The organism is Stenotrophomonas sp. ATs4 (assembly GCF_051861585.1).
Classification (GTDB): domain Bacteria; phylum Pseudomonadota; class Gammaproteobacteria; order Xanthomonadales; family Xanthomonadaceae; genus Stenotrophomonas; species Stenotrophomonas maltophilia_AS.
This window is the reverse complement of the sequence record NZ_JBLYPK010000002.1, coordinates 56,766-114,436: the sequence shown is the minus strand read 5'-3', so window position 1 is coordinate 114,436 and position 57,671 is coordinate 56,766. Positions and strand designations below refer to the sequence as shown.

45 protein-coding genes (1 of these 45 only partly in view) are annotated in these 57,671 nt (G+C 65.3%); 17 read left to right on the top strand and 28 right to left on the bottom strand.

Annotated elements, in window-relative coordinates:
• Nucleotides 1–1,291 carry the 5' portion of a hypothetical protein gene (locus ABR323_RS03655; protein WP_439448259.1) on the bottom strand. Its footprint begins 14 nt before the window's first position, so only the first 1,291 of its 1,305 coding nucleotides appear in the window; it begins with the start codon at nt 1,289–1,291; its stop codon lies off the left edge, out of view.
• Nucleotides 1,292–1,444: 153 nt separating this feature from the next.
• Here ABR323_RS03655 and ABR323_RS03650 point away from each other — a divergent pair, with 153 nt between their 5' ends.
• Both ABR323_RS03650 and ABR323_RS03645 read left to right on the top strand, forming a co-directional pair.
• A complete protein-coding gene (locus ABR323_RS03650) occupies nt 1,445–3,019 on the top strand; it encodes a S15 peptidase family protein (protein WP_439448258.1) in 1,575 nt (524 codons plus the stop codon).
• A gap of 87 nt (nt 3,020–3,106) precedes the next feature.
• Nucleotides 3,107–4,609, top strand: a complete 1,503-nt coding sequence (locus ABR323_RS03645; RefSeq protein ID WP_439448257.1) for a hypothetical protein — start codon at nt 3,107–3,109, stop codon at nt 4,607–4,609.
• A 17-nt stretch (nt 4,610–4,626) separates the two neighbouring features.
• Here ABR323_RS03645 and ABR323_RS03640 read toward each other — a convergent pair whose 3' ends face one another.
• From ABR323_RS03640 to ABR323_RS03615, 6 genes are read right to left on the bottom strand one after another with little or no spacing between them, the layout of a single operon-like run.
• Nucleotides 4,627–5,646: a sugar kinase gene (locus ABR323_RS03640; RefSeq protein WP_439448256.1), complete on the bottom strand. Its 1,020-nt coding sequence runs from the start codon at nt 5,644–5,646 to the stop codon at nt 4,627–4,629.
• 10 nt (nt 5,647–5,656) lie between these two features.
• Entirely contained in the window at nt 5,657–6,844 is a 1,188-nt protein-coding gene (locus tag ABR323_RS03635) for a GDSL-type esterase/lipase family protein (RefSeq protein WP_439448255.1), read from the bottom strand.
• A 14-nt stretch (nt 6,845–6,858) separates the two neighbouring features.
• On the bottom strand, nt 6,859–7,611 hold the full coding sequence (locus ABR323_RS03630) for an SDR family NAD(P)-dependent oxidoreductase (protein ID WP_439448254.1): 753 nt from the start codon (nt 7,609–7,611) through the stop codon (nt 6,859–6,861).
• A gap of 46 nt (nt 7,612–7,657) precedes the next feature.
• On the bottom strand, nt 7,658–8,962 hold the full coding sequence (locus ABR323_RS03625) for an MFS transporter (protein WP_439448253.1): 1,305 nt from the start codon (nt 8,960–8,962) through the stop codon (nt 7,658–7,660).
• Nucleotides 8,959–11,187: an oligoalginate lyase gene (locus ABR323_RS03620; protein ID WP_439448252.1), complete on the bottom strand. Its 2,229-nt coding sequence runs from the start codon at nt 11,185–11,187 to the stop codon at nt 8,959–8,961. Before ABR323_RS03620 ends, ABR323_RS03625 begins: the two co-directional genes overlap by 4 nt.
• Complete coding sequence (locus tag ABR323_RS03615) at nt 11,184–12,623, bottom strand: polysaccharide lyase 6 family protein (RefSeq protein ID WP_439448251.1); 1,440 nt, start codon at nt 12,621–12,623, stop codon at nt 11,184–11,186. Before ABR323_RS03615 ends, ABR323_RS03620 begins: the two co-directional genes overlap by 4 nt.
• Nucleotides 12,624–12,864: 241 nt before the next feature.
• On the opposite strand from ABR323_RS03615, the gene ABR323_RS03610 reads away from it, so the two are divergent.
• Nucleotides 12,865–15,756, top strand: a complete 2,892-nt coding sequence (locus ABR323_RS03610; RefSeq protein WP_439448250.1) for a TonB-dependent receptor — start codon at nt 12,865–12,867, stop codon at nt 15,754–15,756.
• A 102-nt stretch (nt 15,757–15,858) separates the two neighbouring features.
• On the top strand, nt 15,859–16,602 hold the full coding sequence (locus ABR323_RS03605) for a FadR/GntR family transcriptional regulator (protein ID WP_439448249.1): 744 nt from the start codon (nt 15,859–15,861) through the stop codon (nt 16,600–16,602).
• Nucleotides 16,603–16,618: 16 nt separating this feature from the next.
• Here the strand turns inward: ABR323_RS03605 and ABR323_RS03600 are convergent, their stop codons facing one another.
• The 5 genes from ABR323_RS03600 to gtdA all read right to left on the bottom strand — a co-directional run bounded on the left by ABR323_RS03600 (nt 16,619) and on the right by gtdA (nt 21,566).
• On the bottom strand, nt 16,619–17,560 hold the full coding sequence (locus tag ABR323_RS03600; RefSeq protein ID WP_439448248.1) for a SphA family protein: 942 nt from the start codon (nt 17,558–17,560) through the stop codon (nt 16,619–16,621).
• A 68-nt stretch (nt 17,561–17,628) separates the two neighbouring features.
• The gene (gene maiA, locus ABR323_RS03595) at nt 17,629–18,270 is read right to left on the bottom strand and encodes a maleylacetoacetate isomerase (RefSeq protein WP_439448247.1); all 642 of its coding nucleotides are present in this window, start codon (nt 18,268–18,270) and stop codon (nt 17,629–17,631) included.
• 21 nt (nt 18,271–18,291) lie between these two features.
• Nucleotides 18,292–19,665, bottom strand: a complete 1,374-nt coding sequence (locus ABR323_RS03590; RefSeq protein ID WP_439448246.1) for an MFS transporter — start codon at nt 19,663–19,665, stop codon at nt 18,292–18,294.
• 81 nt (nt 19,666–19,746) lie between these two features.
• Nucleotides 19,747–20,448 (bottom strand): fumarylacetoacetate hydrolase family protein, encoded by a 702-nt coding sequence (locus ABR323_RS03585; RefSeq protein WP_439448245.1) that lies wholly within the window; start codon nt 20,446–20,448, stop codon nt 19,747–19,749.
• A 65-nt stretch (nt 20,449–20,513) separates the two neighbouring features.
• Nucleotides 20,514–21,566, bottom strand: coding sequence for a gentisate 1,2-dioxygenase (gtdA, locus tag ABR323_RS03580; protein ID WP_439448244.1), 1,053 nt, complete (start codon nt 21,564–21,566; stop codon nt 20,514–20,516).
• 119 nt (nt 21,567–21,685) lie between these two features.
• Here gtdA and ABR323_RS03575 point away from each other — a divergent pair, with 119 nt between their 5' ends.
• Complete coding sequence (locus ABR323_RS03575) at nt 21,686–22,615, top strand: LysR substrate-binding domain-containing protein (RefSeq protein WP_439448243.1); 930 nt, start codon at nt 21,686–21,688, stop codon at nt 22,613–22,615.
• 36 nt (nt 22,616–22,651) lie between these two features.
• Here the strand turns inward: ABR323_RS03575 and ABR323_RS03570 are convergent, their stop codons facing one another.
• Complete coding sequence (locus ABR323_RS03570) at nt 22,652–23,425, bottom strand: SDR family NAD(P)-dependent oxidoreductase (protein WP_439448242.1); 774 nt, start codon at nt 23,423–23,425, stop codon at nt 22,652–22,654.
• A 126-nt stretch (nt 23,426–23,551) separates the two neighbouring features.
• Here ABR323_RS03570 and gcvA point away from each other — a divergent pair, with 126 nt between their 5' ends.
• Nucleotides 23,552–24,496: a transcriptional regulator GcvA gene (gene gcvA, locus ABR323_RS03565; protein ID WP_439448241.1), complete on the top strand. Its 945-nt coding sequence runs from the start codon at nt 23,552–23,554 to the stop codon at nt 24,494–24,496.
• On the opposite strand, the gene ABR323_RS03560 is transcribed toward gcvA, so the two are convergent.
• Together ABR323_RS03560 and ABR323_RS03555 are read right to left on the bottom strand one after the other, a co-directional pair.
• A complete protein-coding gene (locus tag ABR323_RS03560) occupies nt 24,471–25,994 on the bottom strand; it encodes an FAD-binding protein (RefSeq protein WP_439448240.1) in 1,524 nt (507 codons plus the stop codon). The genes gcvA and ABR323_RS03560 overlap by 26 nt on opposite strands.
• The gene (locus ABR323_RS03555) at nt 25,991–26,407 is read right to left on the bottom strand and encodes a DoxX family protein (RefSeq protein ID WP_439448239.1); all 417 of its coding nucleotides are present in this window, start codon (nt 26,405–26,407) and stop codon (nt 25,991–25,993) included. The genes ABR323_RS03560 and ABR323_RS03555 overlap by 4 nt, the downstream gene beginning before the upstream one ends.
• 143 nt (nt 26,408–26,550) lie before the next feature.
• Here ABR323_RS03555 and ABR323_RS03550 point away from each other — a divergent pair, with 143 nt between their 5' ends.
• Nucleotides 26,551–27,507, top strand: a complete 957-nt coding sequence (locus ABR323_RS03550) for a LysR family transcriptional regulator (protein ID WP_439448238.1) — start codon at nt 26,551–26,553, stop codon at nt 27,505–27,507.
• Between the two features lie 24 nt (nt 27,508–27,531).
• On the opposite strand, the gene ABR323_RS03545 is transcribed toward ABR323_RS03550, so the two are convergent.
• Nucleotides 27,532–28,458, bottom strand: coding sequence for a hypothetical protein (locus tag ABR323_RS03545; RefSeq protein ID WP_439448237.1), 927 nt, complete (start codon nt 28,456–28,458; stop codon nt 27,532–27,534).
• Nucleotides 28,459–28,649: 191 nt separating this feature from the next.
• Here ABR323_RS03545 and ABR323_RS03540 point away from each other — a divergent pair, with 191 nt between their 5' ends.
• The 3 genes from ABR323_RS03540 (at nt 28,650) to ABR323_RS03530 (ending at nt 31,442) form a co-directional block, all read left to right on the top strand.
• Nucleotides 28,650–28,802 (top strand): hypothetical protein, encoded by a 153-nt coding sequence (locus tag ABR323_RS03540; protein ID WP_162292569.1) that lies wholly within the window; start codon nt 28,650–28,652, stop codon nt 28,800–28,802.
• Nucleotides 28,803–28,886: 84 nt separating this feature from the next.
• A complete protein-coding gene (locus ABR323_RS03535) occupies nt 28,887–29,588 on the top strand; it encodes a lasso peptide biosynthesis B2 protein (protein WP_439448236.1) in 702 nt (233 codons plus the stop codon).
• A 12-nt stretch (nt 29,589–29,600) separates the two neighbouring features.
• Entirely contained in the window at nt 29,601–31,442 is a 1,842-nt protein-coding gene (locus tag ABR323_RS03530) for an asparagine synthase-related protein (protein ID WP_439448235.1), read from the top strand.
• Here the strand turns inward: ABR323_RS03530 and ABR323_RS03525 are convergent.
• The 4 genes from ABR323_RS03525 to ABR323_RS03510 are packed head-to-tail and all read right to left on the bottom strand — an operon-like array spanning nt 31,439 to nt 37,369.
• On the bottom strand, nt 31,439–32,149 hold the full coding sequence (locus ABR323_RS03525) for an ABC transporter ATP-binding protein (RefSeq protein ID WP_071305242.1): 711 nt from the start codon (nt 32,147–32,149) through the stop codon (nt 31,439–31,441). The two genes, ABR323_RS03530 and ABR323_RS03525, sit on opposite strands and share 4 nt — an antisense overlap.
• A 12-nt stretch (nt 32,150–32,161) precedes the next feature.
• Nucleotides 32,162–33,514, bottom strand: coding sequence for an ABC transporter permease subunit (locus ABR323_RS03520; protein ID WP_439448234.1), 1,353 nt, complete (start codon nt 33,512–33,514; stop codon nt 32,162–32,164).
• Nucleotides 33,511–34,974 (bottom strand): DUF3526 domain-containing protein, encoded by a 1,464-nt coding sequence (locus ABR323_RS03515; protein WP_439448233.1) that lies wholly within the window; start codon nt 34,972–34,974, stop codon nt 33,511–33,513. Before ABR323_RS03515 ends, ABR323_RS03520 begins: the two co-directional genes overlap by 4 nt.
• A gap of 10 nt (nt 34,975–34,984) precedes the next feature.
• On the bottom strand, nt 34,985–37,369 hold the full coding sequence (locus ABR323_RS03510; RefSeq protein ID WP_439448232.1) for a TonB-dependent receptor plug domain-containing protein: 2,385 nt from the start codon (nt 37,367–37,369) through the stop codon (nt 34,985–34,987).
• A 173-nt stretch (nt 37,370–37,542) separates the two neighbouring features.
• Between ABR323_RS03510 and ABR323_RS03505 the strand changes: the two genes are divergently transcribed.
• Both ABR323_RS03505 and ABR323_RS03500 read left to right on the top strand, forming a co-directional pair.
• Nucleotides 37,543–39,192 (top strand): ABC transporter ATP-binding protein, encoded by a 1,650-nt coding sequence (locus ABR323_RS03505; protein WP_439448231.1) that lies wholly within the window; start codon nt 37,543–37,545, stop codon nt 39,190–39,192.
• A 137-nt stretch (nt 39,193–39,329) separates the two neighbouring features.
• Nucleotides 39,330–39,929 (top strand): NADPH-dependent FMN reductase, encoded by a 600-nt coding sequence (locus ABR323_RS03500; protein ID WP_439448230.1) that lies wholly within the window; start codon nt 39,330–39,332, stop codon nt 39,927–39,929.
• Nucleotides 39,930–39,956: 27 nt separating this feature from the next.
• On the opposite strand, the gene ABR323_RS03495 is transcribed toward ABR323_RS03500, so the two are convergent.
• On the bottom strand, nt 39,957–41,603 hold the full coding sequence (locus tag ABR323_RS03495; protein ID WP_439448229.1) for a fatty acid--CoA ligase: 1,647 nt from the start codon (nt 41,601–41,603) through the stop codon (nt 39,957–39,959).
• A gap of 129 nt (nt 41,604–41,732) precedes the next feature.
• Between ABR323_RS03495 and ABR323_RS03490 the strand changes: the two genes are divergently transcribed.
• On the top strand, nt 41,733–42,407 hold the full coding sequence (locus ABR323_RS03490) for a response regulator transcription factor (RefSeq protein ID WP_135273681.1): 675 nt from the start codon (nt 41,733–41,735) through the stop codon (nt 42,405–42,407).
• 4 nt (nt 42,408–42,411) lie between these two features.
• Here the strand turns inward: ABR323_RS03490 and ABR323_RS03485 are convergent, their stop codons facing one another.
• The 4 genes from ABR323_RS03485 to ABR323_RS03470 are packed head-to-tail and all read right to left on the bottom strand — an operon-like array spanning nt 42,412 to nt 49,333.
• A complete protein-coding gene (locus ABR323_RS03485; RefSeq protein WP_439448228.1) occupies nt 42,412–45,738 on the bottom strand; it encodes a hybrid sensor histidine kinase/response regulator in 3,327 nt (1,108 codons plus the stop codon).
• 36 nt (nt 45,739–45,774) lie between these two features.
• Nucleotides 45,775–46,251, bottom strand: coding sequence for a MaoC family dehydratase (locus tag ABR323_RS03480; RefSeq protein WP_439448227.1), 477 nt, complete (start codon nt 46,249–46,251; stop codon nt 45,775–45,777).
• Nucleotides 46,248–47,126 carry an alpha/beta fold hydrolase gene (locus ABR323_RS03475; RefSeq protein WP_439448226.1) on the bottom strand — a complete coding sequence of 293 codons (879 nt, stop codon included), beginning with the start codon at nt 47,124–47,126 and terminating at the stop codon, nt 46,248–46,250. The genes ABR323_RS03480 and ABR323_RS03475 overlap by 4 nt, the downstream gene beginning before the upstream one ends.
• Nucleotides 47,127–47,158: 32 nt before the next feature.
• Nucleotides 47,159–49,333, bottom strand: a complete 2,175-nt coding sequence (locus tag ABR323_RS03470; RefSeq protein WP_439448581.1) for a TonB-dependent receptor — start codon at nt 49,331–49,333, stop codon at nt 47,159–47,161.
• Between the two features lie 223 nt (nt 49,334–49,556).
• Here ABR323_RS03470 and ABR323_RS03465 point away from each other — a divergent pair, with 223 nt between their 5' ends.
• The 4 genes from ABR323_RS03465 to ABR323_RS03450 all read left to right on the top strand — a co-directional run bounded on the left by ABR323_RS03465 (nt 49,557) and on the right by ABR323_RS03450 (nt 54,296).
• On the top strand, nt 49,557–50,561 hold the full coding sequence (locus tag ABR323_RS03465; protein ID WP_439448225.1) for an extracellular catalytic domain type 1 short-chain-length polyhydroxyalkanoate depolymerase: 1,005 nt from the start codon (nt 49,557–49,559) through the stop codon (nt 50,559–50,561).
• Nucleotides 50,562–50,686: 125 nt separating this feature from the next.
• Nucleotides 50,687–51,835, top strand: a complete 1,149-nt coding sequence (locus ABR323_RS03460) for a serine hydrolase domain-containing protein (RefSeq protein ID WP_439448224.1) — start codon at nt 50,687–50,689, stop codon at nt 51,833–51,835.
• Nucleotides 51,836–52,009: 174 nt separating this feature from the next.
• A complete protein-coding gene (locus tag ABR323_RS03455) occupies nt 52,010–53,209 on the top strand; it encodes a serine hydrolase domain-containing protein (protein WP_439448580.1) in 1,200 nt (399 codons plus the stop codon).
• Nucleotides 53,210–53,483: 274 nt separating this feature from the next.
• Entirely contained in the window at nt 53,484–54,296 is an 813-nt protein-coding gene (locus ABR323_RS03450; RefSeq protein ID WP_439448223.1) for a S1 family peptidase, read from the top strand.
• 610 nt (nt 54,297–54,906) lie between these two features.
• On the opposite strand, the gene ABR323_RS03445 is transcribed toward ABR323_RS03450, so the two are convergent.
• The 3 genes from ABR323_RS03445 to msuE are packed head-to-tail and all read right to left on the bottom strand — an operon-like array spanning nt 54,907 to nt 57,597.
• A complete protein-coding gene (locus tag ABR323_RS03445) occupies nt 54,907–55,941 on the bottom strand; it encodes a methionine synthase (RefSeq protein WP_439448222.1) in 1,035 nt (344 codons plus the stop codon).
• Nucleotides 55,942–55,980: 39 nt separating this feature from the next.
• The gene (locus tag ABR323_RS03440; protein WP_439448221.1) at nt 55,981–56,958 is read right to left on the bottom strand and encodes a DUF1852 domain-containing protein; all 978 of its coding nucleotides are present in this window, start codon (nt 56,956–56,958) and stop codon (nt 55,981–55,983) included.
• A gap of 57 nt (nt 56,959–57,015) precedes the next feature.
• Entirely contained in the window at nt 57,016–57,597 is a 582-nt protein-coding gene (gene msuE, locus ABR323_RS03435; protein WP_135273663.1) for an FMN reductase, read from the bottom strand.
• Between the last annotated feature and the right edge of the window lie 74 nt (nt 57,598–57,671).

The following is a 57,671-nucleotide window of genomic DNA, read 5'->3' as shown; positions in this document are numbered from 1 at the left end:
GCAACACGTAGTCGCCGCGACGCTCCCCGGGTGCCAGCGACCATCCCGGCTTCAGGCTCAGCACCCATCCGTTACCCTGCGGGGGTAGCTCCCCCGATGCGGGTGCCTGCACGAACACGGCCTTCCAGTCGTTCTGCAGCAACGCTCCGTCGGTAACCGTCAACGTTCCCCATACGTCGCTCAGCTGCATCGTGGGATACACCGTGCCGCCGCCAGGCAGCGGCTGCATGTTGCTGGGGTCGAACTGGATGCGCATGCTGCGAAGATCCAGCCGCAGTACCGGCCCGGTGACGAAGCGGGCCTGGTTTCGTTCAAGCTGCGCAAGGCGCTGCTGTTCGCGCTGCACTTCCGTTTCGCGCAGTGCGAGGCCGTCATGGCGCGCTGCTGCAACACGTAACGCGGCTCCGTCGGTGAAAGGAGTGGTGTGCATGCGCTCTGCCAGAAGTGAGCCTAGATCCCGGGCGGGGTAGCCGAGATCGCGATGCCATCCGGGAGAAACCTGGTCCAGCAGCAGGCCATAGGCCGGACCGGTCGCGTAAGCGAACGAACGGACGAAGCTGCGATCCTCCACATGCGCGCGAAGGCCACGAAGTGCCGCTTCGATGCGCGCAGAGGGCGTTGGATTGCCGACGAGAACGCCGGTGTACTCGGCCAGGCCCTCGTTCAACTCCAGTGCGGCTTCCTCCTGGGCGGCGGCTGGGAAGCGACGGTAACGCTCAGCACGGAATGCGAGCGCATCGTTCATCGCGTTGCGCTGCGCGCCGGGGTCCGCCGCTGACAGCGCGGTGGCAAGTGCACGCCATTCCAGCTGCAGCCAATAGCGTCCTTCGAGGGTGTCGAGGTGCTCATTGCCACTTTCTGCCGGCACTGCGATCGACAACGCGGGTTGCAGGCGGTGGAACATCTCGTGTGCCAGCAGCGTGCGTCGCCGGCTTTCATCCTGTGGCAGCGGCCAGAGCAGCTGCGTCCAGCGGGTGCCGGACCATTCCACAGCAGTGTTGGCGATGATCGCGTCGGGCGGAAGCTGGCCGACGAACACCTTTCCACGTACCTGCAGGTTGCCCTGTGCATCTGCATGGGATGCCGTGACCCGTCGGCTGGTCCGGTCTACCAGCATCATCGGCCCACACAGTGAGGCTCCCCAAAGTCGTCCGTTATCGGCCTGGCATACCGTTTGCGCCTCTTCGAAGATCGCGTCGGCGGCCACGTCGGACAGCGCGGGTCCGTCCGCAGACACGGGGCCGACGGCGCCCAGCATCAGGGCGGCAAGTGAGAGTGGCAGGGGACTCATGGCATCCATCCATCCTTGGGAAGGTCCCGTCATAACATCGATCCAAAGGCTGCGGCAATGCAGCAAACGTCATGCTGCGCCGCAAGGTGCCTGTCACCATTCGCACTGGTACGGTCCAACCCGTTGCACCACCACCGACGGGGAGAGACCACGATGCGCAAGGTATTGCTGCTGTTGATCCTGCTGACCGGGCTGGCGCCCACCGCCTGGGCGGCCACGGTCAAAACCACCCATCGCACCATTCCCAGCTGGGATGGAACGCCTCTTGGGGCCTTCGTCATCGAACCGCAGGACGCGGGCAGCGGGCGGTATCCGCTGCTGGTGATGCCCAGCAGCTGGGCGGTGCCCAGTGTGGAATATGTGGGCGTGGCGCAGTCGCTGGCGCGGCGCGGCTACGTGGTCATCAGCTACAGCTCGCGCGGCTTCTGGGAATCCGGCGGCGCCATCGACATCGCCGGGCCGGCCACCGTCGAGGACGTCAGTGCGCTGATCGACTGGGCGCTGGACAACACCCGGGCCGACCCGTCGCGAATCGGCGTATCGGGCATCTCCTATGGCGCCGGTACCAGCCTGCTGGCGGCTGCGCGCGATCCGCGCATCAAAGCGGTCGCCGCACTGAGCGGCTGGGCCGACCTGCAGGCTTCGCTGTACAGCAACGATACCCCCAGCGCCCAAGGCATCGCCCTGCTGGTAGCGGCTGGCCTGGCCACCGGTCGCCCGGGGACGGAGCTGGCCACCATCAACCGCAATGTGCTGGTCGGCAACTACCAGGGCGCGGTGGACACGCTCTTGCCGGTGGCAGCACAGCGCAGCCCCGGGGCAAGCATCGACGAGATCAACGCCAATCAGCCAGCGGTGTTCCTGGCCAACGCCTTCAACGACAGCCTGTTCCCGCCGGGCCAGCTGGTTGATTTCTTCAACCGTCTGAAGGGCCCCAAGCAGCTGCAGTTGCGCCATGGCGACCATGCGCTCAACGAAGCCTTTGGCGCATTGGGTATTCCCAACGAGGTCTACGAATCGGTAGGGGACTGGTTCGACCATTACCTCAAGGGTGAGGCCAATGGCATCGACCGGCAGCCTGCGGTGCAGCTGAAGTCGCAGAAGGGCGGCTGGAGCACCTACCCGAACTGGCAGGCGACCAATGCGGGTGCCGTCAGCTATGCGCTGACCGCGCCCAAAGGCCTGCTGCTGCCGACGGGTGGGCTGGCGGAAAGCGGTAGCAGCACCGGCTGGAACTACCGCATCGGCAGTGGCCTGCTGACCGCCGCCAACTCGGGCGTGGCGATGGCGTCCGGTGCGCTGCAGATGATCAACCTGCCACCGGGTGCCTATGTGCCGTTCGTGGGCCGCAACGCCGCGGGCGTCTGGCAGGGACCGGTGCAATGGAGTGCGAGGCGCCTGGACGGCGCACCGGAAGTGCGTTTGACGGTCACACCCAGTCGCGCCAACACCACGCTGTACGCCTATCTCTATGCGGAGGACGTACTGGGCAACGGCCAGCTGATCAGCCACAAGCCTTACACGCTGCGTGGCGCCACGCCGGGGCAGGCGAAGACCATCAACCTGCGGTTGGAAGCGAGCAGCTGGAACATACCGGCCGGCAGCCGCCTGACCCTGGTGGTCGATACGGTAGATCTGCGCTATGCGGGCATCAGCCAGTTGGGGGGCACGGTGGCCTTCAGCTCGCCAGCCAATGCACCTTCGGTGTTGAAGGTGCCGCTGCATTGATGTGCGTCCGCGCCCGTTGCGGCGGGCGCGGGCTGCCAGAGTGGAAAACTGCGAGACTGGAGATCGATCCGGGAAAGGGATGAATCCATGGTCATTGCATTGCTGTTGATGGTTGCAGGAGTGGCCGCACCGGGCTCCCACACCTCAACAATCGACTGGTCGGACACGCTGCTGAAGGATCTGGACGCTGCCGACGCCGCCATGCGCGGCAGCCACCCGGGCGCCGTGGACCTGCGGAATCCAGGTTTCGGCGCGCAGCTGGACGAAGCCTTGGCGGTTGCACGCTCGCGCGCGGATCGGGTCGCCAGCTACCAGGGTTACTGGTGGGCGATGAAGGGCTATGCGGCGTCCTTCAACGATGGCCATGTCAGCCTCAACGCGCTTGCCGACGCACCCGACATTCCAACGCAGTGGCCCGGGTTCCTGACCGGTTTCGACGGCGATGCGCAGGTGGTCATGACCGTGGACGCTGGTCCGGGCCATCCGCCGCTGGGGGCTCGATTGCTGTCCTGTGATGGCATCGATGCGCAGACGCTGGCTGCGCGCCGGGTGGGTGACTTCAGCGGGCGCTGGAACCTGCAGGCCAGCCGCATTCAGGGTGGCGGCGAAGTGCTGCTGGAGCAGGGCAATCCGTTCGTGCCTACGCTGCGCAGCTGCATTTTCCGTGTGAATGGTCGAGAGCAGGCCCATGCGCTGCGTTGGACGCCACTCGATCCGGGAAGCCGGAAGGAACGCCTGGCCGATACCCGTCGCAGCTTCCGCCCGGCCAATGGCTGGCACAGGATGCCGGACGGTGGTTGCTGGATCACCACCAGCAGCTTCAACGCCGATCCCACTGCGGCCAATTTCAAGGAGCTGACCCGGATGCTGCAGCAGCTCACCGCGGCGGCCGACGCGTTGCAGCAGGCACCCCTGATCGTGCTCGATGTGCGCGGTAACAGCGGTGGTGCGTCGCACTGGAGCATCGAGCTGGCGCGGTTGATCTGGGGGCGCGAGGCCGTGGATGCAGTGCGTGACGGCAGCTGGGTAGAGTGGCGGGCGTCCGAGCCCAACATCGCACAGCTCCGTGGCTTTCTGGAGAAGCTGAAGCAGGCGCCTGACGCATCGCCGGCGCTGCTTCGCATGCTGGAGACCGTGACCGAAGGGATGGTGCAGGCGAGGGAGCAAGGTCAGCCATTGTGGCGCGCGTCCGGCAGTGATCCGGCCGCTGCGGTATCGCAGGCAGAGCAGGTCGGACCTGGACACAAAGGCAGGGTGGTGATCGTGGCCGACGCTTCCTGCGGCTCGGCCTGCCTGGATGCGCTGGATCTGTGGAAGCGCCTGGGCGCGATGCAGGTCGGCGTCGAGACTTCAGCCGACAGCCTCTACATGGACGTCAGGCCGGAACGGCTCCCGAGCGGCATGGCAAGGATCTCCGTACCGATGAAAGTGTTTCGAGGCCGGGTGCGCGGTTCGAATGAGCCGCATGTTCCGGATCGTCGCTACGACGGCGACATGCGGGATACCGCAGCACTTGAAGCGTGGATCTCGGGAAGCGGCAGCATCCCTCTGCGACCCAATCGCCGCTCCGGCGCCGCTGCGGCGGAATGACCGGGTGCGTCCTGCGCTCAGCGCCGGACATCCGCGCCTGCATTGCCCAGCAGGGCCAGCACCTGCGCCTCAGTGACCGGGCTGAAATCGCCCGGAATGGAATGCTTCAGCGCACCCGCGGCCAGTCCGAAGTGCACGGTGCTTTCTGCGTCGAATCCGGACAGCAATCCGTGCAGGATGCCGGCCGCAAAGGCGTCACCACCACCGATGCGGTCAACGATGCCGGGAAGCGGGCGCGGTGGTGCCTGCGCCCTCGTGCCATCCCGCCCCAGCAGCAACGCGCCCAGGATGTGGTGGTCGGCACTCACCACGTCGCGTTGGGTGCATGCCAGCCATTGCAGGTGCGGGAAGGCGGCGAAGGCCGCGGCTGCGGCGGCCTCCGCCTGGGTAACCGCATCTTCCTGCGGAAAGCGCAGGCCCAGCACCAGTGCGATGTCACGGTGATCGGCAAAGACGATGTCGGCCTCGGCGAACAACTCACGAAGGAGGGTGGGTGCGTCGCCTCCCCAGCGTTGCCAGAGCGAAGGGCGGTAGTTGCCGTCGAACGACACGCGCACACCTGCGCTGCGCGCCGCACGTGCAGCGGCCAGTACGGATTCGGCCACATTGGCGCCGAGCGCTGGACTGACGCCGGAGAGGTGCAGCCACTGCGCGCCACGCAGCAGGATCGACCAGTCGTAGTCGGCAGCGGTACTGGTTGCGAACGCCGAACCCGCCCGGTCATAGACCACCTCGCTGGCCCGCTGCAGCGCACCGGTGGCCAGGAAGTACAGTCCCATCCGGTCGCGCTCGACCAGATGTACGCCGCGCGTGCCCACCCCGTGCCGGCGCAGTTCGGCCACGGCGTGCCGCCCCAGCGCGTTGTCCGGCACCGTGCTGACCATTTGCACCTCGTGCCCGAAGCATGACAGCGACACGGCAACGTTCGCCTCCGCCCCGCCCACGTGAACCTGCAGCTGCGGCGACTGCAGCAGCAGCTCACGTCTGGGCGCGCCCATACGCAACAGCAACTCACCGAAACACACAATGCGATTCATCGGTTATCTCTCAGCGCGGGGACGGGCAGCCCAACATGCCCAGGTCGATGGCATCGGCCATGCGCCGGTAGCCTTCATCATTGGGATGCAGGTGATCGCGGGTGATGTTGGCCGGCAGTGATTCGGGCGCCTTCGTATCGCGCAGCGCGGCATCGAAATCGATGATGCCATCGAACCCGGTCTTCCCACCGCGTGCCCACTGGTTGATCGTGGTGCGGGTGGCTGCGGACACGGGCTCGTAGCGCTCGGAACCGCCGAATGGGGTCAACGTGCCCAGCCAGGCGCGGATGCCGTGCGCATGCAGTCGCGCCGCAACCTGCTGATAACCCAGCAGCATGTCCGCCGCATTGCGTCCAGGCAGCGGCTGCGCGCCACCACCGTGGCGGATGTCATTGATGCCCTCGAACAGGATGACCTGGTCGGCATCGGCTACCGCGATAACATCGCGATCCAATCGTGACAGGGCGCTGTGGCTGCGGCCATGGTCAAGCAGCTTGTTGCCGCTGATGCCCTGGTTGAGCACCACGAACCGGTCGGGGCAGGCCTGTTGCAGGCGCTGCGCCAATCGCTCCGGCCACTGGTTGAAGGTGCCACGACGGGCGGTCGCACCTTCCGTGATGGAATCGCCCAGCGCCACGATCACCTGGGGAGGATCATCACGCTGCACCATCACCGCCGAGAACACGTTCTGCTGGTAGCTCGGCCGCACGCTGTCGGCAACGGTTGTCTGCCTGCCGTCGGCTACCCGCAGCTCGGTGCGGCGCACGGAGGGGCGGGTGGGCTGCGGGAAATAGGCACTCACGCTGATCTCCTGCAGCGCCGCCACCGGCATCCGCACCGGGTCGCTCAGCAGTGCGGCACCCACCGGCACTTCGATGACCGCGCGGCCATCCACCGTCACCGGCAGCGGTGCGGCCTTGCCGTCCTTCAATCCCACGCGCAGGTCCTCGACCCGCAGTGGCGCTGTGCCGAGCTCGTTGCTGATGCGTAGTCGTAGTGCATCGCCACGGCTGCCGATACGCATGTCCTGGCGCACGGTCTGCGCGGCGAACTGTACCGGTGCCTCGGCGGTGCCATCCTTGCGGTCCGGCGCCGGCGAGGCAGTCCACGCGGTGACCCAGACCGGTGCAGCCAAAGCGGCAGGCGCGGCCACAGCGGAACAGATCGTCAGTGAAAGCAGGAGCGTCCAGCGCTGCATGGGCAGGATTCCAGTCAGGAGAAGTAGGTGCCGCCGTTGACGTCCAGATTCGTGCCGGTGATGAACGCCGCCGCATCCGAGGCCAGGAACACAGCGGCGTCGGCGGCTTCGTCCGGCGCACCCTGGCGGCGCAGCGGGGTGGCGCCGGCAATGGCCGTGCGTACTTCCGGCTTGGTGAACTCGTCGTGGAAGCGGGTGGCGATCATGCCGCAGCACAGCGCGTTCACGCGGATGCCCTTCGGCCCCAGCTCCTTGGCCATGGCACGGGTGAACGTCATCACCGCCGCCTTGGCGGTGGCGTAGATCGATGCGCCGGGACCGCCGCCATCACGACCTGCCTGTGAGGCGAAATTGACGATGGCCGCGCCTTCGCGCATGTGTGGCACCACCGCGTGGGTGGTGAGATAGGTGGAGGTGATGTTGAGGTCCATCACGCTGTGGAAGAACACGGGATCAATCTCAGCCAGTGGCCGACGCTGCACCATGCCACCGGCCACGTTCACCAGCAGGTCGATGCGCTCGCCGAACGCAGCCTGTGCTGCAGCGACCAGGCCAGCGACGGCAGCGGCATCGGTGACGTCGGCGCGATGCACGATGGCCTGGCCACCGGCCGCCTGGATCTGTGCCAGCGTTTCCTGGGCACTGGCTTCGTCATTGGCGTAGTTGATGCAGACGCGTGCACCGGCGGCAGCCAGTTTGATCGAAACGGCGCGGCCGATATCGCGGCCACCGCCGGTGACGATGGCCACCTTGTCCTGGAACGACATGCGGGAAACTCCTTGTTTTGCAGGGGAATGAATGAGGAATGCAGGCTCAACCGCCACGGCGGTCGAGCTTGTGGATCGGGCCGGTCCACCACCACAGGGCGACCAGCGACAGCGGCACCAGCGCAGCGACGAGGATGAAGATCGGGGCATAGGAGTGGCGGGTCAGCACCGGCACCAGCCAGGTGGTGATGAGGGTGCCGGCGACCGCCGCCAGTCCCCCCAGGCCCGCCAGCGTGCCCACCGAGCGGCCGTCGAACAGGTCGCCGGGTAAGGTCTGGATGTTGCCGATGGCCACCTGGAAGCCGAACAGCACCGCGGCAATCGCCAGCACGGCAAACAAGGGCTGGTTGGCCAGCACGGCACCCAGCAGGGCAGGGGCCATGATCACGCAGCCGAGCGTGATGGCCAGCTTGCGGGCGCGGTCTACGCTGTGCCCGGCGCGGATCATCCTCCCGGACAACCAACCGCCGCTGAGGCTGCCCAGCATCGCGCCGACAAACGGCACCCAGGCGAACAGGCCGATCTGCTTGATGTCGAAGCCGAACGTTTCAGCCAGGTAGATCGGCAGCCAGGACACGAACAACCACCAGATCGGATCCAGCAGGAAGCGGCAGGCAAGCATGCCCCAGCTCTGGCGGTGGGCCAGCAGCTCGCGGACGCTGGCCTTCGGCGCCACCTCTGTCTGTCGCCCGGCCTGGTCTTCCTGGATCAGCCGGCGCTCGGCATCGCTCACCCACGGATGCTTGTCCGGCCCGGCGCGGTAGACGAACAGCCACGGCAGCAGCCACAGGAAACCAATGGCACCGACCAGCACGAAGGTGCCGCGCCAGCCCAGCCACAGGTACAGGCCAGCGATGGCCGGTGCGGAAACGATCGCGCCGATCGACGCGCCCGCGTTGAACACGCCCTGCGCCAAGGCGCGCTCGCGTGCCGGGAACCACTCGGCATTGGCCTTCACCGCGCCCGGCCAGGCACCTGCCTCGCTGATGCCGAGCATTGCCCGCACCAAGCTGAAGGACAGCATGGAATGCGTGATCGAATGCAGGGCAATGGAAATCGACCACACGCTGATCGACAGGGCGAAGCCCAGGCGCGTGCCGATCATGTCGAACAGACGCCCGAACAGGAACTGGCCGGCCGCGTAGAACAGCATGAACACCGTCACCAGCAGCGCGTAGTCATCCTTGGTCGCGCCTACTTCCTTGGCGATTTCCGGCCACATCACCGCCAGTGCGTTGCGGTCGATGTAGTTGATGACCGTAGCCACGGCGATCAGGCCCACGATCAGCCAGCGCACCGCCGAACGCACCGGCACCCTGCGCAGCGTGGACAGGGGAGAAGGGCCATTCATCGTGCATCACCCTTGCTGCGGTCCATGCGCGCATGACTGCCGTTCCAGCGGTAGGCATGGCCATCGACGGTCACGCTGTGCTCACCCTTGGCGTTGCTGTCATCGGCCACGCCCAACGCGATGCGTGCACCACTGGCCAGGCGCAGTTCGATCACCTCGGCATCGCTGCCGCGGGTACGCACGATCTCCCTGATGCGGCTGTCAGCGCCGTGCACGTACTCGGCGGTGCCGTTGTACTCGCCATGCGGCTCCAGCACGCTGAAGAAGGTGACGTCTTTCTGGCCTTCCACGCGCTGCAGCAGGGCCGGTTCACGGCGCAGGTTGAATTCCGGATCGTTCGCACCGCTTTCCACCAGCAGCGCCTGCGCGGGCGCACTGCTGCCGAAGCGGTAGGTGTAGAAGCGTCCATCCAGCAGCCACGCCAGCGAACGCGGCTCGCTACCGGGTTTGCTGCGTGCATCCAGCCACAGGTGCTGGTAGCCGTTGTCCTTGCCCAGCACCGGGCGCTGGGCGGGGAAGTGTTCGGCCTCGAAGCCGGTGGTGACGATGTGGCCGTTGAAGTGCAGCGGCAGGTCGTAGCGCGCGGCCTTGTCGCCGTGCACCTGCAGCAGGTCCAGTACCACCGGCAGGCCCATCTCGGGGTGGCGCAGCAGCGCCTGGGTACGGGTGAATACCACGCCCGGATACGCATCGCGCATCGTTGCCGAGGCAATCTGGGTATCGGCATCGGCCTGGAAGAAGCGCACCTGCGGGGCATGCTCCTCGCCGCGCTTCCAGTCGCCCTTGAAGTGGCTCTGCTCGTCCACCACCAGGGTGTTGTGGGCCACGGTCTGCTTGGCCCAGCTGCGGTTCTCGGCCAGATAGATGCCACCACGCTTGGCTTCCACGTTGAGGAAGCGGGCGGCACCGTAGTCGGTCACCACCGGATTGCCGTTGTCGTAGAACAGCCAGTTGAGCTTGTCGAAGTGGCCGTGTCCCATGCCCTGCATCGTGTCCTTCTGCACCAGCGCCTGGCCGCGTTCGCCGTTCATGCGCAGGATCGCCAGGCCGCCACGGTCGCCGTCTGGGCCATCGCGCAGCAGCATCGGGCGGTAATCGAAGGGCTTGGCCTTGTTCGCGGCCAGTGCCTGCGCCACCTGCAGGCCTTCGGGTGAAAGCAGCAGGCGTTTCTGCTGCTGGGCCACCGACAGCAGGCGGTCATCGCCGGTACGCGCATAGGCAATGCCGATGCCGGCTACCAGTTCCTCGGTGTCGATACCCTTGTCCAGGATGGCATCGTTGATCGGGAAGAACAGGCCGTCGTAGCTGGTCTGCACCAGCACATCCACCGCCTTCAGCAGTACGCCGTCACGGCGCGCGAAGATCTTCCGCTGCGGCTCGTTGCGTTCGATGGCGTTGGCGAACAGCAGGAACGGCGCCAACGCATAGCGCTGGTAGTAGGGGCCTTCCTCGTAGTAGCCGTCGGGCGAGAACAACAGGTCGATCTGCCGAAGGAAGCCGAACCGGTCATCTTTCTGGCTGCCGCGCAGGGACTTCTCCACCAGCTCAGGGTCGCGCAGCACGTAGCCGGCCATGCCGGTGGCGGCCACCGCCCAGGTGGCATGGTTGTGGATCTGGTCGTAGTTCTTCGGCTCGCTGACGAGAAACTCGGCCATCGGCCGGAACACCTTCGATTCGATGGTCTGCCGGTCCTGCGCGGACAGCGCGTCACGGATCGCGTCGTAGCCCTGGATGGCGTTGACCAGCCACACCGAATCGTTGAGCACCTGCCAGAACACGCGCCCGGGAATCTGCCCGCGTCCTTCCGGGTGCGGGCCCAGCGTAGGGTACAGCTTGGCGTACTGCAGCAGCATGTCGCGCGCGTAGTCCACGTAGGCCTTGTCGCCGGTCAGCCGGTACAGCGTGCCGGCGGCCAGCAGCGCCTGGTAATTGCGCTTGTGCTGTTCATGGGTGCGGCCACCGCCCTTGTCCTTGGGCACCGGCACATCGATGCCGGCCTTCATCATCTTCTTCAGCGTTGACTCGGTGCGCGCCTGTTCTTTGGCAAACCACGGGTAGCGGCTGCCTTCGCTGGCCATCTGCTGCCACTGCGCAGCGGTGGCCAGCACCGGCGCGGTGTCGGCCTGCCGCGCAGCGGCAGCGGGGGCTGCGAACAGCGATGCGGTCGGCAGCAGGGCGAAGGGGGCGGCCAGGGCCAGGGAAACGAACAGCGGCTGCAACCTCATCGATCAACTCCATTGCGGGTGCGTGACAGGGCAACTTCGCCCACCTTGGGATACCAGTTGACGCCGGTCGCGTCGCGCGCGGTCATCGCCAGGGCAGGATCGGCGCCCACGGCGGGCAGGGCGGGCGTGGCCACCCACAATCCGCTGGCAGCCTGCTGCAGGCTGACGCCACGGCCCTCTACGCCTCCCGGGAATACGGTGCTGGCTGCCGGCGACTGCACATTGCCGCTGAAGCCGATTCCGGCCAGCGAACTGGCGGCATTGGGCGGGTTCCTGCTGCTGCGGTTGACGATCAGGTTGGCGTTGAAGCGGCTGTTGCTGGCGGCCACCACGATGCCCTTGGTCTCATCGTGGCCCACGCCGAAACTGATCTTCGCCACGTCCACGAACGTATTGCGGCTGATGGTGGCATTCACCACCGGCGCATAACCGGACAGTGGCGGGCTGGCCTGCGCATCCATCACCGCCAGCGCCGAACGGTTGCTGGACCCGGCCAGCCGTTCGAAGTAGTTGTTGCTGACGGTCTGGCCGGCGTTGATGATGCGTACGCCGCCGGTACCGGCCTTGTCATCGCCGAGGAAGACATTGTCGATCACCCGGTTGCCGTTGCCATGGCGCAGGGTCAGTGCTCCGGCCGAACGGTAGAACACGTTGCCGCGGAAGGTATTGCCGCCGGACTTGTTGGAGACGATCTCGGTCTCGCCGTCGCAGCCTTCAAACCAGTTGTTCTCCACTGTGCTGTTGGAATTGCTCAGCGAGGTGTCACTGGTGCCGACGCGAATCGTTTCACCGCCATTGACGCCCAGCGCTGGGCGCGGGCCGAACCAGTTGTGGTCGATGCGGTGCTGGTTGTCCAGGCCCTGGGTGGCATCGCGCACCACCACTACCGTGGGTCCAGCGTTGGTCTTGCCGCGAAGCTGACTGTGATCCAACCGGTTGTGGCTGCCATACAGCGATACCCAGTAGTCCTGGTCGCTGGCATCGGGGTTGGTGTAGTCATCGATCACCAGGCCGGTCACCCGGCTGTGGCTGGCCACCGCTTTGCTGGATTCGCGGAATGCCACCACCGCATCACCGGGCGTATAGCCGTTGCGGAACACCAGGTTGGACACCTGCAGGTAGCTCCCCGCCAGACGCAGGTCCGAGCGTCCGCTGAGGACGACTTTGCCGGCGGTCTGCGCGCGCAGCACGATCGGCGCGGCTGCCGTGCCTTGGCCCTTCAGCAGCAACCGGGCGTCGGTCCAGATGCCGTCAGCCAACACGATCTCATCGCCGGGCTGCAGCGCCGAGGCGGCGGTAGCGAACTCAGCGACGTCGTGGACGAGCCAGCTGGCCGCACTTGCGGCTGAAGTGGTCAGGCACATTGCCAGGCCAGTGGTCAGGCAAAAAAGCGACGAACTAGTGGTCGGTTGCCGCGAGAGTGAGCGAATGTGCATGAAATCCTTCCAGAGACGGCCGGGCCGTCGTTTCAGGGTGGGCCTGCATACCACTTTCGGGTCTGTTGTAAGCCAGCTTCCGCGCAAAGTCATGCTGCATAAGCACATTAAAGTGCGATCAACTGGTATGGAGCAAAGGCATTTGAACAATCGCATACCAATTGGTTGACATTTTCATGGCGCCGTGCCGAAGCTGCGTCCCACGCCTGGCATGCAGGCGATCCTTTGGGAGGAGGAAACCATGCGGCGACCCGCCGGAGCAGTGCACAGCATCTCGTTGTCCCCCACACCTCTGATCGTGGCGCTGCTCGCCGTGCTGGCGGGCCTGCCCACGGCCCAGGCGCAATCCAGCAAGGACGCGGCAGGGCAGGATCCCACCACGCTGGACCAGGTGCAGGTCACCGGCATCCGCGAATCGATGCAGAGTTCGATCAACAAGAAGCGCGACGACACCGTCATCGCCGACGTGCTGTCGGCCGATGACATCGGCGACCTGCCGGCACCTTCACTGGCCGACGCGATCGAGACCTTGACCGGCGCCGCTTCGACCCGCGACAAGACCGGCGCCTCGGAAATCTCCATCCGTGGCCTGGGGGCCTTCCTCAGCAGCACCAACTTCAATGGCCGCGAGATCACCAACGGCAGCGGCGACCGCTCGGTCAACTTCAACATGTTCCCCGCCGAGCTGATCAATACGGTGGCCATCTACAAGACCCAGCGCGCCGACATCATCGAAGGGGGCGTGGCCGGCACCATCGGCCTGGAAACAGTGCGCCCACTGGAGTACGGAAAGCGCTCGGCGCAGATTGATCTGCGTGGCAGCTGGGCCGAGTATGACAAGAAGTACCGCGACGACGATGGCATCGGCTATCGCGGTACCGCCAGCTACATCGACCAGTTCGAGTTCGGCAACGGGCAGAAGCTGGGCATCTCACTGGGCTTCCAGCGTCTGGACGGAACCGACCCGGAAGAGAGCATCACCAGTGGTTCCACCTGGTATGCCTGCGACGGCACGCAGAACGTGGGCAATGCCAACTGCAATGAGGTATCCGCACAGGCCATTGCCAATGGCGCGCCGTATTACCTGGTGCCAAGCAGCCGCATCTACCGGCTCAAGCAGGAGCGCAACGATCGCCAGAGCGAGTTCGCTGCACTGCAGTGGCGGCCCAATGATGTGGTTGAAGTGAACCTCGACTTCGAACACACCGAGCGCAACTGGTATGAGAACCGCAGCGATCTGAGCCTGTCCAACGCACGGCGCGGCATCACCCAGCGCGATGTGGACGCAGAGGGCATCGTGCGCCACCTGCATGGCAGCACCTCGATCGATTCCACCTCCAACCGCTACTGGCGCGGCGAGGAATACACCGGTGGCGGCCTGAACCTGATCCTGCGACCGACCCCGGCCTGGGAACTGTCCACCGATCTTTCGTACTCACACACCAATCGCCTCGACAGCGAGCGCATGACCCGTCTGCGCGCCAATCAGCGCGACGTCAACAATGCCATCGTGCCCGGCATCAGTAGTGGTGCCACCGGCTACGTGGACTATGACTGGGACTGGCATGGCGAAGTGCCCAGTGTTGCCCTGGCGCCGAACTTCGACCCCAACAACTGGGACGCCTACACCGGCGCGGCGCGCGTCACCTCCAGCGCAACGGAGAACGACCACAAGATCAAGGCCGGCCGCTTCGATGCCAGCTTCATGCCCGAGTCCGGTTTCTTCACCCGCATCAAGGGCGGCGTGCGCGCCAGCCAGGCCGATTACCGCCTGCGTGACAACACCCTGGTGACCGACTACGACCAGCGCGTGGCGGCCGACAAGGCGAAGATCATCGCCGCCAACCAGGCCTGCCGCGCGCCGTTCCCGCAGGATGACTTCATGGATGCCGCCAGCGGCAACACGATCTCCTCGTGGGCGTACTTCGATCCGAACTGCCTGTACCAGTCGTTCCGCGGAAGCCTCGACAGCGGGCTGGATCCGGGCTTCCAGGATCCGAACAATGTCGATATCACCGAGAAGACACGCGCGCTCTATCTGCTGGGTGAGTTCAGCAGCAGCCTGTTCGGCTTGCCGGTGACCGGCAACTTCGGCCTGCGCTGGGTCAAGACCGATGTCCGCTCTGAAGGTGTACGCACCGGGCTGCGTATCGAGGACAACGGTGACGGGACGATCCGCCTGCAACCCACCGGCGAGTACAGCACGCAGGTGTTCAATGCGGGCAACGACAAACTGCTGCCCAGCCTCAACGCGGCGTTCGAACTGCGCCCGGACGTGCTGCTGCGGGTCGGTGCATACCGCGCGATGTCACGGCCGGACATCGCCGCGCTGGGTGCCGGGCGCACCATCAACGTGAGCAGTGATGCCACCTACGGCAATCTGGCCGACGCGCTGGATGACATCAGCGCCAGCGGCAACCCCGCCGCGCAGCCGCTGATGTCCTGGAACGGTGACCTTTCCCTGGAGTGGTACCCGAACCCGGACACGATGCTGGCCGGCGCGGTGTACTGGAAGCAGTTCAACGGTGGCACTGCCACCGCGCTGGTACCGGAGACCTACACTATCGACGGCCAGGGCGTGACCGTGCCGGTTCGGCAGCAGGCGACCACCGACGAGGACAGTACGCTCACCGGCTTCGAGCTGACCGCCACCCATCGACTGTCGTACCTGCCCAAGCCGTTCGACGGGCTGGGCTTCAAGGTCAGTTACAACTACGCCGATGCCGACTATCAGACCCAGGACTCACGACTGGGCGAGCAGCTGGCCAGTGACGGCACGGTCATTCCGGCGATCGTGCCGCCGGCCGGCCTGAGCGGCTTCTCGCGGCACGTGCTGTCCGGTTCGATCTACTGGGACGTCGGACGCTTCAACATCCAGGCCATCGGCAAGTTCCGCTCGCACTACTACCAGGACTTCACCGGCAACACCGCGCAGCAGAACCGCTATTACGATGACAACACCAGCGTCGACCTGCGCCTGCGCTACCGGGTGAACAAGCAGTTGTCGCTGTCGCTGGAGATGATGAACCTGACCAACGAGCCGCGCGTGGCCTACCAGCCGCTTTATGGGAACTTCCGCGAAGTGGTGACCTACGGGCGGCGTGCGTATTTCGGTGTACGATACAAGTTCTGAACAGGGCGGCGCGGCCAGTGGTCGCGCCGTCGCTCCAACCGGACCCTTGCCGGCCGCGGTGGCAGGGCAGGGACCCGGAAGGAATCGCCAAGGGTCAGCCGCATGTCCGCCAACCGCCTTTACCAGACCATCGCTGCCAAGCTCCGCAAGCTGATCGAGGACGGCGAATTTCCGCCGGGCTCGCGGCTGCCAGGCGAGCGTGAACTGGCCGAACGGTTCGGTGTCAGCCGGGTCACCATCCGCGAAGCCGAGATCGCACTGGAAGCACAGGGCTGGATCGCGATCCGCATCGGATCGGGCGTGCATGTGAAGCCGCGCCCGACGCAGGCGTCCGGCGGGCTGCCGGATGTCAGCGCCTTCGACCTCACTGCCGCCCGCGCGGTGTTTGAAGCCGAGGCGGCGGCGCTTGCCGCCAGCAATCTGGATGACGACGGTATCGCCGAACTGCAGGTGCTGGCCGAAGCGTTGTGCCGCCGCGACTTGAGTGATGAGGAGGCGGGTGAGTACGACCGCCGCTTCCACCTGGCCATCGCTCGCCTTTCCGGTAATCCGGTGGTGGAGTACTTCGTGCAGCAGATCTGGCGCATGCGCAGCGAACTGCCGCGGGTGACCGAGGTCTATGCGCGGGTCTGCCATGATGATGGCGCCAGCCGTGCCGACGAGCACATGGCCATCTTCGAAGCACTGCGCGCACGCGATCCGGTGGCCGCACGCAATGCCATGCGCCATCACTTCCAGCGTCTGTTCGAAGCCATGCTGCAGGCCACCGAAAGCCAGGCGCTGGAGGAGATCCGCCGCCGCACGCAGCAGGACCGCGAACGGTTCATGGCGACGACGCGTATCTGAAAGGCGGTCTGATCCATCAGAACAGCTGGAACCAGCGCACCAGCACGCGGTCTCCCTCGCTGCGGTTGGCGGCATCGAACTCCTTGTAGTAGTGGAGCATGATCCGGGTCCTGCCGGTGCCGAACTGCACAGCAGGCCCCAGCGCACTGATACGTTCCATCGAATCGGCGCGCGTCCTGCCATCGACACGTTCGGCGCTGATCTGCTTCAGTGCATAGCCGGATACGCCCAGGCGCCAGTGCTGCCCGACGGCACGCGATACAGACACATTCGCATGCAGCGCCTGGCCCGGCTGGATGTAGTCGACGGCGATCGCAGGGTTCGGGTCGGAATTGCGGCCCGTCCACAGATAGTGGATGCGTGAACTGAGCTCCCAGTTGTCGGCAAACTCCCAGGTCAGCGCGTAATGCGGGTTGAAGGCCCACGCATTGCTGCTCGGGTTGATGGCCCGGTCACGGCGATAGCTTCCCGTCGGCAGCTGCACCTGCAGGTTCAAGCGCTGGAAGTAGGGACGCCCAAACAGTGTCTGTGCGGGCCATTGCAGTACCACGGGGCTGACGCTCAGGTTGCCGAGCCCATTTCCAGTGCGCACCGCCGGCGTGTAGTCGGCGTCCACCAGTAGTATGGGTTGCAACGCCTCGTATCCGTACCAGGCGCCGAACACCTTGTGCTCGGTGATGCGGCCAACGAAGGTCGCCAACACGAGCGTCTGCAGCTCATTGTCGACCGGGCGCGGCCGACCATGTGCATCCATGAACCGGTCCGCCTCGTAGACGTTGACGAACTGCTGGAACAGATCGCCTGGCTTTGACTTGCCGTCGTTGAAGGAGGTGAGGCCCAGATTGCCAGAGGGCAATGCTGCGTGGGCCGGCATGGCCGCCATCGCGGTCAGCAGGGTCGACAGGCACATCGCAGAGCGGGCTGTCCAGCAATGGCCAGCCTGGGGATGAAGGGTCATGCGATCTCTCCCGGGAACACATTGGTGATGAAGTGCCAGCCGATGCCTGCGGCGGGGACTGACGAGCTTTACGGGCGATGGTCGGGTTGGCGCTCCGGCGCTGCGGCCTGGAACGCCGGATGGGACAGGCAGGCCGCATGGATCTGCTGCACGCGTGGGTAGGGCGTCAGGTCACACCCCATGCGCAATGCGTTGGCCACCTGCGGTACAAGGCAGCAGTCCGCTGCGCCGGGCGTATCACCAAAGCAGTACGTCGACGATCCACGGCGTTGCAGCAGTACCTCGGCGGCGCCCAGCCCTTCCGCGATCCAGTGCGCATACCACGCCGAACGCGCCTCAGGACCCACCGCCAATGGATCGGCGAGGTATTTCAGCGCACGCAGATTGTTGAGTGGGTGGATGTCGCAGGAAATCAGCAGCGCCAACTCCAGCACGTGCGCACGCTGAACCGGATCGGCCGGGTACAGCGGAACCTGCGGGGCAATGTGGTCCAGATAGTCGAGGATGGCCAGCGACTGGGTGATCACCTCGCCCTCGTCGGTGACCAGCACCGGCACGCCTCCCACGGGGCTCAATGTGCGGTGCGGCCCGGCGTACTGTTCGCCTGCGCGGATGTCGACGGTGCGGAGTTCGTGCGCAAGTCCCTTCAGCGCAAGGGCGATCCGCACCCGGTAGGAGGTGGAACTGTTGAAGAAGCTGTAGAGGATCATGGCAGGCTCGTAGCGGAGAAGTCAGTGCGCCGGAGCCGCGGCCGGTGGCGCGGCGCCAGGGCGGTAGCGTCGGCCCATGCTGAAGATCAGCAGCGCAGCGAGGGCCGCCGGAATCATCAGCAGGCTGAAGATGCCGTGCATGCCCCAGCCCAGGCCGAGCATTGCGCCGCCGCTGAGTGAACCGACAATGGAACCGATGCGGCCTGCCCCGAGCGCCCATGAGACGCCGGTGGCACGGCTGGCAGTGGGATAGAACGACGCGGCGAGTGCATTGGCCCCGACCTGGGAGCCACTGATGCAGAAGCCCACGCCGGCCACGAATGCACCCAGCAACCAGAAATCGGTGTAGTAGCGTGCGATCGCGCCGATGCACAGTGCGCCTGCCAGGTACGCCAGTGCCAGCACCCGGTAAGGGTTGACCCGATCCATCGCCGCCCCCAGCAGAACCGAGCCCAACGTGCCTCCCAGCTGGAACAGGGCCGTCAACAGCGCCGCCTGGCTGAGGCTCAGGCCCGTGCCCTTGATCAGCGTAGGCAGCCAGTTGGTCAGCAGGTAGATGATCAGCAGGCTCATGAAGAACGCGCCCCACAGCAGCAGCGTTCCGGTGCGCAGTTCCGGCGCCATCAGGCGCTGCAGCGGCGAGCGCCCGGTGCCCGGGGAAGGCGCTGGATCGGACGCATCGAAGAATCCCCCGGTCCAGCCCGCCGGCAGTGGCGCGATCGCGCGCAGCAGGCGAGCCACCCGCGCTTCGTTGCCAGGGGCAAGCAGCAGGAACCGCGCGGATTCGGGTAGCCACAGCGCCAGTGCCGGCAGCACCAGAATCGGCAGGATGCCGCCCAATGCGAGGACCGAGCGCCAGCCATGCAGCGGCAGAAGATGCGCCGAGACGACCCCGCCCAATGCCGACCCCAGCGTGAATCCACAGAACATGGTGGTGACCAGCAGCGAGCGCCGCCGCTGGGGGCAGTACTCAGAGGTAAGTGTCACCGCCTGGGGCATCGCGCCCCCCAGGCCAAGGCCAGTGAGGAAGCGCAGTACGCTCAGCTCAGTTACCGAACCGGCCCACGCCGAGGCCAGGCTGAATCCACCGAACAGCAGCACTGACAGCATCAGGATGCGCTTGCGACCGAAGCGGTCTGCCAGCGGCCCGCAGGCAAAGGCGCCGACCGCCAGCCCGCCCAGTGCAGCCACCAGCACCGGATTGAGCTGCCCCGGACTCAACGACCAGTCGTGGCTCAATGCCGGTGCGATGAAGCCGATGGCTGCGGTGTCGAACCCATCCAGTGCAACCACCAGGAAACACAGTCCCAGTACCCGCCATTGGAACCCACTCAGCTTCTGCGAATCGACGAATGCGCGGACATCGACAGCGCCTTTGTGCAGGATTGCGGACATGACCCTCCCCTTGGCCGCGCGCAGCGCGGCCGTATCTCGTGGAATGCAGGCCCCGTCAGGGGCTGTTGCAGGCAACGCAGGCTATTCGCCCACGCGCACCCTCAGTTCGCCCAGGCCGGCGACGCCGCCGACCATCAGGTCGCCCGGAACGACGGCACCCACGCCCTCGGGGGTGCCGGTATAGATCAGGTCACCGGGCTGCAGCTCGAAGAAGCGCGACAGGTAGGCGATCGTCTCGGCCACGGACCAGATCAGGGCGGCAGTGGTGCTGCGCTGCCGGTCTTCACCGTTGACCTGCAGCCAGAGCTCGGCCCGTGCGATCGCACCGCTCTGTGCTGCCGGAAGCAGGGGGCCGATCGGTGCCGATTGATCGAATGCCTTGCCGATTTCCCAGGGACGGCCCATTTCGCGCATCTGCATCTGCAGGTCGCGCCGGGTCATATCAAGGCCTGTGGCATAGCCGAATACGTGGGACAACGCCTGCTCCACCGGAATATCCGAACCCCCGGTGCCGATCGCGGCCACCAGCTCGATCTCGTAGTGGTAATTGCGGGTCTCGGTGGGATACGGGAGCAGCAACTCTTCACCGTCCTGCACCGGGATCACCGCATCTGCGGGCTTGCAGAAGAAGAACGGCGGTTCGCGGTCCGGGTCGAAGCCCATCTCCCGTGCATGAGCGGCGTAGTTGCGCCCGACGCAATACACGCGACGGACAGGGAAGCGATCGGCGCTGCCGACGATCGGCACGCCAACCACCGGCGCAGGTGGGAACAGATAGGACATTGACACCACTCCTGGTACGGAAAGGGAAGAAGATCGGAAACCGGCAGCCGACGGCAGCCGACGCCTCAGGCGGGTTCGCGTGATTCGCGCAGCAGGCCCAGTGCCTCGTGCAGGGGGCGGTCGGAGAAGCTGAACAGCGTCGTGTCCTCGCTGGCATGCAGTGACAGGCCCGCCCACGATGGCACCACGAAGGTGTCCTTCGGTTCGAAGGCGAATCGCTGGCCGCCGATGATGGCGTCACCGCAGCCTTCCACCACCGAGTACACCGTGGCATCGGTACAACGCCAGGTACGGCCCTGGAAGCCGCCCGGCAACAGCTGCATGCAGGTGGCAATGGAGGGCATTGCCCAGCCCCCGGTCGCGGGATTGGCGTAGCGCAGCTTGATGCCGTCCCAGGGATCCAGCTCACCGTTGCGCAGCAGCGCATGCAGTGCGTCCCGCGTGCGCTCGTAGGGATAGTGCGACAGGGGCGATACCGGCGAGCGGACGCGGTGGCGGACCGGCAACAGGCTGGCACCATAGCGGGCCAGGCTGCTGCCATCGACCTGCGTCAGCGGCTGCTCCTCACTGGCGTGTTCTTCAGCGAACTGGGCTCCAAGGAAACCGAGCAGGGGAATATCCAGTCCATCCAGCCAGACTACCGGCTCTCCGCCCTCGGCGTCCTCCCGATTGCCGTGGTCGTGCCAGGTCCACGAAGGCGTGATGATGAAGTCGCCCGGCGCCATCGGAATGCGCTCGCCATCGACCACGGTATGGGCAGAGCGGCCCTCGATCACCAGGCGCAGGGCCGACTGCGTATGGCGATGACTGGGCGCAACCTCACCTGGCAGGATCAGCTGCAGGCCGGCATACAGGCTCTGGGTGATCGATGCACGGCCGCGGATCGCCGGATTCTCCATCACCAGCACCCGTCGCACTGCTTCGGCGGCGGTCAACAACCGCCCGGCGCGCATCAGGTGCGGTCGCAGTTCGCGGTAGCGCCACAGTGCCGCCTGGATGGTGCTGGCGGGTTCGCGCGGCACCAGCGAGTGCAGCTGGTCCCACAGCGGCACCAGGTGGTCCGCGGCGATGTCCTGATTGAACGCGGTACGCGCGTCGAGGGAAGAGATCGAATGCATCGGAAACTCCGTCCTGCCGGCACCCGGAGCGGTGCCTACGACGCCAAGACTAGGAGATTGACCTACAATGCGAAAATGATATTTGCGTATTGATCCATATAGGATTGAACATGCCAGAAATGCTCGATTGGTCCCGCCGCCTGCACATGCGGCATCTGCAGTGGCTGCTGTTGCTGGAGCAGGCCGGCAGCCTGTCCGAAGCCGCGCGCACAGCGCACACCACGCAGCCCGGCCTGTCCAAGTGGCTGCGCGAGCTGGAAGATGACGTCGGCACGCCGCTGTTCGAGCGCCACGCGCGGGGCATCAGCCCGACACGTGCCGGGCATCTGGTGCTGCTGTACGCGCGCCGGGTCCTCAACGCGATGCAGCGTGCGGAAGAAGATGTGGAAGCCGTGCGTCATGGTGGGTTGCGCCGGGTCATGCTGGCGACGTCGCCGGCGGCAACATTCAACCTGGTTCCCGATGCCATCGTCCGCTACATGCGCCTGCAGCCGGAGATCCAGATCGGCCTGCGCGAAGGCCCGATGGACGAGCTGCTGTCACAGCTGGAGCGGGTGCAGGTGGACGTGGCGGTTGGCCGGCTGGGGAGCAGCAGTCCTCCTCCTGGCCTGCAGTACGAGCTGCTGTATGTGGAGCCGATCGTGCTGGTTGCACGACCGGGGCATCCGCTGACGCGCAGACGATCACCCAGCTGGCAGCAGGCCTTCGGGTATCCATGGATCGTCTGGCCGACAGGCACGCCTATCCGAAGCAATCTTGAGTCCAGCCTGGCGGAAATCGGTCTGGCGCCACCGCCGTGCACGGTGGAGTCTTCGTCCATGCTGGCCAGCATCTCGCTGCTGCGCGACAGTGATCTGCTGCTCGCGGTATCGGCGCACGTGGCCGACCATTTCGTCCGCCTGAAGCAGATGGCGCGACTGCCGTTGTCGATGGGCACCGCAGGTGCGCTGGGCATGTACTGGCGCGAAGCAACGACGAGCGACCCTGCCATAGCGGGCCTGATCGAAAGCCTCCGGGAGGCGGCGCGCCAGATCCGCGAGGCAGGGTAGGCAGAGGCCGAGCACCGACGCCCGGCCTGCGCTTCCTCAGGGGCGACCGGCCATTGCGCCGCCATCCACATCCCAGATTGCGCCCGTCACCCATGACGCCTTGTCCGACAGCAGGAAGGCGACCACCTCGGCCACGTCCTGCGCGGTGCCCACACGGCCAATCGGATGGAAGGCGTTGAATCCCTCAAGCACACTCTGCACCTCTTCGCTGGGAATGAACGCTTCGTAGATCGGTGTCTGCACGACGGCCGGGGATACGGCGTTGACGCGGATGCTGTTTCCCGCCAGTTCCATGGCCAGATGCTGGGTGAGCGCGTGGAGTCCCGCCTTGGCCATCGAGTACGCGGACGATGGCGTGGCCGCGATGGCCTGCCGCGCCCACATCGAACCGATGTTGACGATGGCACCGGGGCGATCATTGGCAATCATGCTCGCCGCTACCTGCTGGGTGATGAAGAAGAACGCCTTGTTCAAACGCATGTACTGCTCATAGTCGTCAGCGCTGTGGTGCAGGAACGCCTTCGGGGCGAACACGCCGGCAGCATTCACCAGCAGGTCCACGTCCGGGTGCGCGCTGGCGATGCTGGTCATCAGGTTGTCCAGGCCCTCGTCCGTGGCCAGGTTGGTCGATAGAGCATGGGCCGTTCCGAATCGTGCCAGGTCGGCCTGTGCCTGCTGGGTCTTGTCGGCGCGGTGGCCAACGATGACCGCCTGGCCGCCGCCCTGCAGGACCTTGCGTGCCGATTCCAGGCCGATGCCGCTGGTGCCACCGATGACCAGAACCTTGTTGCCTTTGAAGATGTCGTTCATCTGGAGTGCCTTCGTATGCGTGGCCGATGATTGCCGGCCGGGGAGAGGAGGCCGATCCTCCGCCCCCGCAGCGTGTCCCTCAAATGCTTTATTCTTGGCCGGACGCAAAGAAAAACCATCTTGCTGATGAAGGCCCATCTGAACTTCACCGCACTGCGTGCGCTCGAGGCCGCGGCAAGGCATCAGAGCTTCAGTGCTGCAGCGGCAGAACTGCACGTGACCCCGGCTGCGATAGGCCAGCTTGTCCGGTCACTGGAGGACGTGCTGGGCGTGCAGCTGTTCACGCGGGAGAAGAGCGGTGCTCGTCGGCTGATCCCGACCGACGCCGCCGAGCGCGCCCTTCCGGACATCCGCGCAGGGCTGGATCGGCTGACCCGCGGCCTTTCGCGGCTTCAGGAGGATGCCAACGGCGGGTTGCTGACAGTGAGCACCAGCCCAGCGTTTGCCTCCAAGTGGCTGTTGCCACGGCTGGAACACTTCCAGAACGATTGGCCGGATACCGACGTGCGTCTGCATACCGGCTTGAACCTGGTGGACTTCGAGCGTGACGGCATCGATATCGGCGTGCGCTATGGCCACGGCCAGTGGCCTGGGCTGACTGCGGACAAGCTGATGGAGGAAGAGGTGTTTCCGGTCTGCGCGAGCGAGTGGCTTGACGCGCACGGGCCGCTGGACCGCCCGGCGCAGCTGGAAGGACATCGGCTGATCCACGATCTTTCGGTGGACAGCCATGCCGGCTTCATGGGCTGGAGCGAGTGGCTGCACCGTGCGGGCGCCGGTAATGTGGACCCCACCCGCGGCCTGCAGGTCAACAATTCCGCAGCCGTACTGCAGGCCGCCATCGAAGGCAGGGGCGTGGCATTGGCGCGCAGCGTGATGGCCCAGGACGACCTGGCAGCAGGCCGGCTGGTACGGCTGTTTCCGCAGATCGCCGTTGCCGCGGCACTGGCGTACTACATCGTGTACCGGCCGGCCTGCGCCGCGCTGCCGAAAGTGATGCAATTCCGTGACTGGCTGCATGCCGAAGCACGGGCCACTGGGGACCTCACGCAGGAGCAATATTCGCGTTGAAGCGAAGCAGGTTCGACGGGTCGTAGCGGCGCTTGATCTCCCGCAATCGCGCCAGTTTCGCTTCGCCGTACACGTCCGGAAGTCGCGACGGACCCTCGTACTCGACGTAGGTGAAAGGCACGCCACTGTTGTAGGGCGCCAGCTGCCTTGCCAGCCCGGACACCTGCGCCTGCGCCCTGGCCACGGCGGCGGCATCGCCTTTGAAGAAGGCACGACCATTCAGCAGCCAACTGGCATTGCGGTGCGACACCGCCGTCGTGTCTTCGTCGAGGTGGCTCCACGCACCGCCGCGGTAGTAGCTGAACAACAGCATCATCATCGAATCCGGTTGCTCCACGGTTGAGCACAGGATATCGACCACCGGGTCGGTCAGTTCGTCGATCAGGACGCCATGCCAGTAGTTCCGGAAGCCATAGCCGGGATCCTTGACGTCATTCTCGAAGTACGAGAGGTAGCTCTGCGCCTTGACTGTGTTGCTGATGGGCTTGACGTCGGCCACCAGCGCATCGACGAGCGGCCGTCCTTGTTCGGGATCGCCGAAGTAGACCAGAGCGAGCGTGACCACCGGGCGCGGCGTGCCGGTAACGGACTTTGCGAAGAAGCTCAGCGCCATGGTCATGTTGTCTGGAATTGTGTCATCCCACCTGCGCAGGCTCGAAACCAGGCGGCGTGCATCATCGATGTCGTAGGTAAGTACACCGGACAACACCTGCTTGACCGGATGCAGGCGCACCGTCATCGACGTGACCACCGCAAAATTGCCGCCGCCACCGCGCATTGCCCAGAACAGGTCTGGACTGTCGGTCTCACTGACGCGCCGGGTGCTGCCGTCCGCGAGCACGACCTCGGCCGAGATCAGATTGTCCGAACCCAGGCCGAATACCCGCGGAAGGTCGCCATAACCGCCAGAAAGCGTGTAGCCGGTCATTCCAACGAAGGGCGAAACAGCCGTCGGCGCGGCCAGTCCGTGTGCCTGTGCGGCACGCAGGAACTCGATGGCCACCACGCCGGGCTCGAAGGTGGCAGTACGGCGCTCTGCATCAACCACCAGTCCCTTCATGCGCGATGTATCAATCAGGATCGCATCATTGCCGGCTGCCTTCAGGGCACCATGCCCGGTCGCCTTGATCGCGATACCCAGGTTGTGTTCACTGGCGAACTTGACCGCAGCGATGATGTCTTGCCTGGAGCGCGCCTGCACCACTGCGGCAGGAGACTGCTCGATCGTTCCATTCCAGGTGCTGCGGCTGCTGTCGTATGCCTTGCTGCCTAGCGCGAACACCGCGCCGGGGAGCAACAGCGACAGGGCCTGAAGGGCGTCGGGTGACATGGGACCTCCTGTCTGGGGAGCGGGCAGCGCCGCAGCGGCGCGACCGATGGTTGCGGTGCTCAGGCCAGCCCCCAGCACGGTTGCTGCAGCGGCATACAATCCGCCCTCGAGCAGGTGACGACGGCTGGGACTTTTCGGCGTGGTTGAATTCTCGCACGTGTCCTTCATGACGCGGCTCCTGCGTTGCGTTTGGCATCCAGGCTGAATGCGCCGGCACCGAATGCGCAGACCTGCAGCAGCCCGCCGGCCATCGCCAGGTTCTTGAGGAAGTGGAACAGCTGGTTCTGGTCACTGACGTTGGCGTGGAATCCGATCGCCGTGGCCAGTGCGAAAAGTGCCATCAACAACGCCACGGAACGTGTCTGATAGCCGAGCACCAGCAGCAGGGCGCCGCCAAGCTCGACGGCCAGCGCTGCCACGTAGGCCAGCTGCGGCAGGGGAAGACCGCTTGATGCGATGTAACCGATGGTCCCGGACGCATCGGCGAGCTTGCCGATGCCGCTGACCAGGAAGATCGCCGAGAGAAGAAGTCGCCCGAGCAATGCCGCGGACGATGTGATGGGAGAGGGAGAGTGGGGCACGATGCATTCCTTGGGAGGGGGCGATATCGCACCAAGGCAGATGGCTGAACCTGCGGGACTGGCGCGGACGCCAACCTAAGGCGCTGAAACCACAGCGACTAGGCCGCTAGAATTGGTAGCAGCTTCCCACCCATTGGACGACGATGCTTCTGGACCTCAACGACCTCCAGTACTTTGTTCTCGTCGTCGACCACGGAGGCTTCTCCCAGGCCGGGCGCGCATTGGGCATACCCAAATCCAACCTGAGCCGCAGAATCTCACTGCTGGAACAGCGTCTGGGAGTTCGCCTGATCGTCCGCAACACCCGGCACTTCAGGGTCACGGATATCGGGCACACCTATTACAGCCACTGCCGCGCAATGCTGGTCGAAGCGGAAGCTGCCGAAGAAGCCATCGAGGTGATCAGGGCGGAACCCCGCGGCGTGGTCAGGATCACCTGCCCAGTGACGCTGCTTGAAGAACGCGTGGGCGACATGGTTACCGATTTCATGGCCCTCCATCCGTTGATCGACGTTCACCTGGAATCGACCAATCGGCGGGTGGATGTGGTGGGCGAGGGCATCGATGTAGCGCTGCGCGTGCGTCCGCCGCGATTGGAGGACTCGGAGCTCGCCATCCGCGTTCTGTCAGGGCGCTCACAATGTCTGGTGGCCAGCCCCGCTTTGCTGGAGCACTGGCAGACGCCGCGCGAGCCCTCGGAGCTGGGGCGCCTGCCGAGCCTGCACCACGGCGCGCCCCAGCAGGACTACGCCTGGACGCTGTTCGGGCCCGACGGCGCGCAGATTGATGTGCCGCATCAGCCGCGCCTGGTCACACGCGGCATGCCCATGCTGCGATCGGCTGCGGTGGCCGGCATCGGCGTCGTGCAGATGCCGACGAAATGGGTGCATGCATATCTGGCCCGGGGCGAACTGATCCAGCTGCTGCCCGAATGGACGCCGCGTACGGAGATCATCCACGCGGTGTTTCCCTCGCGCCGGGGCCTTCTGCCGTCCGTTCGGGCACTGATCGACTTCCTTGTCCTGCGGTTCAAGGACGAAGGACTTGAAGCCCCGGCGGATGCGGTGCCCGGGGAAGAATTTCCTGATCATCCAGACTGAGCCGTCCTTGCTGGGCGGCAGGCACTACAGCGCCGGAACCGTGATTCTCTGCAGATCAAGCTTGGCCCTGAGCGCATAGTGCTTGCGGGTAACCGGCACGCTGCAGGTCAGGCGCGGATCCAGGTAGTCCTTGAACATCGGCGGTCGCGAAGCGCCCAGATAGAACGGCCGATCCTGCTTGACCGCGGCTGGCAACAACACGTCGGAGAGATCGCTGTCGGATGCATCGGTCACCAGGCAGGGCGCATGGCGGAAGCCGAGCCTGCGCAGCAGGTACAGCCGGTGCGAGCCGTTGGTCAGGATGATCCGGCGGCCAACGCGTGTGGCACTGATCAGGTTGTCGCTGAAACCGAGGTAGATCACAAGGGCGTGGCTGGCCGCGCCGAACGGCTCGTAACCGGCGATGGTGCGAGGGTCGATCGTCGCCACGTCGAGGAACCGCAGGTCGTTGGACGCAGATGCAAAGGTGTAGCTGCCATCGGACTGGGTAAAGCGCACATCTGGATGTGCGTGGCGTCCGCTTCGTGCCACCAGCTCCATGATCTCGCGCGCATCGGGTGACGCGGCCGTGGCCGCCGCGAGCTGATCGATGTGGCGCAGGTTGATGCATTCCTGGAAGACCACCAGTCGGTCGATCTCCACCATCTGCCAATTGCGGGGCACCACGCTCGTCATGCGGTGCATCGATGGCTGACGGAGGGCCTGCTCGGCCAATGGCCGCATCTCTTCCGGCAGGGCGAGGACATCCATCGCATCGGCGTCATCTGCTTCGTCCTGGTGGAGGTGACGCACCAGGGCGCGGGCGTTCCGCCACTCCTCCACCAGCATCGCTTCGTCAAAGCTTCCTGGCGGGCAACGCTCCCTGACGAAGCGGATGAACTTCGGCAGCGGAAACAGGCCCTTCAGCAGAAGGGTGGGATCAAGGCCATCGTCATTGATCTCGGTGGGCATCCATCTCGCTCTCTTGGGAGTCGCTGCAGCGACGTCCGATACGGTCGGTCGTCACACCAAAATAATATGTTATATCGTAACATTTGAGTGCCTTGGCGGCAATCGTCCTGAAACACGCAGGGCGACGCCGGCTTGGCCGCTGTGCATCCACTGCATCGCGTGGGTGCATCCACTGACTAGAGGAGATGTTCATGAACGAACTGATTGAGCTGGGCGTAGTGGCTGGAGAGCAGAATCACGAAGACCAGGGTGAACTGATCGAGCTGGGCTCGGTGGTTTCCGAAACGAAGGCGCACAACCACGGCACGTTGTGGGATGGCGTCTTCCCGACCACCTCGCCCTGATCCATCGCCCCTTGCATGACCTGCGGTGCATGCCCCCCGCATGCACCGCTCTGATGCCTGCAGCAGCATGAGATCACGCTCGCGATGGACCAGCCTGAAGCCCCTTACTTCCTTTCGAAGCACGCACATGTCTGTGTGACCGGCGACGCGATGGTCATTCTTGACCAGGCCTCAGGCAGCTATCTCTCCATCGATCGGCGCGGGGCGGCGGGGCTTGGTGGGCTGGTGCTGGACTGGCCCCTGGCCTCCGATGGGGCGCCGAGGCCGAGGATGCTGCAGTCGCTGCTTGATCGGCGCCTGATCACTCAGGATCCGCTTCGTGGCAAATCCGCAGCAAGCGCCGCGATCGCATTGCCCCGGCACTGGGTGCGTGAAGGCGAGTCCCGAGGATGTCCGCCGATCACGGCCCGCGATGTACGCCGCTTCCTGGCCTCGGTCACGCGCGCGGCCTGCAGCAGGACGTTCCTGCCTTTCAGCTATACGGTTTCGGCAGCGCGCAGGCGCGGCCAGGCATCCACGCCGGGCGAGGTGGACCTGCAGCAGCTGGCCCTACTGGTCCGGGTGTTCGATTGGTTGCGACCGATCGCCTTCAGGAAGACCGATGAGTGCTTCCTCTACTGCCTGGCCATGCGCGAGTTCCTGTCGCGGCACGGCATCGTTCCCGCGTGGGTGTTCGCGGTGCGCACCCAGCCGTTCGCAGCGCATTGCTGGTTGCAGCACGGCGACCAGGTCCTGACCGACATCCCCTTCAACCTGCGCCGGATGACGCCCATCCTGGTGCTGTAACCGGCCTGAGGCATGTACCGATACATCGCTCTGTTCTGGAACGATCATTCCGAATCCGCCCGTGCGCAGGCCCTGCAGGCAATGGAACGAATCGAAGCGGGCCGCCCCGGAATCGCCTGCGTGATGAAGGGCAGCGGCGGCGCAATCTATGCGCAGACTGACAACCCCGGCTACTTCGAATACAGTCGGTCCGGCTCGCTGGTGATACTCGGCAAGCTGTTCCACAAGGTGTTCGGCGCCGATACCGTTCCCGCACAGGCATTTCCCGATGCTGACTCGGCAGAGACCGCCTGCAGTACGCAGGGCAGGAGCCTGGTTGAACAGTACTGGGGCCGCTACGTTGCCGTGGGCTACCAGCCGGATACCGCCAGCTGGTTCGTGCTGCGCGACCCGACGGCGGAGATACCATGCTACTTGACCACGGTCGATCAGCTGACGGTGGTCTTTTCGAGCATGGAAGACTGCCTGCTGCTGGGATTGGGTGATTTCAACGTCGACTGGTCGTTCCTGTCCTACTCGTTGCTGTTCCCGTTCCGTGACGGCCTGCAGACAGGTTTCGAGGAGGTCACCGCGCTCGAGGCGGGCGAGGCGGTGACGATCCGTGATGGCCGGCCGGTTGACCGGCACTACCAATGGGATGTGGTCCGCCAGGCCAATGAAGCGCCCATCGAAGATCTGGAGGAAGCCGTGCGGCTGGCACGTGCAACGCTGCTGGGCTGCATCGGTGCGCTGGCGAGCCAGCATCGTTGCATCCAGCTTCAGCTGTCCGGCGGGCTGGACTCCTCGATTGTCCTGGCCGGCCTGCTGCATGCGTCCTCCGCACCAGAGGTGAAGTGCGTGCATCACTACGATGCCGGCATTGGTGCTGATGAGCGCCTGTTCGCGCGCATGGCCGTTGCCGGTGCCCGTGAGTCCTCCGGAAGAAGCTGCGAGTTCGTCGAGTACCAGCGGCAGCCGCACTGCTCGCTGGAAGAGATCATGCACTTCCCGCGAACTGCCCGGCCTGCGCATTGCTCAGGCTACCTGCTGCATCGACGCGACGTGGATTTCGACGCGGACACGGTGCAGTTCACCGGTGTCGGCGGCGATGCGGTCTTCCTGCGCTTCAAGGGCAATGCCGCTGCCATCGATCATGCGTGGCGACGTGGGATCGACCGCGACTTTTTCCGTGTCGCGTTCGAAACCGCGCAGTCGGGCGATTCGCTGTACGGGGTATTCAAGGATGCCTTCGTCCATGGCGTGTTGAAGAAGCCAGGCAACATCAACGGCCGCTGGGGCAACCCGTGCGAATGGGTGAAGGTGGATGCTTCCGAACAGGATGGCACGCCGCCGGCCTGGCTGCGGCATGCGCGCGCACAGGGGCACAGGCTCTCTCCGCACAAGCTGGCGCACATCGGCCGGATGATCTTCCCGACCAGTGTGCTCGATCCCTTCGAGGGCGCAGGACGCTGGCACGGCGTATCGCCGATCAGCGCACAGCCTGTGGTGGAACTGTTCGCCCGTCTGCCGCTGCGCCTGCTGATGGCCGGCGCGGAAGACAGGACGATCGCGCGTCGTGCATTGCAGGGCCTGTTGCCGCAGGCGCTGCTCTCGCGCAAGGTGAAGTCCTACCTGGACGATCACTCGGTGGCCGTCACCCAGCGGCATCAGCAGTTCATCAGGGGCCTGCTGGTGGATGGCCTGCTGGCCCGGCGGGGCTACATCGACAGCGCATCGGCCGACGCGGGCATCCGCAGGGTCAGCCCGGATCACTCATCCCAGGTACTGGGCATCTTCGGCCCGCAGGTCAATATCGAAGCCTGGCTCAGGCGTTGGATGGGCAGGCCAGGCGTGCCGGCGACCGGCGCCGCCTAGGCGCTCCGGCTCATTTCCTCAAGGTAGAGGCTCTCCAGATCATTGGCGGTGATCGTGCTGGCATCCAGCGTCCTGCGCAGCCTGCCGGCCTGCATCAGTCCGATGGTGGTCGCCACTTCGCGGGCACGGAACAGATCGTGGGTGGCCATCAGGATCGCCGTGCCGCGGTCGCGCTGGCGCACGATCAGCTCGTGGAACTCGGCCGAGGCGGTCGGGTCCAGGCCGGAGGTCGGTTCATCGAGGAGCAGCGCCCTGGCTTCCTTGATGATGGCCAGCGCGATGCCCACCTTCTGGCGCATGCCCTTGGAGTAGAGGCCGACGCGCCGCCCGAATGCCTCGGGCGCCAGCCCGGCGGACCTGAGCGCGTCCTTCAGCCGTGCGGGCGAGCGCTGCTCCACCGCAGCCAGGCGCGCGAAGTAGTCCAGGTTCTCATAGCCGGTCAGTTCGTCATACAGCGCCACGTTCTCCGGGATGTACAACAGGCGCCGGCGCACCTCCTGTGGCCGCTGCCAGGCACTGAGCCCATCAACCTCGGCGGATCCGGAGGTCGGCTCGAGGAAGCCCAGGAACAGCTTGATCGTGGTCGACTTGCCGGCCCCGTTGGCACCCAGCAGGCAGAAGATCTCGCCGGGACGCACCGTGAAGCTCACATCATCCAGCGCCCGATGCGTGCCGTGTTCCTTGACCAGATGCGTTGCAGTCAGCATGTGTGATGTGCCTCAGGGGGTGGCCAGCCGACGCCGCATCGACCAGGACGCGATCAGCAGAAGGAAAGTGGCGACGGCCAGCGCGGCCAGGTCGATCAGTACGCCGCGTTGCAGGGCGCCCGCCGTTTCCTGGAATTCGAAACGGGGCAGGGCGTCGTACTCGGCCAGCGTCTGTGGCACGTCACGGTCCAGATAGTCCTTGTGCAGCTGTCGACGAGCCTGCCAGTACGCGAGGACCTGCTGCTGGAACGCCAGCGCCCGATCGGCGTCGGATCCGGCGAGGCGGTCCAGTGCATCCTGCACCGCGACCGACGGCAGGAGCAGGCGCGCCCGGTCGAGTGCCCGGCGCCGCGCATCCTCAGCCTCTGTATGTGCGGCGATCAAGGGCGTGATGGCTTGGTCGGCCTGGAGCAGATCGGCATAGGCCGCGCGGACGGCATCAGCAATGCGTGGCGACCGCGTGGCGGGCGGTTCTGCCGCGTGGCGCAGCTGCTGCTGGCGGGCAGTGTCGGCCAGCTGCGCCTTCAGTCTGGTGGCCAGCTGCATCTGTGAGGGCGGTGGAACCATCAGGTTCACTGCTGCCAGGACCAGCGACGGGGCCATGACAACGATCAGCAGCCACAGTGCGCCAGCGGCAATCGCGGCCTCGGTGGTGCGCCGGGCGAAGCAGCCGATAAGCATCGCCAGCGCCAGCCAGAAGCTGCCGTAGGCGAGCACGATCAGGGCAAGCACAGCCAGGCCGGAAGGACTCGTTGCCCCCGAGCCAGCGGCAACGGCAAGGATGATGGCCAGTGCAGGCAGCAGCACGATGGCGCCGCGGGCCGATGCCTTCACCGCGATCAGCCGTCCTGCCGCGATGGGCTGTGACAACACCAACGCTGTGATGCCGCGCTCGCGTTCGCGCGACCAGAGATCGAAGGTGGTCGCCAGGATGACCAGAGGCAGCAGGAACACAATGACGAAGGCCAGGTCGAATCGGCCTGCGGCCTGCACGGCGGGATTGCCGATGTCGGACCACACATGCCTGAGCAGCTGGGTGCGGTCACCCAGCGCAACCACGTCGGCGGTGTAGGGATAGGCCTCCGCCTGCCCAATCGACAGCGCCGCCATCGCGCCGGGCGGAAGCACCGGCTGCACGCGAGGCAGTACCGAGGGCGCCTTGCCGACAAATCCACGGCTGCGGTCCCTGGCATCCTGCTCTTCCGCGTTGATCAGGCCGATGGCTGCCTCGCGTTGCCCGACCCACGCACTGCCATTCCATGCTGCATAGGCCGCCAGCACCACCAGCAGGCCAAGCAGCACCGGCAACGCCCGGTCACGCAGCAGCCGACGGATCTCATGCCCTGCGATCGACAGGCTGCTCATGGGGCACTCCCGAGATGCCGCGCCGAGGTGAACACCAGCCCCAGGGACAGCAGCACCCAGGCCAGCAGAATGGCGAAGTTCACCGACTGTGCCGCAGCGATGTGAGTCAGCGGCGGCGGTCGCGGGCTGTACGCCACGGAGCGGGTAAGGGTCGCGATATCGGCCAGATGCTTGCTGCCGTTCGCGGTCTTGTGCTGTTTCACTTCCAGGTTGAGTGCCTGGATCAACCGGTAGCGATAGTCTTCAACGCCGCGCAGGAACGCCAGATGTGCAGGGAAGTCGGTGCGCGCCAGTGCCCGTGATGCGGCCTGCAGCGCAAGGGTGGGGGACAACGCCGCGAAGGCGCGTTGCGTGATCTCCTGCCGCTGGTAAGTGGTGTAGATGCGTTCGAAGTGGCGGTTGTAGGTCTCGGTGGAATTCGCTTCGGCGAACTCCAGCGCCACACCGCGGAAGTTGACCGGAAGATCGTCCACGTCCTTCACCTGGTAGCGTGCCAGCATCTCTGCTTTCAGTGCGTCCAGCCGCCTGTCCGCCGGGTCGTGGCCATCGGCACCGTTCTCTGCGTCCTCGGTGACCGCTGCGCGGAACGCGGGTGCAGTAGGCGTGGGATCCAGCGATTCGGCCAGTGCGGGGGCCACCCGCGGCGCGAGCAGGGTGGCCACCACCCAGAAGCCGAGCAGAACCACCAGGGACGTACGTGCTGCGCTGAAGCGCGCCGAGACACCGATGGTGATGGCGCAGAACACCATGAGATAGAGCGCATACGCCGCGATCATCGCAACGAGCGCCATGATGTCGGCCATGCCGAGGGTGCGTCCGGCCATGCTTGGAAGACCGACCGCCAGCAGGGCGACCAACAGCAGCAGCGATGCCGTCGCCAGCGCGATCAGCCGCCCACCGATCAGCACCTGGGCCGATGCACCACTGCCGAGCTCCTGGCGGAGGGTTTCGCGGGCGACATCGCCGGAGAGGCTGGCGAATCCGGCAAGGATGATCAGCAGGGGCGCCACGACCTGCAGTGCCCATGCTGCAGAGAAGCCATCGAACCGGCTGAGCGCGGCGCCGGCCTCGACGGGTCGGTGCCGGGCCGGATTCTGCGCATGACCTTCGATGAACACCGAGGTGCCGACGAAATCCGTGATGCCCGGGTCGAGCGCCGCCAGCGGCCGCACCGGCGCGGGGATGGCGCGGCCGACGTGCGCGGCGGCATGCGGGTCGATCGTGCCCTGGCTGTCCCACAGCCCGGCCTCCTGCTCCGCTACGATCTGGCGCTCCTGTGTCTGCTGGGCCAGCCGTGCTGTACCCGTGGCAACCGACGCTCCCGCAAGCAGCAGCAGGGTCAGCGCAAGCCACAACAGACGCCGCTCGCGCCACATCAGTTTCAGCTGGGTCGCGGCAACGGCCAGCGTCTGGCGAAGGGCCGATGCGGGTCTGGAGAGGGCGGGAGAGGCATCGCTCATGGTGGGCGCCCTACCAGCGATGGGTCAATGTCATGGACAGGAAGCGGCCGAGCGCCGTTGCATTGGTCGGGTCGAAACCGGTGTTGATGCTATTGACGATGAAGGGCGGATTTCTGTCCAACAGGTTCTGCACGTTGAAGGCCAGCGAGGTGCCCTGTCCGGCACCGGCAGAACCGCTGAAGTCATACCTGAGATTGAGGTCGACCGTTGTCCACGAGCTGACATGGGGGTCGGCGCGGTTGGCCAGATCGCGATAGCTGTCCACGTAGTTCACGAACAACCCGCCGGCGACTTGCCGGTGGCTTACGGCGAGGCCACCGCGCACCTTCAGGTCGACCGGGAAGTACACCGCGTTCACCGCGTCGACCTCGGGCGAGGTGGCGGTCACGCGGCGCTTGGAATCGATGATGTACTGGCCGGCAAGGTTCAACGCGATGCGGGTCTGGCCGGCGTCGAAATCGTAGGAGGCATTGAAATCGACGCCGCGCTGCGAAGTGAACGCATTGTTGCGGAAGCGGTTGTCGAGGATGACCTCGCTGCTGGTTTCATCGGTTCCTGGTGTCAGGGCATAAGGGCCCACCCGCGATACGAACAGGCCCAGGCCGGAGGCGCCCAGCTGACGCGCCTGCTGGATCTGCTGAGGCGTCGGGTTGACGGTCAGCAGGTCCGCATAGGGCGCGGTGGACTGCAGGAACAACGACGGGAAACTGCCGCCGAAACCGCTGCCGATCCGGTCGGCATACTCGATGTGATAGTAGTTCGCGTCGACCTTGAGGCCCGGCAGCGACGGGGGCGCGAACGAGAAGCCGCCGGTCCAGGTCTTGGCACGTTCGGGCCCCAGATCCGGGTTGCCGTTGGAGAGCATCATCAGCACCGTGCTTCCGTTGGCCGCGCTCGGGTTGGGTACCTTGGCCACCACCACGGTGTTGTTCAGCTGCATGTCCTGGTAGACCGGCGCCCGGTAGGAGCGGCCGTAGCTGGTGCGGAACGAAAGTCCTTCCGTTGCTTCCCACAGCAGGCCCAGCTTGGGATTGAGGGTTGAACCGAAATCGCTGTAGTCGTCGTAGCGTGCGGCCGCAGTCAGCGACAGCCGACGAACGCCAGGCATGTCTGCCAGCAGCGGAATGTTGAGCTCAGCGAAAGCGGAACGGATCGTGCGATGCAGGTCGAGCGGCTTCTCAAGCCCGCGGTGGTCGAGCAGTTCATAGCCATCGCGGCGGTAGCCGGCACCGAATGCCGCGCGTACGCCGCCGGCCGGAAGACTGAAGAGCTCGCCGTCGGCGATCACTTCCAGATAGCGCGATTCGGAGTTCGTATCCGTCGGCGGTGCGGTGCTGACCGAGCTGCCGGTGATGGTGGTTCTTTCATAGGAGACGTCGCTCCTGCCGAATCCGGAATTCAGGCGGGCCTGCCACTGGCGCGGAAGCTCGAGGGTAAGCCCGGCGAACACATCGAACTGCCGCGTGTGTGGGAACAGGCGGGTCTCGTCGGCGGTCCCCGAAATGGTGGTGTCCATCTCGCGCTTGGCAAAGGAGCCGGTCAGGTTGAGCGTCAGCACATCGCTGAGTTCCTGCACGCCGTCCAGATACAGGCTGTGCCGCTTCGAACCGGGATAGATGTCGTAGGGCTTGACCGTAACGTTCCGGGAAAAGTCCTTGTCGACAGCAGCAAGGTTGGACTGCTTCAGGAACTCGTAACTGGCCATCAGATGGCCGCCCTCCCAGGACCAGCCAGCCGACTGTGATGCCTGGTCTTCGTCCATGTTGCCGCGGGTGACGCTGCCATAGCGCAGCGAGGTCTCATAGCCGGTGAAATCCCGGCGCAGGACGATGTTGACCACGCCGCCAACGGCATCGGTGCCGTAGATGGCCGAGGCGCCATCGGTGAGGATCTCCACGCGCTCGATGGCACTCAGCGGAATCAACGAGATGTCGACGTACTGATAGCGGTTCGAGGAAGTCACACGGTGGCCGTTGATCAGCGTCAGCGTGGTGCCGGTGCCGAGGCCACGCAGGTTGATGGCAGTGCCCTGGCCGAAGTTGTTGCCGGTATCGCGGTCGACGCCGAGGTTGCCGACATTGGCGCCGTTGGCGCCGCCACCGAAGTTCTGCGGCAGCTTCTCGAAGAGCTGCTGCAACGAGGCCACCCCGGTTCGATCAATGGCCTCCCTGTCGATCACGATGACCGGGGAGGCGCCGCTGCCGATGGCATCGCGGATGTTGCTGCCAACGACCATCACCTTGTCCAGCGTGGTGGTATCGGATCGCCGCTCGCCCTGGGCAGGGCTGCCGGAACTACTGGCATCCTGCGCCATCGCCGGCGCGTTGAGCTGCAGTGCGGCGGCCAGGCTGGCGACCACCAGTGCCGCCGGCCTGGCGGTGGATGCGTTGTTCATGCCCCGGTCCATCGATCTCATCGGATGTTGGTCTGCGGCACGAGCCATCGCGCCTTCAATGGCGATGTTATATCATATCATTCAATATGCGCGACGACCTCTTGCTGTGCCGGGAAGCGAGGGCAGGCGCACCGCTACACAGGAGCCACTGCACCGATGCCGGACCGACGCTGATGAGAATGTTCGCGCTGCCGCCGCCGGTCACCGAGATCCTCGCCGCGTACTGGAAGGCGGACCGCAGGCTGCTGCTGTCGATCGCCGCCATCGTCGTGCTTTCCAGCCTGGCCACGGTGGCAGCGCCGTATCTGTTCTCGCGCCTGATCGACCGCATCAGCACCGAGGGCATCCGTGAACTGGCGGGATGGTTCCTGCTCTACGCGGTGATGCTCGGCGCCGCCAGCATCCTGCAGAACACCGTGCAGTACCTGTCGTTCCTCAGTGGCGAGAACCTGGGTTTCATCACCGGCACCCGCTATTTCGCGCGCCTGCTGAAGAAGACCCACAGTTTCTTCCTGGATTACAACGCAGCCGAACTGCAGGTGGCCGGGGAGAAGGGCCGCAACGCCCTGAAGATCGTGGTGCAGCTCGGCCTGGTGGTGTTCATTCCCAGCGCACTGCAGATCCTGCTGACCTTGGTGACACTGGGCGCACTGATCAACCTGCAGATGGTGGCGATTGTGTTGGGCTACGGTTCTGTGGCCGTCACGCTCTCGGCCATCGCCACCCGGCGAGCACGGATCCATCGTGAGGCGGCCGTCGAGGCGGGCCAGCAGAATGCGCGCTTTGTCGGCAATGCGATGAACGCGATGGAGACGTTGCGCCAGTTCGGCGGCAGCGCGTGGATGATCCAGCGCTTCGAACAGAAGGCCCAGGAGGTCCGCGACAGCTGGCGCGCCTACGTGCTGCAGCGGATCGGCTTCATCGGGCTGCTTGGTATCGGCCTGGCGGTCGAGTTCATCGTCACCTTCGCACTGCTGCTCCCGCGCTACCAGAGCGGCGACCTGAGCGTCGGCGATATCGTGCTGTTCAACCTGCTGTTGCTGCAGCTCAACATGCCCTTTGAAATGATCGCGCGCTCGATCGATGACGTTGCCCGTTCGTGGACGCTGCTGAAGCCGCTGTCGGCACTGTGGGCGGCACCCGAAGAACGGCAGGCAGCGAACGCCGGCCGATTGCACTGGGAATGCGGCCGGATCGAGTTCCAGCATGTCAGCCATAGCTACGGCAATGGCCGCGGCGTCCGTGATGCGTCCTTCCACGCCGGGCGTGGCGGCATCAACTTCCTGATGGGGGAGACAGGGGCAGGGAAGTCGACGCTGTTCAAGCTGGCATTGAAGTCGATCGAGCCCCAGCACGGTCGCATCCTGGTCGATGGCGCCGACCTGGCCCACATCGACCGTGCCGCGTGGCATGCCGCCGTCGCTGTCGTTCCCCAGGATGTCATCCTGCTCAACGAGAGCCTGGCCGACAACATCCTGCTGGGGCGCCCGCGCGACGATACCCGGTTGCGCCACGCGACCCACAAGGCGTCGATCCTGGCCTTGATCGACGCACTGCCCGAAGGCTTTGAAACCACGGTGGGCGAGCGCGGCCTGAAACTTTCCGGCGGTGAACGGCAGCGCATCGCCATTGCGCGTGCACTCTACGGCGAGCCCGCCATCCTGTTGCTGGATGAAGCCAGCTCGGCGCTGGACGAGGCGACGGAGCGCGAGATCATGGGCCACATCCGCGCGCTTGCCGATGATGTCACCATCGTGGCCATCACCCATCGCCGCAGCGTGGTGACCACGGCCGATCAGGTGATCGTGCTTGCGACGGGCTGACGGGACCTGACGGACACCAGTGCCTGCAGCTGGAGCGCGATGCTTCTGGGGTACGCTGTGCGCGACCGTTCCCGGTGCCTCCCGTGCTGTCGATGCATGGCCCGTGACCCCGCACCGACTCACCCCAGGAATCCCGCATGTCCGACACCTCTCCGCCGCTGAACATTCTGGCGTTTGCCGGCAGCCTGCGTGGCAACAGCTACAACCGGCGTCTGATCAGGGCCGCGGCAGGCGTCGCGCCTGCGGGCCTGCTGCTGACCGTGCATGACTCCATTGCCGATATTCCGCTGTTCGACGAAGACCTGGAAGCCGCCGATCCGGCCGGTCCTGCCGGGGTCAAGCGCCTGCGCGCGGCCATTGCAGCCGCTGACGGCGTGCTGATCGCCACACCGGAGTACAGCCAATCACTGCCCGGCGTACTCAAGAACACGCTCGATTGGCTGTCCCGCGACGATGCCGAATACCGCACGGTTCTTTCAGCGAAGCCAGTGGCGATCATCGGCGCCACGCCGGGTCACTGGGGCACCAAACTGGCGCAGTCGCAACTGCGCCATACACTGACCGCCATGGGCGCATTGACGATGGCGTCGCCGCAGCTCTATGTGGCCGAAGCAGCGGCGGCCTACGACAACGAGGCGGAAGATTTCGACGCCGCGACGCGCAAGCGCCTGCAGCGCTTCCTGGAGGGATTCCAGAGCTGGGTCCAGCTGCTGCACGGCGGGGCGTCGCACGGTTGAGCGGCTGAGCGGTGCCGGCAGTGGGCGTCAGCGCCCGCCGGTGCCAGCGCCCGGATCATGCAGCCCGCGCAGTTTCTTCTTGTTGATCTTGCCCACGCTGGTCCGCTCGATCGCATCCACGAAGCTGACACGCTCCGGAATCGCATAGCGTGAGATGTCTCCGGAACGGCTGCGCGCTGCGACCAGTTCGATGATCTCCGCTTCTGACACATCACTGCCGGGCTGCCTGACCACCAGCGGCAGTGGCCGTTCGCCCCATTTCGCGTCGGTGATACCGATCACCGCGACCTCGCTGACCGCCGGGTGCAACGCGATGATGTCTTCCAGCGCGAGCGAGGAGATCCATTCGCCACCGGTCTTGATCACGTCCTTGATGCGATCGGTGACGCGCAGGTAGCCACCTTCGTCAATGTTGCCGATGTCGCCGGTGTGCAGGTAGCCGCCGGCCCACAGCGTTGCCGAAGCGTCTGGATCGTGCAGGTAGCCCTGGGTCAGCCACGGTGCACGCGCCACCACTTCGCCGGTGGCGACGCCATCGTGGGCGACATCGCCCATGTCCGGGTCGACGATGCGCAGGTCCACCAGCGGCACCGGAATGCCGGCCTTGGTGCGCAGTGACAGCACTTCGTCGGCATCGGTCACGGTGTCCACGTCGATCTGCGCGATGGTCAGCAGAGGGCAGGTCTCGGACATGCCATAGCCGCCGAAGATGTCGATGCCCCGTGCCAGTGCACGCTGCGCCAGGGCACGGGGCAGGGCGGCACCGCCGATGATCACCTTCCAGCCCTCCAGGTCGGTCTGCGCCGCGTCCGGGTGTTCCAGCAGCATGTGCAGGATGGTCGGCACGCAGTGCGAGAAGGTCACTTTCTCGCGGGCGATCAACGCCAGCAGCTTTGCAGGCAGGTAGCGCCCCGGATAGACCTGCTTGATGCCCATCGCGGTAGCCACGTAAGGCAGGCCCCACGCGTGCACATGGAACATCGGGGTAATGGGCATGTAGACATCGTCACGATGCAGGCGGCCCTGGCGGGGTGCGCCGCCGAGCGCGGCCATCGCCGCCAGCGAATGCAGCACCAGTTGCCGGTGGCTGAAATAGACGCCCTTGGGCAACCCGGTGGTTCCGGTGGTGTAGAACACCGTGGCACGGGCATGCTCGTCGAAGTCCGGGAAGCGGACGACCGGCGTGGCATCACGCAGGCCCGTTTCGTACTCGGTGGCGAAGCCTGGTGGCAGCGGGCCACCGGCGTCGTCCAGCAGGATGCGCGTGCGCAGGTCCGGCAGCTGCTCGTCGATGGCGTCCAGCAGCGGCAGGAACTCGCGGTTGGCCAGGATCACCCGTGCGCCGCTGTGGTTCAGCGTGTACGCGATCTGCTCGGGGGCCAGGCGCACGTTCACCATCATCAGCACCGCACCGATCATCGGCACCGCGAAGTAGGCCTCAAGGTAGCGGTTGCTGTCCCAGTCCATCACCGCCACCGTGTCGCCGTGGCTGACGCCCATCGAGGTCAACAGGCCGGCCAGCTGGCCGATGCGCGCCTGCAGGGTGCGGTAATCGAATCGGACCTGGTCGCCGTAGACGATTTCCTGTCCAGGGCTCACCGCCAGCGGCATCAGCAGCAGCTGCTTGATCAGCAATGGGTAGGCATGGGCCTCGGGAGTGGGGGCGGATGACATGGCGTTTCCTCGTGGGCGGCGTTGCGGTCGCCGGCCTTCTCCGCACCACACTAGCAAGCCCTTCATGCTGCGCCAGCGTACCTAGGTACCTGTTCGCGCGCGCACCCTATTTGATAATCTCGCCAGAACATGCCGACCCTGCTCATCGCCGATGATCACCCCTTGTTCCGCGCGGCACTGCATCGCGCGGCGGAAGAGGCGGTCGCCGATCTGCAGATCAGCGAGGCTGATTCGCTGCACAGCGTGCTGGAGGTGATCGAGAGCCAGTCGATCGACCTGATGCTGCTGGACCTGCACATGCCCGGCAACCACGGGTTGGCGGGGCTGGCCACGATCCGTGCATTGCAGCCGGGCCTGGCGATCATCATCGTCTCTGCCAATGAGGAGCCGCAGGTCATCCGGCGTGCCATCGACCTCGGCGCCGCGGGCTACCTGCCCAAGAGCTCGGGCTTGAACGAGCTGCAGTCCGCGCTGCAGTCCGTGCTGGAGGGCGAACGCTGGATTCCGGCGCTGCTGCGCGAGCCGGTGGCGCGGGTGGCACCGTTCAGCAGGGATGCCGACCTGGCCGCACGCCTGGCCAGCCTGTCCGCACATCAATACAAGGTGCTGGGGCTGGTGGCCGAAGGCCTGCTCAACAAGCAGATTGCCGACCGGCTGGGCGTACAGCTGCGCACGGTCAAGGCGCACATGACACGCATCATGGAGCGGCTGGGCGTACGCAACCGCGCGCAGGCCATCCGCGTGCTGCACGAAATGGGGTTGGCCGATCCATCCCGGCAGATCGAAGAGCTGCGCGAGCCCTGACCGGTCAGGGCGTGTTGGTGGCCGCCAGCAGGTGGTTGATCGCCCAGCGCAGCGCCAACGGCTTGAACGGTTTGTTGAGCAGGGAAAGCCCAACGCCGCGCACCGCCTCGCGTGTATCGCTGCCGGTATCCGCACTGAGGATTACCGTCGGCCGTGGCCCATGCTCGGTGACCAGCCGCTGCCAGAGCGCCACGCCGGTATCGCCGTCATCCAGGTGGTAGTCGAACAGCCACAGCGCCGCCGAATGTGCTGACGCGCCGACCTCGGCGCCGCCTCGCACCGCGATCACATCGCAGCCCCAGGCCAGCAGCATCTGCCGCATCGCTTCCAGCGCATCCGTATCGTTGTCGACCACCAGCACGCGCAGGCCCTTGATGGTGCTGGTACCCGCCGGCGGTGAGCTGCGCGGGACTGCGGGTGGTGGTGCGCGTTGCACGCTGATCGAAAAGGCCGAGCCGTGCTCCAGCACGCTGCGCAGGTGCAGCGGCGCATGCAGCAGGCCGGCGATGCGGTGCGCGATGGTCAAGCCCAGGCCCAGTCCTTGCCCGTTGCTGCGATCGACCCGATGGAACTCCTCGAACACCACCGCCTGCTGCTCCGGAGCAATGCCGGGCCCAGTGTCATGGACACCGATCAGCAGTGCCTGCCCCTGGCGGCGCACACCCAGCAACACACCGCCATGGCGGGTGTAGCGAATGGCATTGGCCAGGAAGTTCTGCAGCACACGGCGCAACAGCAGCGGGTCACTGTGCACCCAGGCGTGGGTCCGCACGTAGCGGAACTGCAGGCCTCGCGCGGCGGCCAGTACCGTGAACTCCTGCGCAAGCGGATCCAGCACGGTCGACAGTGCGAAGGGGCGCGGATCGGCCACCAGCCCGCCGGCTTCCAGTCGCGAGATGTCCAGAAGCCCCGACAGCAGGTCATCGGTGGAATCCAGCGCACCCCGGATCTGGCACAGGAAACTATCGAGGAATTCTGATTCGATGTGCTGCGACATGGCATCGGTCAGCAGCTGCGCCGCATGCAGTGGCTGGATCAGGTCGTGGCCGACGGCGGTCAGGAAGCGGGTCTTGGCCACGTTCGCGCGCTCGGCCTCGTGCACTGCCTGTTCCAGGCGGGCGGTGCGGTCCTGCACCCGGCGTTCGAGGGTTTCATTGCTGCGCTTGAGCGCATCTTCCGTGCGGCGGAACGCCGTAACATCGGTGAAGGTGGCGACATAGCCACCGCCCGGCATCGGGTTGCCGCGGATCTCGACGATGGTGTCATCGGGGAAGATGCGTTCGGAAAGATGCGGCGTGCCACGGCGCATATGCGCGACGCGGCGCTGCAATGCCTTGGTGGGCGTGTCGCCGGGGCCGTCGCCGATCTTCAGTTCCCCCAGGGCCCAGGCGGTGAGATTGACCACCGGCTGCCCCACCTGCAGCAGCTCCGGCGGAAACTTGAACAGCGCGGCGTAGCGACTGTTCCAGGCCACCAGCTGCAGCTGCGCATCGACCACGCTGATGCCCTGGCTCATGTTTTCCAATGCAGCTTCCAGCAGGCGCTGGTTGAAGCGCAGCACTTGGGTGGCTTCGCCAACGGCACGGGTCACTGCATCCAATGGTGCGGCGCCGCCCTCACGCGCGGCCTCCACCAGCAATCGCGCCATGCCCGCACCGACCACGGCGGTCAGTTCGCGCTCGACGGCGGTGACCCGGTCATCATCCAGCAGCTGCCCGGCATGCCCGTCCATCAGCTGCCGGGCCCGGTCCTGGCCGAGGAAGCGTCCGGCGGTTCTGCGCAACGACGCTGCGGCCACCGCTTCCCTTCGGCGTGGCAGCGAGGGACGCACTGCACGCGACACCAGCGCAACCGTCAGCAGGTTGACTGCCAGGCTGGCGCCCATGCTGATGGCGATATGACCCGGCTGCACGCGCAGCGAGACCATCGCCGACCAAAGGAGACCGTCGGCGCTGACCGACGACGTTGGGGCCGGGATCACCATTGGCAGCAGTACCAGCCACAGCCAGGCCAATGAGCCCAGCACGATGCCGGCCATGATGGCCGGGGAGGGCGTACGTGGGCGATACACCGCCAGCAGCACCGCCGGTGCCAGCTGCGAGAGGGCGGTGAAGGACATCAGGCCGAAATCGCTGAGTGCCTCGGTGCCACTCATCGCGCGGCTGTACAGCCACGCCATCAGGAACACGGCGAGGATGCCGGCACGGCGGAACGCCAGCACGCGCGGTCGCAGGTCGGCGTTGGCCACGCCGCCCTCGATGCCGCCGAGCAGACGCGAACCGAATCCATGGTTGCCCAGCATGATCGACAGGGTCAGCCCGGACAGGATCATCATGCCGGTGGCCGCGCTCAGGCTGCCCAGATAGGCCAGCAGCGCCAGCAGATGGTGACCACCGGCCTGCGGCAGCGCCAACACGTACAGGTCCGGCGGTACCGAGGCGGGCAGCTGCGCGGCACCGGCCAATGCCATTGGCACCGACGGCAGGCCGATCAGCAGCAGGTAGACCGGGAACATCCAGCGTGCCGTCTTCAGGTCCGAGGTCTGGCGAAGCTCGACCACGCCGACATGGAACTGGTGCGGCAGGGTGAAGGCGGAGATCGCCCCCAACGCAACCATGGTGAGATAGTCCGGCACGATGGCCGGTGGCGGCAGCTGCGCCATTTTCTCCAGCAGCGGTGTGCCGGCCTTGTGCACGGACAGCGCCGCATACAGTCCAATGGCCAGCAGCGCCACCAGTTTCAACACCGACTCCAGGCCCAGTGCGACCACGATGCCGCGGTTGGGCTCGGTGGCCGAGGCCTTGCGTGCACCGAACAGCAGGGTGAACGCGGCCATCGTCAGCGCGAACCAGAACGACATGTCCAGCTGCGCACCGGCAGGCGCGAACCGATCACCGAGCAGGGCGCCCAGTCCCTGGCTGACGGCTTTCAGCTGCAGTGCGATGTAGGGAATGATGCCGAACAGCGCCACCAGGGTGATGGTGAAGCCGAGGCCGCGATCGGCACGCAGTCGCGCGACGACCAGATCGGCGATGGTGGCACTGTTGTGCTGCTTGGCCAGCCGCCCCAGGCGGAGCAGGAACGGCAGGCCCAACGCGAAGATCAGCGCCATTCCGGCCAGGGTCGGTGGAATGGGGAAGCCCCATTGCAGCCCCTGCGAGGCCGCGCCGTAGTAAGTCCACGCGGTGCAGTGCACAGCCAGCGACAGTGCATAGATGAGCGGCCATGCCTTCGAAAGCCGGTGCCCCCGGCGCTCGCCCCACAGCGCCACGCCAAACAGCAGTGCGGTCCATGCAATGCAGGCGAAGAGGACGATGGAGGGCGTCAACATCGCTCCAGTGTAGGGAGAGAACCGGGCAGGGTGGTGCTAGGAGGCGCTCACGATCAGTGACAGCTGCTCAGCGACCAGTGCCAGCTCGCCATCGGCAACCCGCTCGACGGCCTTGCGCTGGGTCAGCAGCCACTGGCCGGGCTGGCGCGCGTCCAGTGACACCAACTGCGAGCGAACCCGCACCTCGGACCCGCTCGGCACCGGCGCCAGGAAGCGGACCTTGTTCAAGCCGTAGTTGAGCACGTGCGTGATGCCGGGGAACCCGGCGAGGGCGGCCACATCGTCCTCCACCGTCAGCGAGAGCAACAGGAAACCATGTGCGATGGTGTGCCCGCCCGGCATCTGTGCCTGCGCCCGCGCCGGATCGACATGGATCCAGTTGTGGTCGCCGGTGGCGTCGGCAAAGGCATCGATGCGTGACTGGTCCACGCGGGTCACGCCACTCAGCCGTTCACTGGCCGCCCACTGCTGCAACGCCTGCAGGGCAGGAGGCAGCCCGCTGTCCGTACTCACGCCACCCGCTCCAGCAAGGCCAGGATCGCGTCACGTGCCTCAGGCTCGGACAGCATCGGTGCGTGCCCCACATCGGGCACTTCCACCAGGCGGGCGCTCTCCGAGGTGGCCGCCATCTGGCGGGCGACATCGGCCGGCAGGATGTCGGACAGCGCGCCGCGTACCACCAGCACCGGCACCCGTGCGGTCAAGCCGCGAACCGCACGCCACAGCACCGGACGCAACAGCCACAACAGCCATGGCCGGGTGGTACGGATCACCGCCGGGTCGTAGTCCAGTTCCAGCAGGCCATCGCTGCGCGGGCGGAAGGTGCGCACCGCCATCTGCCGCCAGTCATCGGTGCTGAAGCGCGGGAACGCGGCCTTGCCGATCGATGCCACATAGGCCGTGGCCTGTTCCAGATCCATCGGCGGCACCGGCTTGCCCGCGTACTTTCCGATCCGTGCCAGCGCCTCGCGTGGCACCTTGGGGCCGGCATCGTTCAGCACAGCGGCAGCGATCCGCTCAGGCGCGCGGGAGGCGAGGGTAATGGTCACCAGCACGCCCAGCGAGGTGCCGACGAACACTGCCTTGTCGATGTTCTGCGCGCGCAGCAACGCCACCATGTCATCCGCATAGGTGCGCGGGTTGTAGCTGGACGGATCATGTGCACGTTCAGAACCTGCGCGGCCACGCAGGTCGACCGCAATAACACGCCAGCCCTCGGCGGTGAGCGCATCGGCAAGCGCATCGAAGTCGGCACCATTGCGGGTCAGGCCGGGAATGCAGACCACCGTGCCGCGGGCTGTCTGCCCTGCACCCGGTGCATGGTCGCGCGCGTGCAGGCGCAGGCCATCGTCGCTGTTCCAGTACAGATCTACGTAAGACTGCATCATTCAGGGGCTTCCTGGAAATCGTAACGGATGCGCTAGAAATCGTAACGGACGCTGAGGCTATATTGGCGCGGCGGGCCATAGAAGCCAATCAGCGTGCCGACGGCCGGAATGTTGTAGCCGGTGGTGCGGTATTCCTTGTCGGCCAGGTTGGTGCCCTGCAGCGAGAAGGTCCACGCATCATCCAGCCGCCAGATCACGCCGGCATTGACCAGCCCATAGCCCTGCTGACGGATCACGGGGCTCAGGTCAGTGGTCGGCCAGACCTCGCTCTGATAGCTGTAGCCCACCCGGGCTGACAGGTTGCTGCCGTTGGCCAGGTCGGTGCGGTACTCCACGTTGAACGCACCCGAGAATTCCGGCGCATTGGTGAACTTCATCTGATTGGCCACGTTGATGCCGCGGTCCATGTACTCGTCGTACTTGGTATCCAGCCAGGCCAGGTTGCCGGTAATCAGCCAGTGCTGGCTGGGCAGGTACTGGTACTCCACCTCCAGGCCCTTGACGGTACCCGCGCCGGCATTGGTGAAATCACCGAAGAAGGAATCATCGATGCCATCGCCATTGGTATCCAGGCCGGTGAACACCGACAGCTGGATGTCCTTGTACTTGTTGTAGAACGCCGAAAGATTCAGGAACAGACGCTGGTCGAGGAAGGCCATCTTGCTGCCGACTTCGTAGCTGTCCACGGTCTCGTCATCGAACGGCTCCGCCGAGCGCGGCACTGCTACCGCGTTGGCGCGGATGTTGTAGCCACCGGACTTGAAGCCACGGGTCGCCAGGCCATAGACCATGATGTCCGGGGTGATCTGGTAGTCCAGCGACACCTTGGGCGAGACGTTCTTGAAGTTGGTCTTCTTGTCGAAATCGGCGGTTACCGCCACCGGCCGGCTGAAGCCCGGGTCGGCGTAGAGACGGTTCAGCACGATCGCGCGCTTGTCCTCGTCGGTGTAGCGGGCGCCGACGTCGAGCTTCAGTCTGCTGGTCAGGTCGAAGGTCCAGTCCGCATACAGCGCGATGCTGTCGGTCAGCACCTTGCCCTGGTTGTCGGCGAACTGCGCACTGAAGTAGTTGTTCTGGATCTGCCCGCCGGCCTCGCCACTGAACTGGTACAGGCCGACCACGCCGCGCACCCGGCCGCCGGCATCGTAGTTCAACTGCACTTCGTTGCTGACCTGGTCGTCGTGATAGGTGCCGCCCACGTCGGCGAGCTTGACCGGCGTGGTGTCGAAGTCGATGTTGGCTTCGCTGTCCGATTCGCGCTTGGCCACCACGTACTTCACTGCAATATCTTCGTTCGGCCGCCAATTCACCGTGGCCGAGGCGCCCTTGGTTTCCACGTTGTTGAGGTTGCGCATGCCCGAACGGATGTCGTAACGGCTGTCCATCGGCGGGTAAGCACGCAGGAACGGGTTGGGGGCCAGCATCTTCGAGCCGCGCATGCCGGACTGGTCATCGATCCAGTCCAGCGCGAACTGAACATCGAAGTCGTCGCCGGCATAGGCGCCCAGGTTCAATCGCGCCGCGTTGACCTGCTTGTCGCTGACCGGTTGGCCATTGAAGGTATTTTCGCCAAACCCATCGTGGTTCATGCTGGCCACTGCCACGCGGGCGCGCAGGCCACTGTCGGCACCGCCAATCGGGCCGCCGATGGCCGCTTTAGCATCCAGCTGGCTGTAGTTGCCTACGGTGATCTGGGCAAAGCCCTCCGTCTGGGTGGGCAGGCCGCGCGAGATGTACTTGATCGCACCGCCAATGGTGTTCTTGCCATACAGCGTGCCCTGTGGGCCGCGCAGCACCTCGATGCGCGAGACGTCGAACACGTCCAGCAGCGCCCCCTGCGGACGGGCGATATACACATCGTCCAGATAAATGCCCACGCCCGGGTCTGCGCCCCAGGTGGGATCGGACTGGCCGACGCCGCGGATGTAGGCGGTGACTGTACTGCTGGCACCGCGTGCGGCGTAGATGGTCAGGTTGGGCACCTGCGCATCCAGGTCGCTGATGTCCTGGACATTCATCCTGTCCAGCGCCTCCGAAGTGAAGGCAGTGACTGCCACCGGCACTTCCTGCAGGGTTTCCTCGCGCTTGCGTGCAGTGACCTTGATGCTGTCCAGATTGGTGGGTGAAGCGGCCCTGCCTGTCGTTGGCGCAGCCTGTGGCGACTCCTGTGCCAGTACCGGCCCGGTGGCCAGCAGCGCACCGATCATCAGACTCAAACAATTCCGATTCATCCTTTCCTCCCCCAAGGCATGTCCATTGCGGATGGCCCTCTGCCACCCCTGCAGCCAAGGCTAGCGGTGTCATCAGGCGGCGGCGAGTGGACCTAGGTCCAGTCGGCAGCGGCCACCGGATGCGGATACTGGGCGCGCCCCCAGCCGGAAACGCTCCCCGGTACCCCTTCATCCACGACTCACGCATGAGGATCTGGCCATGAAATCCGGAATCGATTCGATCAAGGTTGTACTGCTGGCGCTGTGCGGTTGGTTGGCGATGGCGGGCAGCGCCCTTGCCGCAGGCCCAGCCGGGCATTGGGATATCGACCTCTACGGCAATCTGTTCGGCGCCCGCGAATACCAGGTATGGGTGCCGGCCGGCTACGACGACACACACCCCCTGCCTTTGCTGCTGGTGCTGCACGGCTGCGTGACCGGACCGAACCTGATGGGCGAGGCCTCGGGCTTCAACGATGTGGCCGATACCGAGGGCTTCATCGTGGTGTATCCGCGCCAGAACGTCACCTCCAATCCGGCCCGCTGCTGGAACTGGCAGCTGCCGATCAACCAGGCGCGCGACAGTGGTGAGCCCTCGCTCCTGGCCGGTATCGTGGACAAAGTGAAGGCAAGTTACAGCGTTGATCCGCATCGCGTGTACGTCACCGGCATTTCGGCGGGCGGGGCGATGACCTCGATCATGCTGGCCTGCTATTCGGACGTGTTTGCCGCCGGTGCCATTCATTCCGGTGGCATGTTCAAGGGCGCGACCACCATCTCGGGCAGCGCTTATGCGCTGCTGGCCGGTAGCATCTATTCGCCGGACAGCAACGGTCGTCTGGCATGGCAGTGCTCGGGCTCGCCGTCACCGCGCCCGCTGCCGGTGCTGGTGTTCCATGGCAGCGCCGATCTCACCGTCAATCCGGTGAATGGTCAGCAGGCCGTTCGCCAGTTCCTGCAGACCAACGATCTTGCCGATGACGGCCTGGACAACGATTCGGTGAAGTACGTGCCGACCAGCACCTATCACGGCCAGGTGCCGGGCGGCCGCGCGTATACCGTCGACACCTATGCGTACGGCGGCAGGACGCTGGTCCAGCACTATGTGGTGCAGGGCATGGGACATGCGTGGAGCGGCAGCCAGTCCGGCTTGCCGTTCACCGACCCGAAGGGACCGGATGCCACGCTGATCACCTGGTTGTTCCTGAAGGGCTACCAGCGCTGAGGGGGTAGAGAACTGCCAGGGAGGGACGCGGCTGGAGGTGCCGGATGGCACCTCCAGTCGCTCAAGGCAATCGATTATCGTGAGCGCCCGTTCCCACGTCCTTCAAGCGCTGACGCATGGAATCCATGTCAACGACTGCCCGAAACTGGCAATGGCTCATCGCCGTCGTGCTGTCCGCCGTGCTCCTTGCCGTCGGCTGCGAGGGCAGGAAGATGCCGCCGAAAGATGTAGGGGCAGCGGTCGACGAGGTGGCCCAGACCCTGATCGAACAGCCTTTGCTGCACTCGGCTTCCATCGGCGTGGCGTACAGGGGCCAGACCTTCATCCGTCATCGCGGCGAAATGGTGGCCGGCAGACCCGGCATGCCGAACGACGCAACGCTGTATGAGATCGGCTCGCTGAGCAAGACTCTGGCGGGCACGTTGATGGCCCGTGCAGTACTTGAAGGCAGGCTGGACCTGGAGGATGACGTCCGCACGTTCCTGCAGGGCGACTACCCGAACCTGCAATACCAGGGCCAACCCATACGGGTCCGTCACCTGCTGTCGCACACCAGTGGCCTGCCGAACATGTTGCCGGAGCGGGCGAACACGGTGCTGGAGGACTTCAGCGATCACCGCGTGCCCGGTGAACTCAATGCCCTCTATGCGCACTACGGCAAACCGGATTTCCTGCGGGATCTGCACGCCGTGCAGATCCCACGGATGCCCGGGAACGAGTACGCGTACTCCAGTGCGGGGACGGAGCTGACGGCGCACATTCTGGAAAGGGTCTACAAGACCGACTACGCGTCATTGCTGCGTGGTTTCTTCAGCGATTCCGCTGCAATGACCAGCATCAGCATCAGGCTGGAGGATTCGGAAAAAGACCGTCTTGCCATCGGCTACCACAGCGACAATCCGGTGCCGACCACGCCGATGCCACAGTTGCCGTGGGGCGCTTCCGGCAACGTCAAGGCAACGGTGCCCGACATGGTGAAGTACCTTCAGTTCCAGCTGGCCAACGGTCCGGTGGTGAAGGAGTCGCATCGCACTCTGGCCAGATTCGACGACGAGTTCAGCATCGGCTATTTCTGGAACATCGTCGCCGGCGATCACCAGAAGGGTGTCTACTACGCCCACCACGGTGGCGTGCCACGCTCGCAGTGCTACATCTACATCATGCCGGAGCACGATCTGAGCATCTTCGTGATCACCAACCAGAGTGGCGACCAGACCGCGAGTGCCATGGAAGCGGCGGTCGATACCCTGGTCGGGAGAATCGTCGCGCGTTGAACTTCATGGATAGCCACGGCCGGGCGGTCCCGGCAACGGCAGCCATGTACGTCGGACCGCCTGCGTGTTTCGCGTGGTGGTGGTCCTGTGCCGCTGCAGACGCATGACTTAAGGCACTGCACCATGACTACACCTGTAGTCACTCTGTGCTGGCATTCACTGGATGAGGTGCCCATGAAATTCACACGTTGGTTATCCTGCACCATGGCCCTGATAATGGCCGCCCCTGTCATCACGAGCGCAACCACCACCGCCGAGGCCATTGCCACGATCGAACGCAACGCTCGTGCTGCGCATTCCGATGCCGTGCTGGTCAAGCGAGCTGGCCAAACCCTGTTGGAGCGGAAGTCCACCGCCGATCAGGAGGTGGTGCATCTGATGTCGGCCACGAAGTCCGTGGTCGCGTTGGCCATCGTCCTGCTGCTGGATGACGGAAAGCTGGCCTCGATCGACCAGCCCGTCAGCAGCATCTACCCCGAATGGAAGCAGGGCCGGAAGGCGGACATCACGATACGCATGCTGTTGGACCACACATCAGGCCTGCAGAACGTGGCCAATGCAGGTCAGGAACTGGAAGGCGCCCCCGATCTGGTCAAGCTGGCGCTGGCGGCCGAACTGAGCAGCGACCCTGGCGCGGTCTTTTCCTACAACAACAAGGCCACCAATCTGCTGCCCGGAATCGTCGAGCATCTGTCCGGGCAGCCATTGGACGCCTACCTCGATGCACGGCTGTTCAAGCCCTTGGGCATCACCCGCTACACGTGGATGAAGGACGAAGCCGGTACGCCGCTGGGCATGGCCGGGCTGTCGATGCGCGCGGAAGATCTGGCGGCCATCGGCCAGTTGCTGCTCGATCGAGGCTTGACCCCGGACGGCGTGCGCCTGCTCAGCGAGCGCTCGGTGGCGTTGTTGACCGCAGAGAGCGCGCGTTCGCCGGAGGTAGGTCTGTTGTGGTGGCGCATTCCCGCCTCGGAACGCTATCAGTTGAAGGCGCGGGCGAGTGCCTGCCTTGCCGAGCGTGGTGTCAGCGCTCCCGTCCGGCAGGCGCTGCTGGCCACGGAAGGCCGATCATTCGACAGCAAGGCCGCATTGGTCGCTTTTCTGGCCAAGCAACTGGGGCCCGACTGGCCGCAACAGTATGGCACTGAGATCACTGGTCGCGGATTGAAGCTCGCCGACCTGTTCGATATCCGGCGCGGCCAGACCGTCACCTACGCGGCCAATGGATATCTGGGCCAATACCTGATGATCGTTCCGGAGCAGCGTGTGGTTGCGGTGCGCCTGATTCACCGGCGCGACAGCCACAGCGCGCCACTGGATGACTACGCATCTTTCTTTGCGGACGTGCTGCAGTTGGCCCAGACCCTGCAGTGAACCACAGCGCCCGGCCCGTGCCATCAATCGCTATCCGATGACGTCCGGGCCCGCGCGGCCCGGTCCGTGCACCAAAGTGGCTTCGCAGGATGACGTGGCGGATAGGCATGGAGCCGATGCGAATAGGCGGCTCGGCCCCAGCGGCTGTCGGCCGCAAGGCTTCGCGCTCGGATTCCTGGCATTTGTCGCTGCATGCCGTCATTGGTCGCATGTTCTCCACCGCGCGGATGCCCTCGGCTAGGCTGCAGTGATCGACCACAGGGATGACGACTCCATGATTCGCTGGCTTTTCCTGGCACTTGCTGCGCTCCCGCTCACTGCCGGTGCCGTGGTCATCCGTGATGACGTTGACGACGCAAGGTATCAGATCGATGCCTCTGTCTTCCCGGCGCTGGCCGACATGCCAAGTGAGGGGCATGGCGTTCTCATCGCCCCGCGCTGGGTGCTGACCGCAGCGCATGCGGCACCCATGGAAGGAATGGGAGAGACCATCTCCATCGATGGACGTGCATATGCTGTCGAGCGCGTTTTCGTGCATCCTGGTTTCAGAAGAATGCCAGAAGCCCTTGGCAAGCAGGCGCTGGCGACCGGGAATCCCTCCAGGATTCACGCGTTCCTGGCGGCCTCGGATGACATCGCACTGATCAGGCTTGCCACTGCCGTAGAGGGTGTACAGCCCGTGGCGCTCTATCGCGGCGCTGCCGAAGTCGCGCAGATCGCGGCCCTGATAGGGAAGGGCGCCACCGGCAACGGCGCCATGGGTCTGGTGCCGGGCGGCTCGCATCGCACGACCCTGCGGCGGGCATACAACGCGATTACCGACGGCAACGAGCGGTATCTCTGGTATCGGTTCGATCCGCCACCGCGGGCCCTGCCACTGGAGGGTGTTCTCGGCAACGGCGACAGCGGTGGTCCGCTGGTGATTGATGATCACGGAACGCCGCAGTTGGTGGGGCTTGGTTCGTGGATCACTGCGGTTCCCGAGCATGCGCTTGAGGCGGGCTTCTATGGCCAGGTGGTCTACAACGTCCGCGTATCGCGCTACATCGACTGGATCGAAAGCATCAGCCGTGACGCATCACAGTAATGGCCTTTCCTGAAGGCGCAGCGGTGCACAGGTGGTGCTGCCCGGATCTCAGCCGGTGCGACGGGCGTTCGTATGCTTGCCGTCATGGGCTCATCATTTCATCGTCCAGATTTCATGAACGTCAGCCGGCCGCCCGGCTGGGTGCAGAGTGGCGAGCGCTGGGATCTGTGGTGGAACGGCCGTTCGGTGGCCAACATCGTGCCGCATGCCGTACTCGGGTTCCGCCTGTGCCTGGACGCACGCGGGATGTCACCGACCAAGGTCGTGCCTGCTGCCAGTGTCCGCCAGGCGAAGCGATATGCCGAGCGCTGGTGCGCGGCGCGGCTTTGCCCACAACTACCACTGCGCGAAGCCGTTGCGCGACTGATTGGTGCTGCGCGCGAGCCGAGCGCCGTGCCGCCGCCGGTACTGACGCGGGAGCAGCGGCAGCAGGCCCGGCGCCTGGCCGAGGCCGGGGCAAGGGAGATGGGCCGGATCAAGGAGGCCCTGGCGCCACGGCAGTCGCCGACGACGGTCAGGCCCGAAGTGCAGGGGCGGAACGGAGCCTGGTCGATACCGGACCGGGCCCCGTCAACTCGACGGCCAGGTGGGAACGCATCCCCAGCCAGGCTTATGCCGAGAGCTCCTCGCGGACCATCTTCGCCCCTTCGCTGAGCGCACGCAGCTTGCCTCTGGCGACCTCGCGCGCCAGCGGCGCCATGCCACAGTTGGTGCTCGGGTAGAGTTTGTCGGCATCCACGAACTGCAGTGCCTTGCGCAGGGTGTTGGCCACCTCTTCGGCGGTCTCCACTGTGCTGGAGGCCACGTCGATCGCGCCCACCATGACTTTCTTGCCGCGCACCAGCTCGATCAGGTCGATCGGTACGTGCGAGTTGTGGCATTCCAGCGAGATGATGTCGAGGCTGGAGGTCTGCAGCTTGGGGAACGACTCTTCATACTGGCGCCATTCCGATCCCAGCGTCTGCTTCCAGTCGGTGTTGGCCTTGATGCCGTAGCCGTAGCAGATGTGCACCGCGGTCTGGCACTTCAGCCCTTCGACTGCGCGTTCCAGGGTGGCCACGCCCCAATCGTTCACTTCGTCGAAGAACACGTTGAAGGCCGGCTCATCGAACTGGATGATGTCAACGCCGGCCGCCTCCAGCTCCTTTGCTTCCTCGTTGAGGATCTTCGCGAACTCCCAGGCCAGCTTTTCACGGCTCTTGTAGTGCGCGTCGTACAGCGTGTCGATCATCGTCATCGGGCCGGGCAGCGCCCACTTTATCGGTTGCGTGGTCTGCCGACGCAGGAACTTCGCATCCTCGACGAACACCGGCTTCGGACGGCTCACGGCACCGACCACGGTCGGCACGCTGGCATCGTAGCGGTTGCGGATGCGCACAGTCTCGCGCTTTTCGAAATCAACGCCGTTGAGGTGTTCGATGAAGGTGGTGACGAAGTGCTGCCGGGTCTGCTCGCCGTCGCTGACGATATCGATGCCGGCATGCTGCTGTTCCTGCAGGGACAGGCGCAGCGCGTCCTGCTTGCCTTCAGTCAGGCCTTCGTCCTGCAGCTTCCAGGGCGACCAGAGCTTCTCGGGTTCTGCCAGCCAGGACGGCTTGGGCAGGCTGCCGGCGGTGGAGGTGGGGAGCAGTTTCTTCGTCGACATTGCGTCTTGTTTCCTGGGGGCGAATGGAAAATCGATGGATCAGCGGGCAGCCCACTGCTCAAGCACGGCGCGGTACGGCTTGATGAAGTGCTCTTCGGTGAACTTGCCCTGCTTGACCGCCAGCTGGCTGCGCTCTTCGCGGTCGTAGACGATGCGGGTGGACGAATAGTCCTGGTGCTTCAGGCTGGGCTGGTAGACCTTGCCGGCCACGGAGTTGGCGTTGTAGATCTCCGGTCGGTAGATTTTCTGGAAGGCCTCCATCGTGCTGATGGTGCCGATCAGTTCCAGGTTCGAGTAATCGCCCAGCAGATCGCCCTGGAAATAGAATGCCAGCGGCGCAACGCTGCCCGGCGGCATGAAGTAGCGCACCTGCAGGCCCATCTTGTCGAAGTACTGATCGGTAGGCGAGAACTCGCCCTGGCGGTATTCCACGCCCAGGATGGGGTGGTGGTTCTCGGTGCGGTGGTAGGTCTTGCTGCTGGACACGCTGATGCAGATCACCGGTCCCTTGCTGAAGCTGGCGCGGTACGCGTCCGATTCAAGGAAGTGCTTGAACAGCTTGCCATGCAGGTCGCCAAAGCCCTCCGGAATGCCGAAGGTGGCCTTGCCCTCGTTGCTGGCCGGCAGCACCACGCTGAAATCATAGTCGCGCACATAGGACGAGAAGTTATTGCCGACGATGCCCTCGGTACGCGCGCCGGTCTGCGTGTCGACGATGGTTGGCCGCAACACCTCGATCAACGGAAACGGATCACTGCCGTCGGTGCCATCGATGTGCATCTCCACCGAGATAATGTCCAGTTCGACCGCATAGCGGTCCGCATTCGGGTTGTCCCAATGCGCGAGGTCGTTGAAGCGGTTGTTGATCATGCTGATCGTGTTGCGCAGGTTTTCCTGCCGGGACGCACCACGGGCCAGATTGGCGAAGTTGGTGGTGATGCGCGTGCCGTCGGCGGGCTGGTAGTTCTCGTTGAAGGGGATGTGCGTGATGCTGAAGGTGAAGGTGTCGGTTGTCATGGGCGGCGTTCCGGTTTGCGGGGTGACGTCCGAATGCAGACTGCTGGCATCCGGAATTCAGAGAATTGCGGCGGTCTCGGCGATGGCGGGCGCCGCGCGATGGGACAGGGCGAGCAAGGGCATTGCCCGCTGCACCGCCAGCCGTGCGCGCTGGATCAACGCCTCGTTGTGGATGCGGCCCTCGGCGAAATCGCGGTCGGTGGCGTAGACGCCCAGGGGCAGGGTGCGGGCCTGGAAGAAGCTGAAAAGTGGCCGCAGCTGGTGGTCGATCACCAGTGCGTGGCGCTCGCTGCCGCCGGTGGCGGCCAGCAGGATGGGGGTGTCGACCAGTGCGTCCTGGTGGATGAAATCGAAGAAGTGCTTGAACAGTCCGGTATACGAGCCGCGGTAGACCGGCGTGGCCACCACCAGTACGTCGGCCTGTTCGACGGCGACCAGTTGGCGCTCCACAGCCACTGGCAGCTGCGAGCGCCAGAGTGCGCCAGCCAGCTGCGGCGCCAGTTCGCCCAGTTCGATCAGGTCCTGCTCGCAATGAACGTCTTCGCCGATCAGGCCCAGCAGATGCTCGGCCAGGGTGGCGGCCCTGGAAGGGCGTTGCAGTCCACCGGAGACGGCGACGATACGGAGGGGGCGGGTCATCTATTCGCTTTCAGCAGGGGAGGGGCGGCTTCGGCGCGAGCTGCGGGGGCGCAGTCCTGCAGGCCGGCTGGATC

What these genes read in the sequence shown, in the direction of transcription:
- ABR323_RS03475 (WP_439448226.1), bottom strand. Translation starts at nt 47,126, where the DNA reads ATGATGCAGTCTTACGTAGATCTGTACTGGAACAGCGACGATGGCCTG.
- ABR323_RS03535 (WP_439448236.1), top strand. Translation starts at nt 28,887, where the DNA reads ATGGACCAGCCTGAAGCCCCTTACTTCCTTTCGAAGCACGCACATGTC.
- msuE (WP_135273663.1), bottom strand. Translation starts at nt 57,597, where the DNA reads ATGACCCGCCCCCTCCGTATCGTCGCCGTCTCCGGTGGACTGCAACGC.
- ABR323_RS03465 (WP_439448225.1), top strand. Translation starts at nt 49,557, where the DNA reads ATGAAATCCGGAATCGATTCGATCAAGGTTGTACTGCTGGCGCTGTGC.
- ABR323_RS03635 (WP_439448255.1), bottom strand. Translation starts at nt 6,844, where the DNA reads ATGCAGCGCTGGACGCTCCTGCTTTCACTGACGATCTGTTCCGCTGTG.
- ABR323_RS03490 (WP_135273681.1), top strand. Translation starts at nt 41,733, where the DNA reads ATGCCGACCCTGCTCATCGCCGATGATCACCCCTTGTTCCGCGCGGCA.
- gtdA (WP_439448244.1), bottom strand. Translation starts at nt 21,566, where the DNA reads ATGCATTCGATCTCTTCCCTCGACGCGCGTACCGCGTTCAATCAGGAC.
- ABR323_RS03560 (WP_439448240.1), bottom strand. Translation starts at nt 25,994, where the DNA reads ATGAAGGACACGTGCGAGAATTCAACCACGCCGAAAAGTCCCAGCCGT.
- ABR323_RS03620 (WP_439448252.1), bottom strand. Translation starts at nt 11,187, where the DNA reads ATGAGGTTGCAGCCGCTGTTCGTTTCCCTGGCCCTGGCCGCCCCCTTC.
- ABR323_RS03510 (WP_439448232.1), bottom strand. Translation starts at nt 37,369, where the DNA reads ATGAACAACGCATCCACCGCCAGGCCGGCGGCACTGGTGGTCGCCAGC.
- ABR323_RS03605 (WP_439448249.1), top strand. Translation starts at nt 15,859, where the DNA reads ATGTCCGCCAACCGCCTTTACCAGACCATCGCTGCCAAGCTCCGCAAG.
- ABR323_RS03450 (WP_439448223.1), top strand. Translation starts at nt 53,484, where the DNA reads ATGATTCGCTGGCTTTTCCTGGCACTTGCTGCGCTCCCGCTCACTGCC.
- ABR323_RS03585 (WP_439448245.1), bottom strand. Translation starts at nt 20,448, where the DNA reads ATGTCCTATCTGTTCCCACCTGCGCCGGTGGTTGGCGTGCCGATCGTC.
- ABR323_RS03590 (WP_439448246.1), bottom strand. Translation starts at nt 19,665, where the DNA reads ATGTCCGCAATCCTGCACAAAGGCGCTGTCGATGTCCGCGCATTCGTC.
- ABR323_RS03610 (WP_439448250.1), top strand. Translation starts at nt 12,865, where the DNA reads ATGCGGCGACCCGCCGGAGCAGTGCACAGCATCTCGTTGTCCCCCACA.
- ABR323_RS03455 (WP_439448580.1), top strand. Translation starts at nt 52,010, where the DNA reads ATGAAATTCACACGTTGGTTATCCTGCACCATGGCCCTGATAATGGCC.
- ABR323_RS03500 (WP_439448230.1), top strand. Translation starts at nt 39,330, where the DNA reads ATGTCCGACACCTCTCCGCCGCTGAACATTCTGGCGTTTGCCGGCAGC.
- ABR323_RS03575 (WP_439448243.1), top strand. Translation starts at nt 21,686, where the DNA reads ATGCTCGATTGGTCCCGCCGCCTGCACATGCGGCATCTGCAGTGGCTG.
- ABR323_RS03520 (WP_439448234.1), bottom strand. Translation starts at nt 33,514, where the DNA reads ATGAGCAGCCTGTCGATCGCAGGGCATGAGATCCGTCGGCTGCTGCGT.
- ABR323_RS03505 (WP_439448231.1), top strand. Translation starts at nt 37,543, where the DNA reads ATGAGAATGTTCGCGCTGCCGCCGCCGGTCACCGAGATCCTCGCCGCG.
- ABR323_RS03445 (WP_439448222.1), bottom strand. Translation starts at nt 55,941, where the DNA reads ATGTCGACGAAGAAACTGCTCCCCACCTCCACCGCCGGCAGCCTGCCC.
- ABR323_RS03530 (WP_439448235.1), top strand. Translation starts at nt 29,601, where the DNA reads ATGTACCGATACATCGCTCTGTTCTGGAACGATCATTCCGAATCCGCC.
- ABR323_RS03440 (WP_439448221.1), bottom strand. Translation starts at nt 56,958, where the DNA reads ATGACAACCGACACCTTCACCTTCAGCATCACGCACATCCCCTTCAAC.
- ABR323_RS03485 (WP_439448228.1), bottom strand. Translation starts at nt 45,738, where the DNA reads ATGTTGACGCCCTCCATCGTCCTCTTCGCCTGCATTGCATGGACCGCA.
- ABR323_RS03525 (WP_071305242.1), bottom strand. Translation starts at nt 32,149, where the DNA reads ATGCTGACTGCAACGCATCTGGTCAAGGAACACGGCACGCATCGGGCG.
- ABR323_RS03625 (WP_439448253.1), bottom strand. Translation starts at nt 8,962, where the DNA reads ATGAATGGCCCTTCTCCCCTGTCCACGCTGCGCAGGGTGCCGGTGCGT.
- ABR323_RS03515 (WP_439448233.1), bottom strand. Translation starts at nt 34,974, where the DNA reads ATGAGCGATGCCTCTCCCGCCCTCTCCAGACCCGCATCGGCCCTTCGC.
- ABR323_RS03495 (WP_439448229.1), bottom strand. Translation starts at nt 41,603, where the DNA reads ATGTCATCCGCCCCCACTCCCGAGGCCCATGCCTACCCATTGCTGATC.
- ABR323_RS03600 (WP_439448248.1), bottom strand. Translation starts at nt 17,560, where the DNA reads ATGACCCTTCATCCCCAGGCTGGCCATTGCTGGACAGCCCGCTCTGCG.
- ABR323_RS03550 (WP_439448238.1), top strand. Translation starts at nt 26,551, where the DNA reads ATGCTTCTGGACCTCAACGACCTCCAGTACTTTGTTCTCGTCGTCGAC.
- ABR323_RS03470 (WP_439448581.1), bottom strand. Translation starts at nt 49,333, where the DNA reads ATGATCGGTGCGCTGCTGGCCACCGGGCCGGTACTGGCACAGGAGTCG.
- ABR323_RS03545 (WP_439448237.1), bottom strand. Translation starts at nt 28,458, where the DNA reads ATGCCCACCGAGATCAATGACGATGGCCTTGATCCCACCCTTCTGCTG.
- ABR323_RS03570 (WP_439448242.1), bottom strand. Translation starts at nt 23,425, where the DNA reads ATGAACGACATCTTCAAAGGCAACAAGGTTCTGGTCATCGGTGGCACC.
- ABR323_RS03630 (WP_439448254.1), bottom strand. Translation starts at nt 7,611, where the DNA reads ATGTCGTTCCAGGACAAGGTGGCCATCGTCACCGGCGGTGGCCGCGAT.
- ABR323_RS03460 (WP_439448224.1), top strand. Translation starts at nt 50,687, where the DNA reads ATGTCAACGACTGCCCGAAACTGGCAATGGCTCATCGCCGTCGTGCTG.
- maiA (WP_439448247.1), bottom strand. Translation starts at nt 18,270, where the DNA reads ATGATCCTCTACAGCTTCTTCAACAGTTCCACCTCCTACCGGGTGCGG.
- ABR323_RS03645 (WP_439448257.1), top strand. Translation starts at nt 3,107, where the DNA reads ATGGTCATTGCATTGCTGTTGATGGTTGCAGGAGTGGCCGCACCGGGC.
- ABR323_RS03615 (WP_439448251.1), bottom strand. Translation starts at nt 12,623, where the DNA reads ATGCACATTCGCTCACTCTCGCGGCAACCGACCACTAGTTCGTCGCTT.
- ABR323_RS03640 (WP_439448256.1), bottom strand. Translation starts at nt 5,646, where the DNA reads ATGAATCGCATTGTGTGTTTCGGTGAGTTGCTGTTGCGTATGGGCGCG.
- ABR323_RS03540 (WP_162292569.1), top strand. Translation starts at nt 28,650, where the DNA reads ATGAACGAACTGATTGAGCTGGGCGTAGTGGCTGGAGAGCAGAATCAC.
- ABR323_RS03650 (WP_439448258.1), top strand. Translation starts at nt 1,445, where the DNA reads ATGCGCAAGGTATTGCTGCTGTTGATCCTGCTGACCGGGCTGGCGCCC.
- gcvA (WP_439448241.1), top strand. Translation starts at nt 23,552, where the DNA reads ATGAAGGCCCATCTGAACTTCACCGCACTGCGTGCGCTCGAGGCCGCG.